Annotated in this window: 37 protein-coding genes (1 of these 37 running past the window's edge); 23 read left to right on the forward strand and 14 right to left on the reverse strand. The window is 73.6% G+C overall.

Features of this window, described 5'->3' with window-relative positions; all coding sequences use genetic code 11:
- Positions 1-204: 204 nt before the first annotated feature.
- Positions 205-402 (reverse strand): hypothetical protein, encoded by a 198-nt coding sequence (locus tag ACZ6ZN_RS18520; RefSeq protein ID WP_398107979.1) that lies wholly within the window; start codon positions 400-402, stop codon positions 205-207.
- Positions 403-922: 520 nt separating this feature from the next.
- Between ACZ6ZN_RS18520 and ACZ6ZN_RS18525 the strand changes: the two genes are divergently transcribed.
- The 16 genes from ACZ6ZN_RS18525 (at position 923) to ACZ6ZN_RS18600 (ending at position 34,299) form a co-directional block, all read left to right on the forward strand.
- Positions 923-2,227, forward strand: coding sequence for a helix-turn-helix domain-containing protein (locus tag ACZ6ZN_RS18525; protein WP_469647471.1), 1,305 nt, complete (start codon positions 923-925; stop codon positions 2,225-2,227).
- A gap of 129 nt (positions 2,228-2,356) precedes the next feature.
- Positions 2,357-8,743 carry an amino acid adenylation domain-containing protein gene (locus ACZ6ZN_RS18530; RefSeq protein ID WP_469647473.1) on the forward strand — a complete coding sequence of 2,129 codons (6,387 nt, stop codon included), beginning with the start codon at positions 2,357-2,359 and terminating at the stop codon, positions 8,741-8,743.
- An 11-nt stretch (positions 8,744-8,754) separates the two neighbouring features.
- Positions 8,755-9,543, forward strand: a complete 789-nt coding sequence (locus ACZ6ZN_RS18535) for a thioesterase II family protein (RefSeq protein ID WP_469647476.1) — start codon at positions 8,755-8,757, stop codon at positions 9,541-9,543.
- Positions 9,544-9,613: 70 nt separating this feature from the next.
- Positions 9,614-10,660, forward strand: a complete 1,047-nt coding sequence (locus tag ACZ6ZN_RS18540; RefSeq protein ID WP_469647478.1) for a TauD/TfdA family dioxygenase — start codon at positions 9,614-9,616, stop codon at positions 10,658-10,660.
- Between the two features lie 8 nt (positions 10,661-10,668).
- Positions 10,669-12,522 (forward strand): non-ribosomal peptide synthetase, encoded by a 1,854-nt coding sequence (locus ACZ6ZN_RS18545; protein WP_469647480.1) that lies wholly within the window; start codon positions 10,669-10,671, stop codon positions 12,520-12,522.
- An 11-nt stretch (positions 12,523-12,533) separates the two neighbouring features.
- A complete protein-coding gene (locus tag ACZ6ZN_RS18550) occupies positions 12,534-17,894 on the forward strand; it encodes a condensation domain-containing protein (protein ID WP_469648033.1) in 5,361 nt (1,786 codons plus the stop codon).
- Between the two features lie 270 nt (positions 17,895-18,164).
- Complete coding sequence (locus ACZ6ZN_RS18555) at positions 18,165-25,277, forward strand: amino acid adenylation domain-containing protein (protein ID WP_469647482.1); 7,113 nt, start codon at positions 18,165-18,167, stop codon at positions 25,275-25,277.
- The gene (locus ACZ6ZN_RS18560; RefSeq protein WP_398107971.1) at positions 25,274-25,480 is read left to right on the forward strand and encodes an MbtH family protein; all 207 of its coding nucleotides are present in this window, start codon (positions 25,274-25,276) and stop codon (positions 25,478-25,480) included. The genes ACZ6ZN_RS18555 and ACZ6ZN_RS18560 overlap by 4 nt, the downstream gene beginning before the upstream one ends.
- Positions 25,481-25,655: 175 nt before the next feature.
- The gene (locus ACZ6ZN_RS18565; RefSeq protein ID WP_398107970.1) at positions 25,656-26,078 is read left to right on the forward strand and encodes a cobalamin B12-binding domain-containing protein; all 423 of its coding nucleotides are present in this window, start codon (positions 25,656-25,658) and stop codon (positions 26,076-26,078) included.
- Positions 26,075-28,510, forward strand: coding sequence for an amino acid--tRNA ligase-related protein (locus tag ACZ6ZN_RS18570; RefSeq protein WP_469647484.1), 2,436 nt, complete (start codon positions 26,075-26,077; stop codon positions 28,508-28,510). Before ACZ6ZN_RS18565 ends, ACZ6ZN_RS18570 begins: the two co-directional genes overlap by 4 nt.
- Positions 28,507-29,799, forward strand: coding sequence for a glutamate synthase-related protein (locus tag ACZ6ZN_RS18575; RefSeq protein WP_469647486.1), 1,293 nt, complete (start codon positions 28,507-28,509; stop codon positions 29,797-29,799). The genes ACZ6ZN_RS18570 and ACZ6ZN_RS18575 overlap by 4 nt, the downstream gene beginning before the upstream one ends.
- A gap of 128 nt (positions 29,800-29,927) precedes the next feature.
- Entirely contained in the window at positions 29,928-30,197 is a 270-nt protein-coding gene (locus tag ACZ6ZN_RS18580) for a hypothetical protein (RefSeq protein ID WP_451877905.1), read from the forward strand.
- 41 nt (positions 30,198-30,238) lie between these two features.
- Positions 30,239-31,492 (forward strand): MFS transporter, encoded by a 1,254-nt coding sequence (locus tag ACZ6ZN_RS18585; RefSeq protein WP_469647489.1) that lies wholly within the window; start codon positions 30,239-30,241, stop codon positions 31,490-31,492.
- 9 nt (positions 31,493-31,501) lie between these two features.
- Positions 31,502-32,233, forward strand: a complete 732-nt coding sequence (locus tag ACZ6ZN_RS18590; protein WP_469647491.1) for a 4'-phosphopantetheinyl transferase family protein — start codon at positions 31,502-31,504, stop codon at positions 32,231-32,233.
- Between the two features lie 201 nt (positions 32,234-32,434).
- The gene (locus ACZ6ZN_RS18595) at positions 32,435-33,241 is read left to right on the forward strand and encodes an SCO4651 family lipoprotein (RefSeq protein ID WP_469647494.1); all 807 of its coding nucleotides are present in this window, start codon (positions 32,435-32,437) and stop codon (positions 33,239-33,241) included.
- 92 nt (positions 33,242-33,333) lie between these two features.
- Positions 33,334-34,299 carry a GNAT family N-acetyltransferase gene (locus tag ACZ6ZN_RS18600; protein ID WP_469647496.1) on the forward strand — a complete coding sequence of 322 codons (966 nt, stop codon included), beginning with the start codon at positions 33,334-33,336 and terminating at the stop codon, positions 34,297-34,299.
- A gap of 7 nt (positions 34,300-34,306) precedes the next feature.
- Here ACZ6ZN_RS18600 and ACZ6ZN_RS18605 read toward each other — a convergent pair whose 3' ends face one another.
- Together ACZ6ZN_RS18605 and ACZ6ZN_RS18610 are read right to left on the reverse strand one after the other, a co-directional pair.
- A complete protein-coding gene (locus ACZ6ZN_RS18605) occupies positions 34,307-34,969 on the reverse strand; it encodes an NUDIX domain-containing protein (protein WP_451877909.1) in 663 nt (220 codons plus the stop codon).
- Positions 34,966-35,349 (reverse strand): DUF4406 domain-containing protein, encoded by a 384-nt coding sequence (locus ACZ6ZN_RS18610; protein WP_451877910.1) that lies wholly within the window; start codon positions 35,347-35,349, stop codon positions 34,966-34,968. The genes ACZ6ZN_RS18605 and ACZ6ZN_RS18610 overlap by 4 nt, the downstream gene beginning before the upstream one ends.
- 48 nt (positions 35,350-35,397) lie before the next feature.
- On the opposite strand from ACZ6ZN_RS18610, the gene ACZ6ZN_RS18615 reads away from it, so the two are divergent.
- The gene (locus ACZ6ZN_RS18615) at positions 35,398-36,156 is read left to right on the forward strand and encodes a DeoR/GlpR family DNA-binding transcription regulator (protein ID WP_469647499.1); all 759 of its coding nucleotides are present in this window, start codon (positions 35,398-35,400) and stop codon (positions 36,154-36,156) included.
- 260 nt (positions 36,157-36,416) lie between these two features.
- Here the strand turns inward: ACZ6ZN_RS18615 and ACZ6ZN_RS18620 are convergent, their stop codons facing one another.
- Entirely contained in the window at positions 36,417-36,791 is a 375-nt protein-coding gene (locus ACZ6ZN_RS18620; protein WP_398107959.1) for a hypothetical protein, read from the reverse strand.
- A 365-nt stretch (positions 36,792-37,156) separates the two neighbouring features.
- Here ACZ6ZN_RS18620 and ACZ6ZN_RS18625 point away from each other — a divergent pair, with 365 nt between their 5' ends.
- Both ACZ6ZN_RS18625 and ACZ6ZN_RS18630 read left to right on the forward strand, forming a co-directional pair.
- Complete coding sequence (locus ACZ6ZN_RS18625; protein WP_469647502.1) at positions 37,157-40,570, forward strand: RHS repeat-associated core domain-containing protein; 3,414 nt, start codon at positions 37,157-37,159, stop codon at positions 40,568-40,570.
- Between the two features lie 314 nt (positions 40,571-40,884).
- Positions 40,885-41,298 (forward strand): SRPBCC family protein, encoded by a 414-nt coding sequence (locus tag ACZ6ZN_RS18630; RefSeq protein WP_451877913.1) that lies wholly within the window; start codon positions 40,885-40,887, stop codon positions 41,296-41,298.
- 66 nt (positions 41,299-41,364) lie between these two features.
- On the opposite strand, the gene ACZ6ZN_RS18635 is transcribed toward ACZ6ZN_RS18630, so the two are convergent.
- Together ACZ6ZN_RS18635 and ACZ6ZN_RS18640 are read right to left on the reverse strand one after the other, a co-directional pair.
- Positions 41,365-42,582 carry a PP2C family protein-serine/threonine phosphatase gene (locus tag ACZ6ZN_RS18635; RefSeq protein WP_451877914.1) on the reverse strand — a complete coding sequence of 406 codons (1,218 nt, stop codon included), beginning with the start codon at positions 42,580-42,582 and terminating at the stop codon, positions 41,365-41,367.
- Positions 42,579-44,165, reverse strand: a complete 1,587-nt coding sequence (locus ACZ6ZN_RS18640) for a sensor histidine kinase (RefSeq protein WP_469647505.1) — start codon at positions 44,163-44,165, stop codon at positions 42,579-42,581. The genes ACZ6ZN_RS18635 and ACZ6ZN_RS18640 overlap by 4 nt, the downstream gene beginning before the upstream one ends.
- Before the next feature lie 119 nt (positions 44,166-44,284).
- Between ACZ6ZN_RS18640 and ACZ6ZN_RS18645 the strand changes: the two genes are divergently transcribed.
- From ACZ6ZN_RS18645 to ACZ6ZN_RS18660, 4 genes are all read left to right on the forward strand, one after another.
- Entirely contained in the window at positions 44,285-44,653 is a 369-nt protein-coding gene (locus ACZ6ZN_RS18645; protein WP_451877916.1) for a hypothetical protein, read from the forward strand.
- Positions 44,654-44,656: 3 nt separating this feature from the next.
- A complete protein-coding gene (locus tag ACZ6ZN_RS18650; RefSeq protein ID WP_398107953.1) occupies positions 44,657-45,091 on the forward strand; it encodes a response regulator in 435 nt (144 codons plus the stop codon).
- A 92-nt stretch (positions 45,092-45,183) separates the two neighbouring features.
- Complete coding sequence (locus tag ACZ6ZN_RS18655) at positions 45,184-45,633, forward strand: ATP-binding protein (protein WP_469647509.1); 450 nt, start codon at positions 45,184-45,186, stop codon at positions 45,631-45,633.
- Positions 45,634-45,745: 112 nt separating this feature from the next.
- Complete coding sequence (locus tag ACZ6ZN_RS18660) at positions 45,746-46,060, forward strand: hypothetical protein (RefSeq protein ID WP_451877918.1); 315 nt, start codon at positions 45,746-45,748, stop codon at positions 46,058-46,060.
- An 18-nt stretch (positions 46,061-46,078) separates the two neighbouring features.
- Here ACZ6ZN_RS18660 and ACZ6ZN_RS18665 read toward each other — a convergent pair whose 3' ends face one another.
- The 8 genes from ACZ6ZN_RS18665 to ACZ6ZN_RS18700 all read right to left on the reverse strand — a co-directional run.
- The gene (locus ACZ6ZN_RS18665; RefSeq protein WP_469647512.1) at positions 46,079-48,091 is read right to left on the reverse strand and encodes a protein kinase domain-containing protein; all 2,013 of its coding nucleotides are present in this window, start codon (positions 48,089-48,091) and stop codon (positions 46,079-46,081) included.
- 22 nt (positions 48,092-48,113) lie between these two features.
- Entirely contained in the window at positions 48,114-49,691 is a 1,578-nt protein-coding gene (locus ACZ6ZN_RS18670; protein ID WP_469647513.1) for a VWA domain-containing protein, read from the reverse strand.
- 30 nt (positions 49,692-49,721) lie between these two features.
- A complete protein-coding gene (locus ACZ6ZN_RS18675) occupies positions 49,722-52,322 on the reverse strand; it encodes a hypothetical protein (RefSeq protein ID WP_469647514.1) in 2,601 nt (866 codons plus the stop codon).
- Between the two features lie 38 nt (positions 52,323-52,360).
- Positions 52,361-53,710, reverse strand: a complete 1,350-nt coding sequence (locus ACZ6ZN_RS18680) for a hypothetical protein (RefSeq protein ID WP_469647517.1) — start codon at positions 53,708-53,710, stop codon at positions 52,361-52,363.
- Between the two features lie 101 nt (positions 53,711-53,811).
- Entirely contained in the window at positions 53,812-55,539 is a 1,728-nt protein-coding gene (locus ACZ6ZN_RS18685) for a hypothetical protein (protein WP_469647519.1), read from the reverse strand.
- Positions 55,540-56,308: 769 nt separating this feature from the next.
- Positions 56,309-56,701, reverse strand: coding sequence for a VOC family protein (locus ACZ6ZN_RS18690; protein WP_398111672.1), 393 nt, complete (start codon positions 56,699-56,701; stop codon positions 56,309-56,311).
- Positions 56,698-57,006 (reverse strand): ArsR/SmtB family transcription factor, encoded by a 309-nt coding sequence (locus ACZ6ZN_RS18695; protein WP_451877924.1) that lies wholly within the window; start codon positions 57,004-57,006, stop codon positions 56,698-56,700. The genes ACZ6ZN_RS18690 and ACZ6ZN_RS18695 overlap by 4 nt, the downstream gene beginning before the upstream one ends.
- Before the next feature lie 103 nt (positions 57,007-57,109).
- A protein-coding gene (locus ACZ6ZN_RS18700) for a PP2C family protein-serine/threonine phosphatase (RefSeq protein WP_469647522.1) crosses the window boundary here: on the reverse strand, positions 57,110-57,671 show its end. The gene runs 566 nt beyond the window's last position; only the last 562 of its 1,128 coding nucleotides appear in the window; its start codon lies off the right edge, out of view — the gene reads right to left on this strand; the stop codon is at positions 57,110-57,112.

Below are 57,671 nucleotides of genomic sequence, written 5' to 3' on the forward strand. Positions count from 1 at the left end.
GTCCCTGCGGTGCCTGCGGTGCCTGCGGTGCCTGCGGTGCCTGCGGTCCCTGCGGTCCCTGCGGTCCCTGCGGTCCCTGCGGTCCCTGCGGTGCCTGCGGTGCCTGCGGTGCCTGCGGTTGCTGCGGTGGCTGTAGTGCCTGTACTGCCTGCGGGGCTGCGGTGATCAGGCGCAGCACCGGTTTCCGGGGCCGGGCCGACGCGGTCAGTCCCACGGGTTGGTGTCACCGGACGCGGTGGGCGACGGGGTGGTGGCCTGCGGCGTTGTCACGCCGGTCGTGCCGGCCGTTCCGGAGGTGGTGACGGCCGGGCCGTCGGCCTGTGCGATCTGCGCGCCGAGCAGCGTGGCTCCGGCGACGGCGACGGTGACGAGGGCGGCGCGGAGAGCAGGAGCGACAGTCATGATCGGTGTCCTTCCGGTAGGGCGTCCCCGGCTTCCCGGGGCGCTTCCTTCTTCGTGGGCACCACGCTAGGAACGACCGGAATCCCGGCACCGCCCCCGCCCTTATCGCCGCGCTATCACGCCCCGCTGTGTGGCGGGGACAGCCGGTGATAGCGGGGCGGCGGAGGGACGCCCGCCGCACGATGTCGGCGGGATAGTGCCCTGCGGACGATGGAGAACGGGAACCGGGCCGCGCCGTCCCGTCCCGTCATCGACCACCGTCCTCACCGGGAGCGTCACCATGGACACCCTCGCCACCCGCGCCGCCCGAACCGCCGGCCCCGCCGCCACCGTGCCCGCCCGCCAGGTCGGGACTTTCGGCCGGCCGCACCTCGCCTCCGTCGCCCCCTCCGCGTCCTCCGCCCTCTCCACACCCGCCGGTCCGGCCGGAGACTTCACGTTCCCCGGGGCCGCCTCCGGCCCCGCGACTGCCGCCGTCACTCCGGCTGCGCCTGCCCCGGGGACCACACCGATAGGTGCGTTGATCCGCGCGCACCGCCTGCGCATCGGGCTCACGCAGCGGGAACTCGCCGATCTGTCCACGATCAGCGTCCGGGCCATCCGGGACCTGGAGCAGGGCAAGGCGAGACGGCCCCGCTCCGGCACCGTCCAGCTGGTGGCGGACGCGCTGCGGCTCGGTCCGCGTGCCCGGGCCGCCCTGGAGGAGGCGGCCCAGCGGGGCCGGGGCATCGGTCCGGGCCCGCAGGAGCCGACGGCGCCGCCGACCGCCCCGCACGCGATGGTGGCACGCGAAGGCGAAACGCAGATACTGGCATCGGAGTTGGCGGAGTCGGGGACGGAACGGCTGGTCAACGTCGTCGGGCTGACCGGCGTCGGCAAGACCCGGCTGGCCCTGGCGGTGGCCGAACGACTGCACGGTGCGGGCCTGCCCGTGCTCTGGCACGCCTTCCCCGGCCACCGCGGCGAGTACCTGGCGCCCGGGGACACCACTCTCACCGCCACCCTCGCGGCCCTGGCGGCCGAGCTGTTCGCGCCCCACGCCCCCGGCGACGGGACGCCGGCCGTCGCCGCACTGGCCGAACTGGTCGGTGAGGCACCGGCGTTGCTCGTGCTGGACGGCGCTCCGGCCTCACCCCCCGGAGCCGACCGGCTGACCGCGCTCCTGCGCGGTTGCCCGGGGCTGCGGCTGCTCGTGACGTCCGACGCGCCGTGGGGCGTGCCCGGTGAGCGCATCTTCCTGCTGTCCCCGCTGGACGTTCCGGGCGACGGCGCCGGGGCGAGCGACTCCCCGGCCGTCCGGCTCTTCCTCGACCACGTGCGCCGGGCCCGGCCCGACCGCGCGGCCGGACCGGCGGACGTGGAACAGGCCACCGCCGTCTGCCGTCTGCTGGACGGCCATCCCGGGGCGCTCCTCGCGGCCGCGTCCTGGCTGGTGGTGTACGACCTGGCGACCCTGTGCGGCTGCCTGGCCGCGGACACCGCCGCACTGCTCGACCACCTCGACCCGACGGGCGGTGCGGGCGACTTCCGTACCCGACTCCGCGACCGTCTGGAGCGGTTGCAGGCCGGGCCCCGCGCCCTGCTGGACGCCCTGTGCACGCCGACGGCCACCGACGGCGGCGTCCCGGGCCGGGGTCATGAGCTGAGCGACCTCACCAGGCTCACCGGTCTGAGTCCCGCCGAGTGCGGCCGGTTCCTGCGCGAACTGCTGCTCAGCGGCACGGTGAGCGCGGCGTACCGGGACGGCGCCTCCCGCTTCCACGTCCTGGGCATGGTCCGCGCCGTCCTCGCACAGCCTGCCGCGGCAACTGCCGCCGCCCACTGACCTGCTCCCGTATTGCCGGGCCAACTGCCGCTCCCGGGCGCCCGCCACGGCTTGTATGGCATCCGGCCGCCACGACGGTCCGGGCAGTCACCCCTCTCCAGCAGCCCCACGACTCCGAGGAGCACCCCCATGTCCCCGACCGCGTCGGAACAGGGCACCGCGTACGGGCCCTCCACTGTGCGGCTGCCCCTGTCGGCGGCGCAGCGTGACATCTGGATGGCGCACGGGCTCGACACCTCCGGCTGCCGCTACAACATCGGGGAGTACCGCGAACTCACCGGGCCGCTCGACACCGGCCTGCTGGCCTGCTGCTGGTACCGGCTCGCCTGCGAGGCCGACGCGCTGCGCATCCGAGGCGTCGGCTCCGGCGACGATGGCACACCGTGGCAGGAGATACAGGCCAAGCCACTCGGACGCGGCCTGCGCATCGTCGACCTGAGCGACGAGGACGACCCGGTGGCGGCGGCCCGCGCCTGGATGGACGCCGAACTCGCCCGCCCCTTCGACCTGGCGCACGACTGGCTCACCCGCCACGCCCTGATCCGCGCCGGCTGCACCGACGCGGGGGAGGAGCGCTGGTTCTACTTCCACGCCTTCCACCACCTGGCCATCGACGGCATGGGCATCGCCCTGCTCGACGAGCGGCTGGTCGAGCTGTACGACCGTGCGGCCGCGGGACAACCATGGGGGGAGACACCCTTCGGCAGCCTCGAGGAACTGCTCGCCGAGGACACGGCGTACCACGCCTCCCCGGAAGCCGCCGAGGACCGGGCGCACTGGGCCGCGCAGCTGGCCGGTGTCGAGCCCGTCCCCCGGCTCGCCGAGGGCCACACCGCGACCGTACGGCCCGGAGCGCTGCCGTTCACCCGGCGCACCGTCCTCCTCGGCGCCGAGCGGTCCGACCGGCTGAAGGGGGTCGCCCGCAGCCACCGGGCGCCCTGGACGATGCTGGTCCTCGCCCTGGTCGCGGCCTACGTGCACCGGGTCGGCGGGGCCGACGCACCCGTGCTGGGGCTGCCGGTGACGAGCCGGCGCACCGAACTGGCCCGCAGCACCCCCGGCATGATGTCGAACGTCATCCCGCTGCGGGTGCCGGTACGCGCCGACGACTCGCTCACCGACCTGCTCACGACGGTCCGGGCACAGGCCCGCGAGGGCCTGAAGCACCAGCGGACCCGCTACGAGGACGTCTGCCGCGACCTGGGCCTCGGCGAAGCGGCCCGGCGGATCGCGTCCCCCCAGGTCAACATCATGGCGTTCGCGCCCGGCAAGCGCTTCTTCGGCCTGCCGACCGTCCAGCACAACCTCGGCAACGGCCCGGTGGAGGACCTGGCGGTCGGCGTGTACGACCTGGGGCCCGAACTCGGCCTGCGGATCGACTTCGACGCCTCACCCGAGGTCTGCGACATCGCGGCGGTGGCCGGACACCAGGACCGCTTCGTCAAGTTCGCGGAACGCCTCCTGGCGGAGCCCGGACTCACGCTGTCCCGGACGGAGGTCCTGGGCACCGGTGAACGGCAGAGGGTGCTGGGGGAGTGGGCCGGCCGGTCGGTGGGGTATGGCGGGGAGCCGGTGTTGACGGCCGGGTTCGAGGAGCGGGTGCGGTCGCGGCCGGATGCGGTGGCGGTCGTCTTCGGTGACGAGTGCCTTTCGTACGGGGAGTTGAACGGTCGGGCGAATCGGCTGGCCCGGCATCTGCGGGGGTTGGGGTTGGGGCGTGGTGATCTGGCGGGTGTGTTGCTGGATCGGGGTGTGGACTTCGCCGTGGCGGTGGTCGCGGTGGTGAAGGCGGGTGCGGGGTATGTGCTGCTGGATCCGGAGTTCCCGGACGAGCGGCTGCGCTGCACGGCCGAGGAAGCCGGACTGCATGTCCTGATCACCGACTCCACGCACGACGGCCGGGTGGTCGGCAGTGGCCCGCCGGTGCTGGTCGATCGAGAGCGCGAGTCGATCGCCGCGCACGGCCGGGACGATCTCGATGTGGCCCTGGCGGGTGAGGACGCGGCGTGTGTGATGTTCACGTCGGGGTCGACGGGGCGTCCGAAGGGGATCGTGTCCTCGCATCGGAATCTGGTGTCGACGGTGACGGCGCAGTCGTATGCGGTGTTCGGTGCGGGTGAGGTGTTCCTGCAGTGTTCGCCGGTGTCGTGGGACGCCTTCAGTCTGGAGTTCTGGGGTGCGTTGCTGCACGGTGGTGCGACGGTTCTGCAGCCCGGTCAGCGGCCGGAGCCGGCGCTGGTGGCGGAGTTGGCCGTCCAACGTCGGGTGACGATGCTTCAGTTGTCGTCGAGCTTGTTCAACTATCTGGTCGATGAGCATCCGGACGCGTTCGCGTCGGCGCGGATCGTGTTCACCGGGGGTGAGCCGGCCTCGCCCACGCACATCGCCCGTCTGCACCGGTCGCATCCGCGGGTGACGGTGACCAACGGCTATGGCCCGGCCGAGTCGATGGGCTTCACCACCACCCACACCGTGGAGCGTGGGTCCGACATGGGGACGAGCATCTCCATCGGCCGTCCGGTGGTCAACAAGTTCGCCTACGTGCTGGACGAGGCTCTGCGTCCTGTTCCGCCGGGTGTGACGGGGGAGTTGTATCTCGCCGGTGAGGGTGTGGCGCACGGCTATCTGGCCCAGTCCGCCGTCACCGCGGTCCGTTTCGTGCCCAACCCCTACGGTCCGGTGGGCAGTCGCTGCTACCGCACGGGTGACCGGGCCTACTGGGACGGCGAGGGGAAGCTGCACTACGCGGGTCGCAGTGACGGGCAGGTCAAGATCCGGGGTTTCCGGATCGAGCCGACCGAGATCGAGACCGTACTGACCGGCCACCCCCACATCTCTCAGGCCGTGCTCCTGGCCACCGACCACCTCACCGCCTACGTGACGGCCGCCCCGGGCGCTTCCGTCACACCCGTTGCCCTGCGCGCCTGGCTGCGCGAGCGGTTGCCCGAGCACATGGTCCCCGCCCACTTCGTCCTGCTGGAGCGGCTGCCGCTCACCCCCAACGGGAAGATCGACAAACGTGCGCTGCCACCGGTGGAAGCCCCGCTGACCTCCCACGGCCGGGCCCCCCGCACCGCACTCGAAGAGCTGGTACGCGACATGACCAGCGAGGTGCTCGGCTCGGCGGCACCGCTGCCGATCGACGACAGCTTCTTCGACCACGGCGGCCACTCCCTGCTCGCCGCCCGCCTCACCCACCGCATCGCCGCCACCTTCGGCGTGACGCTCACCCTGCGCGACGTCTTCCAGCACCCCACCCCCGCCGCTCTCGCCCGGCGGATCACGGAAGCCACCGGCCGCCCGGCGCTCCCCGCGCTCACGCCAGCGGCCGTGCGCCCCGAGCGGCTCCCACTGTCCAGCGCGCAGCAACGGCTGTGGCTGGTGGCCGGACTGAACGGACCCGACACGGCCTACAACGTGCCCCTGGCCGTCCGGTTGAGCGGAGGCGAGGTGGACGCCGCAGCCCTACGAGCGGCAGTCGGCGACCTCGTGCGGCGGCACGCGCCGCTGCGGACCCGCTTCGCGACCGCGGAGGGACAGCCGTACCAGCTCGTCACGCCGGCCGACGAAGCCGCGGACGGCGTCCACGTCCAGGTGCGTGAGGTGGCGCCGGACGAGGTCGAGGCCGAGCTGCACGCAGCGGCCGGGCACGCCTTCGACCTGGCCACCGAGCACCCGCTGCGGGTGACACTCCTGCGCGAGGGCGACGACCGGGCCACCCTGCTCCTCCTGCTGCACCACATCGCCACCGACGGCCAGTCCCTGCGCCCCCTGTTCGCCGATCTGTCCGCCGCCTACACGGCCCGGGCGGCCGGCCGCGCCCCCGACTGGGAGCCCCTGCCCCTCGACTACGCCGACTACGCGCTGTGGCAACGCACTGCCTTCGACGACGAGTTGCTGGACGAGCAACTGGCGTACTGGCGCACGGCGCTCGCCGACCTCCCCGACGAACTGCCTCTGGTGACGGACCGGCCACGGCCGGCGGTCGCCGGGCGGCGCGGCGACGCCCTCCGGGTGGACTTCGGCCGGGACCTCCACAAACGGGTCCTCGAACTGGCCCGTGCCGAGAGGTGCACCCCGTTCATGGTGCTCCAGGCCGCACTGGCCGCGACACTGACGCGGCTGGGCGCCGGAACCGACATCCCCCTCGGCTCCCCGGTCGCGGGCCGTCCCGACGAGGCGCTCACGGAACTGGTGGGCTTCTTCGTGAACACGGTGGTGCTGCGCACCGACACGTCGGGCGACCCGGAGTTCCGGGACCTGCTCGCCCGCGTGCGGACCGCCGACCTGGACGCCTTCACCCACCAGGACGCTCCGTTCGACCTCGTCCTGGAGGCGGTGAACCCGGCGCGCTCCCTGGCCCGGCACCCCCTGTTCCAGATCTGCCTGACGCTGGAGTCCGGCCCGCCCGTCCTCCCCGACCTCCCCGGGATCCAGGCCGCTCCCGCCCAGCCGCCGGCCACCGGCTCGGTCAAGTTCGACCTGGAGTTCCTGCTGACCGCCGACGACAGCACCGGCCTGTCGGGAACCGTGCTCTACAGCTCCGACCTCTACGACCGCTCGACCGTCGAACGGATGGTGGAGGCCCTGCGCCGCCTGCTGGAACACGCGGTGACCGCGCCGGGGACCCCTCTGTCCCACCTGGAGATCCTCGGCAGCGCTGAGCGCCGACGGGTGCTGGGGGAGTGGGCCGGCCGGTCGGTGGGGTATGGCGGGGAGCCGGTGCTGACGGCCCGGTTCGAGGAGCGGGTGCGGTCGCGGCCGGATGCGGTGGCGGTCGTCTTCGGTGACGAGTGCCTTTCGTACGGGGAGTTGAACGCTCGGGCGAATCGGCTGGCCCGGCATCTGCGGGGGTTGGGGTTGGGGCGTGGTGATCTGGCGGGTGTGTTGCTGGATCGGGGTGTGGACTTCGCCGTGGCGGTGGTCGCGGTGGTGAAGGCGGGTGCGGGGTATGTGCTGCTGGATCCGGAGTTCCCGGACGAGCGGTTGCGCGGCACGGCCGAGGAAGCCGGACTGCGTGTCCTGATCACCGATGCGGGCCGGCAACGCCGCGGCATCGACGGTCCGTGGCGCGAGGTACTGGTCGACGAGGAACGAGCGGTCCTCGCCGCCCACGGCGGAGAAGACCTCCAACTCACGCTGACGGGTGAGGACGCGGCGTGTGTGATGTTCACGTCGGGGTCGACGGGGCGTCCGAAGGGGATCGTGTCCTCGCACCGGAACCTGGTGTCGACGGTGACGGCGCAGTCGTATGCGGTGTTCGGTGCGGGTGAGGTGTTCCTGCAGTGTTCGCCGGTGTCGTGGGACGCCTTCAGTCTGGAGTTCTGGGGTGCGTTGCTGCACAGTGGCGCGACGGTTCTGCAGCCCGGTCAGCGGCCGGAGCCGGCGCTGGTGGCGGAGTTGGCGGTGCGGCATCGGGTGACGATGCTTCAGTTGTCGTCGAGCTTGTTCAACTATCTGGTCGACGAGCATCCGGACGCGTTCGCGTCGGCGCGGATCGTGTTCACCGGGGGTGAGCCGGCCTCGCCCACGCACATCGCCCGTCTGCACCGGTGGCATCCGTGGGTGACGGTGACCAACGGCTATGGCCCGGCCGAGTCGATGGGCTTCACCACCACCCACACGGTCGACCGCACACGCGAGTTGGGTGTGAGTGTGTCCATCGGCCGTCCGGTGTCCAACAAGTTCGCCTACGTGCTGGACGAGGCTCTGCGTCCTGTTCCGCCGGGTGTGACGGGTGAGTTGTATCTGGCGGGTGAGGGGATCGCGCACGGGTATCTGGCCCAGTCCGCCGTCACCGCGGCTCGTTTCGTGCCCAATCCCTTCGGTCCTGTGGGCAGTCGCTGCTACCGCACGGGTGACCGGGCGTACTGGGACGGCGAGGGGAAGCTGCACTACGCGGGCCGCAGTGACGGTCAGGTCAAGATCCGGGGTTTCCGGATCGAGCCGACCGAGATCGAGACCGTACTGACCGGCCACCCCCACATCTCCCAGGCCGTGCTCCTGGCCACCGACCACCTCACCGCCTACGTGGTGCCCACCACCGCCCCCGGCCCCGAGCCGCAGGAGATCCGCCGCTGGCTGCGGGAACGGCTGCCCGACCACATGGTCCCGGCGTTCGTGGTCACCCTGGACCGGCTGCCCCTCACCCCCAACGGGAAGATCGACAAACGGGCGCTGCCCGCCGTCCAGGCACCTCGGACGGCCGGGGACGGGCGGGCCCCCCGTACCCCGCTCGAGTCGACCGTGCTCGGCCTCTTCGCCGAAGTCCTGCCCGTCACCGAGGCGTTGACGATCGACGACAGCTTCTTCGACCACGGCGGCCACTCCCTGCTCGCCGCCCGCCTCACCCACCGCATCGCCACCGCCCTCGGCGTCACGCTCACCCTGCGCGACGTCTTCCAGCACCCCACCCCGGCCGCCCTGGCCGAGCACATCGAGTCCACGCCGGCGTCCGGCGCCGCTGCACCCAAGCGGGTCCGGCCCACCCTCCGCCGCCGCACCGACGACCAGTAACGGAGCCCTCCATGACCGACCACACCGCACTGACCGCCGCCCCCGACGACGTCGTCTGGGACCTGCCCGGTGACGGCCCGCAGCGCACCACGCTGCTGGTCCTGCCGCACGCCGGCGGCAACGCCCACGCCTACGCCGGCTGGCGCGAGCACCTGCCCGCCGACGTGCGGCTGCTGATCGGCCAGTACCCGGGGCGCGGTGCCCGCTACGCCGAGGACCTGCCGCGTGACATCGCCGACCTGGCCGGCCCGGTGGCCGCCTGCCTGCCCGCCGGGGCCACCGACGACCTCGTCGTGCTGGGACACAGCATGGGGTCCCTGGTCGCCTTCGAGGTGGTGCGGCTGCTCCAGACGTCCGGCCGTACGCCGCGGGCCCTGGTCGCCTCCGCGTGCCGGGCGCCGTTCCTCGCCAACCCGGCCGTCGTCCACCCCGAGCGGCTGGACGACGACCAGCTCGTGGCCGCCATCAAGGCACGCGGTGGCACCGACGACGGCATCCTCGACGACCCGGAGCTGCGGGAGATCGTCATTCCCTCCATCCGCGCCGACTTCGCCATCGACGACGTCTACCGCTGCCCCGTCGCCGAGGCCCGCGTCGAGTGCCCGGTGACGGTGATCGGCGGCGACGCCGACCCCGTCGCCCCCGCGGCCTCCCTCGGCCGCTGGGCCGAGGTCACCGGCCGGGCGTTCACCCAGCACGTCCTGCCGGGCGGGCACTTCTACTTCCAGGACCAGCTGCCGCGGTTCTTCTCCGTGCTGTCCTCCGTGGTCGGCGGCCGGATCACCGCCTCGGCCGCCTGACCGCCCGCGGCCCGCCCCTTCCCGTTTTCACCCTTCACCTTCCTTCTCCCCGACCTCCCAAGGACTCCTCATGACCATCCACGCAGACGCCCCGGCTCTTCCCGCGACGGCTCCGATCACCCCGGTCCGCGAACCCGGCAAGCCCGTCGTCGTGCACGTCCCGCCCGCCGCGAGACTCGACGAGGCGGTCGCCTGGCTGACGGCCCACCGCGAGCAGATCCAGGCCGAACTGCACCGCTCCGGCGCCGTCCTGCTGCGCGGCCTGCCCGTGCGGGACGCCGCGAGCTTCGCCGCCGCCCGTGACGCGCTGATCTCGCAGCGGGCCGGTTACAAGGAGAAGGCCACCCCGCGCACCGACTTCGGCGAGGGCGTCTTCTCCTCCACGGATCTGCCCGCCGTCCAGCCCATCCGGCTGCACAACGAGAACAGCTACACCCTCGACTTCCCCGGCGTGCTGCTGTTCGGCTGCGTCACCGCACCCGAGGAGGGCGGCGCCACCACGGTCGGCGACATGCGGGAGGCACTGCGGCTGCTCCCGCCGGACCTGGTCGCCCGGTTCGAGCGGATGGGCTGGCTGCTGGTGCGCAACTACTCGGAGCTCGCCGGGCTGCCCTGGTACAAGACCTTCGCCACCGAGGACAAGGCCGTCGCCGAGGCGTACTGCACGCAGAACACCGTCGGCTTCGAGTGGCTGGACGACGACGCGCTCGTGACCCGCCAGCGCCGCTCCGCCATCATCACCCACCCGGTGACGGGCGAGCGCAGCTGGTTCAACCACTTCGCGTTCTGGAACAGCCGCACGCTCGACCCGGACGTCCGCGAGGTGCTGGTGGAGACGTACGGCGAGGACGGCCTGCCCTTCAACACCTACCTCGGTGACGGCAGCCGCCTCACCGACGAGGAGGTCGACGCCGTCAACGCCGTCTACGACCGGGTGACGGTCCGCGAGACCTGGCAGGAGGGCGACCTCATGCTCGTGGACAACCTTCTGTGCGCCCACGGCCGGGAGGCGTTCAAGGGCGACCGCAAGATCCTCGTCGCCATGGGCGAGCCGATCGCCCTCGCCGACTGCGCCCCCACGACCGAGCCCGCCACGACCGCCTTCACCGGAGAGTGACCGCCGCCATGACCGCCGTCCTGCCCGAGCGCCCCGCCACCGCCACCGCTACCGCCACCGTCCCGGACACCGGCGGGCACACCGCCTCCTCCGTGACCGACCTGCTGGACCGTCTGGCCCAGGCGCCCGCCGACCGAACCGCCGTGGTCGCCGCCGACCGCGAGCTGACCTTCGCCGGGCTGCGCGCCGAGGCCATGCGGATCGCAGGCCGGCTCGCCGCCCGCGGCATCGGCCCGGAGAGCGTCGTCGCCCTGGCCCTGCCGCGCGGCGCCGATCTGGTGACCGCGCTGATCGGCACCCTCACCGCGGGTGCCGCGTACCTTCCGGTCGACCCCAGGCTCCCGGCCGAGCGGCGCCGCTACCTGGTGGAGGACTCCCGCGCCGACCTGGTCGTCACCGCCGACGGCACCGGCGCCCCGACCCCGGGCACCCCCCATGTCACCGTCGGTGAACTGACCGCACCGAACGGGGCCGGAGACGCGCCGTACCGCCCCGCGCCCGTCCCCGGCGACGCTCTGGCGTACGTCATCTACACCTCCGGCTCCACCGGCCGGCCCAAGGGCGTCGAGATCGGCCGCGCCGCGGCGTCCACGCTCCTGGCCGAACTGGAGTCCGAGGGCATCGCGGGCCCGGGCGCCGGCCGGGTCGGCTGGAACGCCTCACCGTCGTTCGACGCCTCGGTGCAGCAGTGGGTCCGCCTGTGCCGCGGGGACACCCTGGTGATGATCGACGACGAGACACGTGCCGACCCGGCGCTGCTGGCCCGATGCGTCGACGAGCAGGCCCTGACCGCGCTGGACATCACCCCCGCGCACGCCGAACCGCTGCTGGACCTGCTGACCGCCGACGGCGGGCCGCGCCCCCTGACCCTGCTCGTCGGCGGCGAGGCGATCAGCCCCGCCCTGTGGCGGCGGATCGGCGAGCAGACCGAGGCCGGCGTGCTGCGCGCGGTCAACCTGTACGGTCCGACCGAATGCACCGTGGACGCGACGGCGGGCTGGATCGACGGTGCCGACGCGCCGCACATCGGCACGGTGCTGCCGGGCCTGCGCGGACGGGTGCTGGACGATGCCCTGCGCCCGGTCCCGCCCGGCGGCCGCGGCGAGCTGTACCTGGCGGGCCCGCGCGTGGGCCGGGGCTACCGGCACCGCCCGGCCCTGACGGCCGAGCGCTACGTCGCCGACCCGGACGGTTCCGGATCCCGCATGTACCGCACGGGCGATCTCGTACGGCTGCTGCCCGACGGCCGGCTGGCCTGCCTCGGGCGGGCCGACGGGCAGGTCAAGCTGCGCGGCCACCGCATCGAACTGCCGGAGATCGAGGCGGCCCTGGCCGCCCACGCCCAGGTCGCCGAGGCCGTGGTCGTCCTGCGCGACGACGTCAACGGCGCCCCCGGCCTCGTGGCCTACCACCGGCCGCACGACCCGGCGGCCGGTCCCGCGGACACCACGGTGCTGCGCGCCCACCTGACGGCGACATTGCCCGCGTACATGGTCCCGGCGGCATTCGTGGCCGTGGAGCGCTTCCCGACCACCACCCAGGGCAAGCTGGACCGGTCCGTGCTGCCCGCCCCCGCCGCGCAGAAGGCCCCGGCCGACGCGTCCGGGCCCGCTCTGTCGCGCTCCCAGGCGCTGATCGCCGGGGTCTGGTCCACCGTGCTCGGCGCCCCCCGCATCGGACCGGACGACAACTTCTTCAAGCTGGGCGGACACTCCCTGCTCGCGATCAAGCTGGTCTCGCGGGTCCGGGCCGAACTCGGCGTCGCCCTGCCCGTGAAGGCCGTCTACGCCAACCCCCGGCTGCGCGACCTCGCCGCCCACATCGACACGCTCGTCGCCGCCGCGCCGGGCCAGGACGCGTAAGGACCATGACCGTGATCCCGCTGTCGTTCGCCCAGCGCCGGCTGTGGTTCCTGGGCCGCCTGCACGGGCCCTCCGCGGCCTACAACGCACCCGTCGTGCTCCACCTGGACGGTGTGCCGGACCCCGAGGCCCTGCGGGCCGCCCTGGCCGACGTCGTGGAGCGGCACGAGGTGCTGCGGACGGTCCTGGCGGCCGGCCCCGACGGCGAGCCGTACCAGCAGGTGCGGCCGGCCTCCGCCGTGGAAGCCCTGGCCGTCGAGGACTGCGCACCCGGCGAACGCGACGCGGCCGTGGCCGCGTTCGTCCGGCAGCCGATCGACATCACCGCCCGGCCACCGCTGCTCGCCCGGCTGTTCCGGACCGGTGACGGGACCACGGACGCCCGCCCGTCCACGGACACCTCCAGCGCCACGGACACCCCCAGAGCCACGGGCACCTCCGTGCTCGTGCTGCTCCTCCACCACGTCGCCACCGACGGTTGGTCCGTACGGCCCCTGCTGCGCGACCTGGCGGCGGCCTACGCCGCCCGGAGCGGGGGCCGGACGCCGGACTGGCAGCCGCTGCCCGTCCAGTACCGGGACTACACGCTGTGGCAGCACGAGCTGCTGGGCGACCCGGCCGACCCGGGCAGCCTGGCCGCCGAGCAACTGGCGTACTGGCGTGCCGCGTTGGACGGAGCGCCGGCCGTGCTCGACCTGCCCGCCGACCGGCCCCGCCCGGTCGAGCCGTCCGGCCGCGGGGCCACCGTCAGCGGCCGGCTGGACGCGGCCGCCCACGGCGGACTGCTGGCCCTGGCCCGTGGCCGGCGCGCGACCCTGACGATGGTGGCCCGGGCCGCTCTGGCGGCGACGCTGGCGGCGGCCGGGGCCGGCGACGACGTCGTCATCGGGACGCCCGTCGCGGGCCGCCCGGAGGAGGACCTCCACGAGCTCGTCGGCTTCTTCGTCAACTCCCTCGCCCTGCGCACCGATCTGTCGGGCGACCCCACCGTGTCCGAGCTCGTCGACCGGGTCCGCGACACCGACCTGGCCGCCTACGAGCACCAGGACCTGCCCTTCGACGTGCTCGTGGAGCACCTGGCCCCGGAACGGGCCCTCGGCCACCACCCGTTCTTCCAGGTGATGCTGACCGTGGCCGCCGACGGCACCGGACCGGGCCCGGTCCCGCTCGCCGGCGGGCTCACCGGACGCACCGCCGACACCGGTCTGGACGCGGCCAAGTTCGACCTGACCTGGTACTGCGCGGAGCGCCACACCGAGGACGGCCGCCCGGACGGCGTCGACGTGGCCCTGACCTACGCCGAGGACCTGTTCGACGCGGACACCGCCCGGCTGCTGCTCGACGCCTACCTGACGGCCCTGGCCGCCTGCGCCGCCGACCCGCTGCGGCCCATCGCCGAGCTCCGGCTGCTCGGCGCCGGGGAACACCAGCAGCTCCGGCGCCGACCGGCCCGCACCGGGCACACCGCGGGTACCGAGTCCGCTCCCGCCGCCGTACGGGCCGACGTCCTCACCCCGCGCGAGGAGATCCTCTGCGGCCTGTTCGCCGAGGTGCTCGGCCGGGAGACGGTCGCCGCGGACGCCAACTTCTTCCGCAACGGCGGCCACTCGCTGCTCGCGGGCAAGCTGGTCAACCGCGTCCGCGGGGCGCTCGGCACCGAGGTGGGCATCCGCGACCTCTTCCTCGCCCCGACCCCGGCCGCACTGCACCGGCGGCTGGCGGAAGCCGCCCGGACCACCCACGCCGGCGACCGGCCGGAGCTGACCGCCGTACCCGCCGGGGAACGGCCCGCCCGGCTGCCGCTGTCGGCCGCACAGCGCGCCCTGTGGCTGCTCGGCCGTATCGAGGGTGCCTCCGCCGCCTACAACGCGCCGCTGGTGCTGCGCCTCGACGGGGTGCCCGACCGGCGGGCGCTCGCCGCCGCGCTGGCCGACGTGCGCGCCCGGCACGAGGTGTTGCGCACCGTGTACGGATCCGAGGACGGCGAGCCCCACCAGCGCGTGGTGCCCGCCGACCGGATCCCGGACGCGGTGCAGTGGGAGGAGTGCCCGCCCGGCGAACTGGACGACCGGGTGGCCGCGTTCGGCCGTTCCGTCCTGGACCTGGCGACCGAAGGGCCCCTGCGGGCGCGGGTGTTCCTGCCCGGCGACGGCACCTCCGTCCTCGTGCTGCTCGTGCATCACATCGCGACCGACGGCTGGTCCCTGGCCCCGCTCACCCGCGACCTGGGCGAGGCCTACGCGGCTCGCCTCGCGGGCCGCGCACCGCTCTGGCGGGCCCTGCCCGTGCAGTACGCCGACTTCGCCCTGTGGCAGCGCGACCTGCTGGCCGGACCGGCCCGCAAGCGGCTGCTGGCCTTCTGGGAGCAGGCCCTGGCCGGCCTGCCGGCGCGCGCGGACCTGCCGTACGACCGCCCGCGGCCCGTCGAGCCGTCGGGACGCGGAGCGGCCGTGACCGCGGTCCTGGACGCGGACGCGCACCGGGCCCTCACCGCACTCGCGCGGGAGCACCGGGCCAGCCTCTTCATGGTGGTCAGGGCCGCTCTGGCGGCCACCCTGCACGCCGTCGGCGCGGGCACGGACCTGGCGGTGGGGACCCCGGTGGCCGGCCGCTCCCACCAGGACCTGCACGACCTGGTCGGCTGCTTCGTCAACTCCCTCGTCCTGCGCGCCGACCTGTCGGGGGACCCCACCACCGCCGATCTGGTAGACCGGGTCCGCGACGCCGACCTGGCCGCCTTCGACCACCAGGACCTGCCCTTCGACCTGCTTGTGGAGCAACTCGCCGAGCCGGGACGGGCGCTGGGGGAGCACCCCTTCTTCCAGGTGATGCTCACCGTGCAGGAGACCGCCGCCGAACGGGCCGGACTCGGCGCGCTCACCGCCACCGCCACGAGCACCGACCTGGGCGCCGCCAAGTTCGACCTGTCGTTCCACTGCGCCGTGCGCCGCACGGCGGACGGCGGCCCCGCCGGTGTGGACCTCCACCTCGGATACGCGTCGGACCTGTTCGAGGCGGACACCGCCCGGCTGCTGCTGGACGTGTTCACCCGCTCGCTGCGGGCCGTCGCCACCGACGCCACCGTGCGGCTGTCGGAACTCGGGCTGGTGACGGCCGAGGAGGACCGGGCGCTGACCGCCCGGCGCGAACGGCTCGCGGCGGCCATCGTGCGACGGCCCGCCGAGGACGCCGGCGCAGCAGCCCCGCACGCCCCGCGCGTCGAGATCCTCGCCGGGCTCTTCGCCACCGCACTGGGACGTGACACGTTCGCCGCCGACGCCAACTTCTTCAAGTCCGGCGGGCATTCGCTGCTGGCCAGCAAGCTGGTCAACCGCGTCCGGCGGGTGCTCGGCGTCGACCTGGGCATCCGCGACCTGTTCCTCGCGCCGACCCCGCTCGCCCTGCACCGGCGGCTGGCGGAGACAGGAGCGGACCGGGCGGCCTCCCGGCCCGGGCCCGTGGCCCTCCCCGCCGACCGGCGCCCCGCGCGGCTGCCGCTGTCGTACGCCCAGCGCCGGCTGTGGTTCGTCGACCAGATGGAAGGACCCTCGGCCACCTACAACATCGCCCTGGTACGGCGGCTGGAACGGCCGCTGGACCCGATGGCGCTGGCCGACGCGCTCGCGGACGTCGCCGAACGGCACGAGGTGCTGCGCACCGTCTACGGCAGCGAGGGCGGCGAGCCCTACCAGCAGGTGCTGGACGGGGCCCGCCCGCACCTCGAGCTGGCCCGGCCCGCCGATCTGAGCGCGGCCGTCGACGCCGCCGCCGCGCACGTCTTCGACCTGGCGCGGGACATCCCCCTGCGGGCGTGGCTGCTCCATCCGCAGGGCGACGGCCCGCAGACCCTCGTCCTGCTGCTGCACCACATCGCCGCCGACGGCTGGTCCACCGGCCCGCTGCTGGCGGACCTGGCGGCCGCGTACGAGGCGCGGGCGGGCGGACGGGCGCCGGACCGGCCCGCGCTGCCGCTGCAGTACGCCGACTACACCCTGTGGCAGCGACGACTGCTCGGGGACGGCGGCGCCGACCGCGAACTGCGCTTCTGGCAGGACACGCTGGCGGATCTGCCGCCGCTGACCGACCTGCCGACGGACCGGCCCCGGCCGGCCCTGCCGTCCGGACGCGGCGCGCTGACCGCCTTCACCGTGCCCGCCGCCACGCACCGGGCCCTGGTGCGGACCGCGCGGGCCCGGGGAGCCACCCTGTTCATGGCGGTGCAGGCGGCGCTGGCGGCCTGCCTGACCCGCCTGGGCGCGGGCACCGACCTGGCGGTGGGCACGAGCGTGGCGGGACGCGGCGACGAGGCGCTGTCCGGCCTGGTCGGCTTCTTCGTCAACACGCTCGTGCTGCGCACCGACACCTCCGGCGACCCCGCCTTCACCACTCTGCTGGAACGGGTGCGCGACGCGGACCTGGCGGCCTACGACCACCAGGACCTCCCCTTCGACCGGCTGGTGGAGCACCTCAACCCGCACCGCTCCACCGCCCACCACCCCCTGGTGCAGGTGATGCTCCAGGTGAATGCCGGGCCCGGGCAGGACGCCGCGCCGTCCGGCCCGCTGGCCGGCACCGAACTGCCCCACACCTCGGGGACCGCCAAGTCCGACCTCACCTTCGCGCTGACGGAGCAGCCGGACGGTTCCCTGGCGGGCGTGCTGGAGTACGCCACGGACCTGTACGGGCGGCCCGGCGCCACCCGGCTCACCGATCTGCTGACGAGGGCACTGGAGCTGTACGCGGCCGACCCGGACGCGCGCGTCGGAGACCTCACCGCTCCGGCCGACCGGCGCGGCGAGAGGAGGCCCGTGGTGAACGGCTACCGGATCGACGTGGAGCATGTGGCGGCCGTCCTGGCCGCGCACCCGGCGGTGCGCGAGGCCCGGGCGCAGGTGGCCGGCCGGCGGGTCACGGCCCGGGTGACGGGGGCGGGCCTCGTCGAGGGCGACGTGCAGGCCTGGGCGGCCGAGCGGCTGCCGGAGTACAGCGTGCCGGCCGTGATCACCGTCGCACACGGCGACGCCGCGGATCCGCAGGACGCCGGCCGGAACGGCCCCGACGACGCGGGCGGGCCCGGGGACACCCTGCTGACCGGTCTGCTGCGGCTGTTCGCGGAGGTGCTCGACGGGCGGGAGGTCGGCCCGGCGGACAACTTCTTCAAGGCGGGCGGTCACTCCCTGCTCGCGGTCCGCCTGGTCAACCGCGTCCGCACCGAACTGGGCCGCGAACTCACCCTGCGCGAAGTGTTCCGCCACCCCACGCCGACGAAGCTCGCCGCGTACCTGGCGGCGGCCGCCGCCACGCCCGGCCCCGCCCAGCCCCCGCCGCTGCGCCGCCGCACGCACACCGGCAGCCGGGTCAGCCGGCCGTAGCGCACGCCGGCCGAGAGGGCCTTGCGGCTACCGCCCCACCGCCCGGAGCACCCGACCGCCGTCGAGTGCTCCGGGCTTCGCCGTGCCCGGCGCCGGCGGGATGCGGGCGGCGGCAGTCGCGGCGGCAGTTCGCGCGGGCAGCGGCAGGAAACGGGCGACGAGCCGCCGGGCAGCTGCCCCGCCGACTGCCCGCCGCGGGTGCCCGCGCTGCCTAGCGTGGGAGCACGTCAGCCGGCGGCACACCCCGAACCCTCGCCTGGAGGCCCCGCGATGCCCTCGACCGTCCCCACCGCCTCCGCCGTCCTGGACGGCGGCCCGGCGCCCCGCACGGCGCCTCGCGTCCTGGACCGGATCGCCGGTCAGGACGCCGAGCGGATCGCCCTCGTGCACGGCGAACATCGCATGACCTACGGGCAGTTGGCTCTCGCCGTGGCCTTCCGCGCCGACGAGCTGGCCGACCGCGGGGCGGGGCCGGGCCGGCTGGTCGCCGTGCACCGGCCGCGCGGTGTCGACGCCATCGTGGGCCTCCTCGCCGCCCTGCGCACCGGCGCGGCCTACCTGCCGCTGGACCCCGCGGCCCCCGCCGCCCGCACCGCCGCCGTCCTCGCCGACTGCACGGGCACGGCCCTGACCTCCGTCGACGGGGAACACGTCCTGCCGGGACCCGGCGTGGACACCGACGCCGCGTACGTCATCTACACCTCGGGCTCCACCGGCACCCCGAACGGCGTGGTCGTCGGGCAGGACGCGCTCGCCGCCTTCACGGCCGCGGCCACCGGCGTCTACCGCATCACCGCGGACGACGTCGTCCTCCAGTTCGCCCCGCTGCACTTCGACGCCAGTGTCGAGGAGGTCTTCCTCACCCTGGGCGCGGGCGCCACCCTCGTCCTGCGCGACGAGGACATGCTGGACGTCCCCGGACTGCTCGCCGGTTGCGCCGCGCACGGCGTCACCGTGCTGGACCTGCCCACCGCCTACTGGCACGAGCTGGCGCACACCCTGGCCGCCGGGCTCGCCGCACTGCCGTCCACGCTGCGCACCGTGATCATCGGCGGTGAGGCGGCGCTGCCGGAGCGGGTGGCTCAGTGGTGCGCGTCCGTGGACCCCGAGCGGGTCCGGCTGCTGAACACCTACGGCCCCACCGAGACGACCGTCGTCGCCACCGTCGCCGACCTGTCCCGGTACACCGGCGGGCCGGTGCCGATCGGGACGCCGCTGCCCGGGATGCGGGCCGCGGTGGTCGACGGCGAACTGTGGCTGCTGGGCGCGCAGTTGGCCCTGGGCTACCTGGGCCGGCCCGAGCTGACGGAACGCCGCTTCGCCCGGCTCGGCACGGAACGCGCCTACCGCACCGGCGATCTGGTGCGCGTCCGCGACGACGGCCGGCTCGGATTCGACGGCCGCGCCGACGACGAGGTGAAGATCAACGGCCACCGGGTGGACCCCGCCTCCGCCGAGTCGGTGCTCTCCGGCCACACAGGGGTGCGCGAGGCCGCCGTGGTCGCCACCGAAGCCCCCGGCGGCGGCAAGCGCCTCACCGCCTTCGTGGTCACGGAGGACGGTGTGAGCCCGTCCGCGCTGCGCGAGCACACCCGCCAGGCGCTGCCCCCGGCCGCCGTGCCCACGACGTTCACCCCGGTCCGGTCACTGCCCCGCACCTCCTCCGGGAAGATCGACCGCAGGGAACTGCGCGCCCGCGCCGCCCGCACCACCGCCCCGGCCCCGGTCACGGCACCGGACCCGGCGTTCGACGTGTTCGCCGGGGAACCGCTGCCGGCCGAGGACCGGGTGCCGCTGTCGTACGCCCAGCGCCGGCTGTGGTTCCTCGCCGGGCTGGAGGGCCCGTCCACCACCTACCACCTCCCGGTCGTGCTGCGGCTCGACGAGGATCCCGACCCCGCCGCCCTGACCGCCGCCCTCGGCGACCTGGTGGCACGCCACGAGGTGCTGCGGACGGTGTACCCGGCCGTCGACGGCGAGCCCTACCAGCACGTCCTCGACGCGCCGCCGGTCCCGCTCCACGAACGCACCTGCGCGGCCGAGGACGTGGCCGCGGAGGTGACCCGCTTCACCTCGGCGACCTTCGATCTGGCAGCACAACTGCCGTTGCGCGCCGCGCTGTTGCGCACCGAGGCCACGGGGGACGGCGAGCCGGAGGCGACGCTCGTCCTGCTCACCCACCACATCGCCACCGACGGCTGGTCCGTGGGCCCCCTGCTGCACGACCTCGGCACCGCCTACGCGGCCCGCCGCGCCGGTACGGCGCCCGGCTGGGAACCGCTGCCGGTGCAGTACGCCGACTACACGCTGTGGCAGCGGGACCTGCTGGCGGACCCGGCACCGCTGCTCGCCCACTGGCGTGCCGCGCTGGACGGCATGCCGACCGTGCTCGACCTGCCCGCGGACCGCCCTCGCCCCGCCGAGCCCACCGGCGCCGGCGCCACCCTCACCGCCCGCCTCGGCGCGGACGCACTGCGGCGTCTCACCGCGCTCGGCGACGAGCACGGGGCCAGCCTGCTGATGGTGCTGCAACCCGCGCTCGCCCTGGCCCTGGCGGCCGCGGGCGCGGGGGAGGACATCGCCGTCGGCACCCCCGTCGCCGGCCGCGGCGACGAGGCCCTGGACGACCTGGTGGGCTTCTTCGTCAACACCCTGGTCCTGCGCACCGACGTGTCCGGCCCCGCCTCGTACGCCGACCTGGTGCAACGCGCCAGGGACACGGACCTCACCGCCTACGCACACCAGGACCTCCCCTTCGACCTGCTGGTGGAACACCTGGCGCCGGAGCGGTCCCTCGCGGTGAACCCGTTCTTCCAGGTGATGCTCACCGCCGAGACCGACGACGGCTCCGGCACCGGCACGCGCGGCCCGCTCGCCGGGCGCTTCACCGAACCCGGCCTGGAAGCGGCCAAGTTCGACCTCAGCGCCTCCTGCGTCGCCCGGCCCGCCGACGGCTCCCTCACCGTCTGGTGGCAGTACGCGGCCGACCTGTTCGAACCGGACACCGCCCGCCTGCTGCTGGACCTCTTCGTGCGCGCCCTGGAACGGGCCGCCGCCGATCCGCACGCCCCCGTCACCGCGCGGGAGTTGCTCACCCCCGAGGAGGCGGCCCGCGTCACCGGCCTGCGGGACCGGCTCCGGCAGACCCGGCGGGAACAGCAGGAGGCCGCACGCGCCGGCGCCGGCACCGGGCAGCCGCACGTGGAGAAGGTGCTGCGCACCCTGTTCGCCGAGGTGATCGGCCGCCCGGAGCTCGACCCGGACGACAACTTCTTCTCGGTGGGCGGGCACTCGATGTTCGGGGTGCGCCTGGTCAACCGCATCCGCGCCACCCTGGGGCTGGAGGCCCGGATCAGGGACCTCTTCCTCGCCCCCACGCCCCGCGAACTCGCGGCCCGTCTCGCCGGGCAGGCCACCGCGTCCGGCAGACCCGGACCGGCGCCCGTCCCCGCCCGGCTGCGGCCCGAGCGGGTGCCACTGTCGTACGCGCAGCGCAGGCTGTGGTTCGTGGACCAGCTGGAGGGACCGAGCCGCTCCTACACCATCCCCTTCGCGCTGCGGCTGGACCGGCCGCTCGACCCGGACGTCCTGGCCGACGCACTGGCCGACGTGGCCGGACGGCACGAGGTGCTGCGCACCGTCTACCCCGCGGTGGACGGGGAGCCGTACCAGCGGGTGCTGACGGGCGCCGCGGCCCGCCCCGTGCTCGACGTGGTGGACTGCCCCGCCGGGGCCCGGGCCGCGGCCGTCGACGAGGCGGCCGGCCACGTCTTCGACCTGGCCGCCGACCTGCCCCTGCGCGCCACGCTGCTCACCGAGGAGGGCGCCGGGCAGATCCTGGTGCTGCTCGTGCACCACATCGCCGCCGACGGCTGGTCCACCGGTCCGCTGCTGACCGACCTGGCCGCCGCCTACGCGGCGCGCAGCGCGGGTTCCGCCCCCGGCTGGGAGCCGCTGCCGGTGCAGTACACGGACTACACGCTGTGGCAACGCGACGCCCTCCGGGACGAGGCGGCCGAGGAGCACGTCGCCTTCTGGCGCGAGACCCTCGCGGGCGCCCCCGAGGTGCTCGAACCCACCCCGGCCAGGACCCGCCCGGCCGAGGCGTCCAAGCGGGGCGCGGCGGTCCCGGTCGTCCTGGACGCGGACGTGCACGCACGCCTGGAGCGGCTCGCCCTGGACCACGGGGCCACCCTGTTCATGGTCGTGCAGGCGGCGCTCGCCGCGCTGCTGACCCGGCACGGCGCCGGCACCGACCTGCCGCTGGGCACGGTGGTCGCCGGGCGCGACGACGAGACACTCGACGACCTGGTGGGGTTCTTCGTCAACACCCTCGTGCTGCGCTGCGACACCTCCGGCGACCCGCGGTTCGAGGAGCTGCTGGACCGGGTGCGCGCCACCGACCTGGCGGCCTTCGCCCACCAGGAGCTGCCCTTCGACCTGGTGGTGGAGCGGCTCAACCCGCCCCGGTCGGCCGGCCGGCACCCGCTGGTGCAGACGATCGTGCAGGTGGAACCCGCCGAAGCGGGCCCGGGGGAGGGCGGCGTGCTGGCCGGCACCCCGCTGGCCACCGAGTCGGGCTTCACCAAGTTCGACCTGACGCTGTCCCTGCGGGAGTCCCGCACGGCCGACGGCCGGGCCGCCGGTCTGGGCGGAGTCCTGGAGTACGCCACGGACCTCTACGACGCGGCGACGGCCGCCGTGCTGGCCGCCCACCTGGAGCGCATCCTGCGGTCCGTGGCGCACGACCCGGCGCAGCGGGTCACCGACCTCGTCCTGCTGTCGGCCGAGGAGGAGTTCCGGCTGCTGACGTCGTACAACGACACGGCCGCCCCGGCCGCCGGATGCGGGCTGGTGCACGAGCGGTTCGCCGCCCAGGCCCGGCGCACCCCCGACCGGATCGCCCTCTCCCACGGCGAGGAGCGGGTCACCTACGCCGAACTGGACGCCCGCGCCACCGCGCTGGCGCACACCCTGCTCGCCGCCGGGGTGCGGCGCGACGCGGCCGTCGCCGTGCTCATGGACCGGACGCCCCTGCTGCCGGTGGCGCTGCTGGCGATCCTCAAGTGCGGTGCCGCCTACGTGCCGATGGACCCCCGGCTGCCCGAGGCCCGGGTGCGCACGATGACGCAGGACACCGGCGCGAGGGTGCTCCTCACCCAGCGGGCCCACCTGGACTCGCCTGCCGTGGCGGCCGAGGCGGCGGCCGGGCTGCGGGTGCTGGCGGTGGACGGGCCCGGCGCCTTCGACCCGTCCGCTGCCGGGGACCCGGGTGTGGCGGTCGGCGAGGACGCCCTGATGTACGTGATGTTCACCTCCGGCTCCACCGGCCGGCCCAAGGGCGTCGGGGTGACCCACCGCAACGTGGTGGAGCTGGCCACCGACCGCTGCTGGAACCGCCACCACCACCGGCGCATGCTGGTGCACTCGGCCATCGGCTTCGACGCCTCCACCTACGAGCTGTGGGTACCGCTGCTGAGCGGCGGGGAGCTGGTGTTCTGCCCGGGCGACGGCACGGACCTCGCCGAGATCGACCACACCGTGCGCACCCACCGCGTCACCGCGGCCTACTTCACCATGGGCCTGTTCCACATCATGGCCGACGAGGGCCTGGACACCCTCAAGCTGCTCGATGAGGTGTGGACCGGCGGCGACGTCGCCTCCCCCCAGGCGCTCCAACGGGTCCTGACCCACTGCCCGGACACCGTCCTGGTGCACAGCTACGGACCCACCGAGACCACCTTCGCCTCCCACCACCAGCACTTCCCCGTCACCGAACGCGTCCTGCGCGGCGTGTACCTGGGCGCGGCGCTCGACAACACCCGCGTCTACGTCCTGGACGAGCGGCTGCGCCCGGTGCCCACGGGGGTGGCGGGGGAGATGTACCTCGCCGGCACCCAGGTGGCGCGCGGCTACGTCGGCCGCCCGGCACTGACCGCCGAGCGTTTCGTCGCCGACCCGTTCGGCGCGGACGGCGGCCGGATGTACCGCACCGGAGACCTGGTGTGCTGGACCGCCGACGGCGAACTGCGCTTCCTCGGCCGGGCCGACGGCCAGATCAAGCTCCGCGGCTTCCGCATCGAACCCGGCGAGATCGAGGCCACCCTGGCCCACCACCCCGGCGTCGGGCAGGCCGCGGTGGTGGTCCTCGACGACGGCCCCGGAGGCAAGCGCCTGGTCGCCTACGCCGTGCCGCGCACCGGGTACGAGCTCACCGGCCCGGACCTGCTGCGCTGGGCGGCGGACCAGCTCCCCGAGCACATGGTGCCCTCGGCGGCGGTGCTGCTCGACGCGATCCCGCTGACGGTCAACGGCAAGCCCGACCGCACGGCGCTGCCGGCCCCCGCCCCGGCGGTCCGGACCACCGGCCGGGCGCCGCGCACCCCGCGCGAGGAACTGCTGTGCGGCCTGTTCGCCGAGGTGCTCGGCGCCGAGACCGTCGGCATCGACGACAACTTCTTCACCCTGGGCGGCCACTCCCTGCTCGGCGTGCGCCTCGTCAGCCGGATGCGGGCGGTCCTCGGCCTCGAACTGGGCGTGCGGGACCTGTTCCGCACCCCGACCGTGGCAGGACTGCTGGCCGACGAACCGAACGGCTTCGACCCGATGGGCGTCCTGCTGCCGCTGCAGACCAAGGGCAGCAGACCCCCGCTGTTCTGCCTCCACCCGGGCACCGGCGTCGGCTGGACCTATGCCGGACTCACCCGCCACCTGGGCCCCGACCAGCCGCTGTACGCGGTGCAGGCGCGCGCCCTGGCCGAGCTCGGGCACGCGCCCGAGTCGGTGGAGGAGATGGTCGACGACTACCTGCCGCTGATCCGCGAGGTCCAGCCGCACGGCCCCTACCGCTTCCTCGGCTGGTCCTTCGGCGGCACCGTCGCCCACGCACTGGCGGTGCGGCTCACCGAGTTGGGGGAGCGGTGCGACCTGCTCGCGATGATGGACGTGCACCTGCTGCCCACCGAGCCGCGGCGCCGCCGCATGACGCCGGCGCAGAAGCGCGACATGCTCGTCGGCGACGCCTCGCACGAGCCCGAGGACGCCCCCTTCGACGTCGAGGCGCTCATCGGCCTGGTCCGGCTGAAGGACCCGGTGCTCGGCGCCTTCTCCGACGACGAGATCCGCTCCGTGATCGGCGCCTCCATCAACCACGCCGAAATCATGAACCTGTATGCCCCGCGCCCGGTGAAAACCGACCTGGTGTTCCTCGGCGCACTCGAAGAAGGAGAAACGGAGAACACTCTCGCGCAGCACTGGATCCCCTATATCGACGGCACCGTGGAAAACCACTTGATCGGGGTTCCCCACACCAGAATGGGAGAACCCGAACCGCTCGCCCTGATCGGCCGCATCCTTTCCGAGAAACTGAGGAGCCTGTCATGACCAACCCCTTCGACGACCCCGAGGGCACCTTCCACGTCGTGGTCAACGCCGAGGGACAGCACGCGCTGTGGCCCGTCTTCGCGGACGTTCCCGCAGGCTGGGACGGGGTGTGGGGCCCCGGCCCGCGGGCCGCCGCCCTCGAGTACGTGGAGCGGAACTGGACCGACATCCGCCCGCTGAGCCTGGTCGCGCAGTATTCCTGACATCCGCGCCCCTGATCGACCACCGGCCGCGCCCCGTGCATGCACGGGGCGCGGCCCTTTTCGCCCCCGCGCCGCCGGCGGTCTTTTCCCGCGGCTGACGGAAAAGCCGTTCTTCCCGTGATCCTGCCGCCGCAACTGCCTCTCCGGAAAGCCTTGTTCTCCTATATTTCTGAGCATGCGACGACGGAATGTGAACACCCTGCTGACCGGCACGGCCTCGGATTCCCACACCTGGAACCTCGTCTATCTCCAGCTGCTCCTGGAGGAGTGCGGGCACCGGGTGCGCAACCTCGGCCCGTGCGTCGGCGGCGAACTGCTGGCCGGGGCCTGCGCGGCCGAGCGGCCCGACCTGGTGGTCATCAGCAGCGTGAACGGCCACGGGTACCGCGACGGGCTGAACGCCCTGCGGGCCCTGCGCGCCGCCGGGCCGCACCCGCCCGTCGTCCTCGGCGGCAAGCTCGGCGTCGCCGGCCGCGCCGACCCCGAGCAGCGCGCCAGGCTGCTGCGGGCCGGCTGCGCGGCCGTCTTCGACGACGGCGACACCGCCGCCCTGCGCACCTGGCTGGACGAGACCTTCGCCGGGCGGGCCGCCGCGTGAACACCATCGCGACGCTCCCCGCCCCGCACCCGGCCCGCACCGCGGGCGCGGCCGGCCGGGATGCCGAGGCCCACACCGGCGGGCTGCTCGACGCGGCACAGGAGCGCACCGCGTCCTTCGGGGAGTACGTCGCCGCCGCGGCCGCCGCCGGCCGTCTCGTCGTCCAGCCGCGCATGGGCTTCAGCGACCCGCGACGGATGCGCGAGGGCCTGCGGCGCACCCGCTCCGCCGTCGCCACCACCGTCGGCACCCTCACCATCGACAGCTACACACGCACCGGCGACCTCGCCGCCGCCCGGGCCGCGCTCGCCGAGGGCACCCCGCTCAACGGCTACCCCATCGCCACCCACCCCCCGGCCCTCACCCGCGACCTGCTGGACTCCCTCCGCGCCCCCGGCTTCCCGGTCCAGGTCCGGCACGGCTCCTCCCGGCCCGAACCCATCATCCGCGCGCTCACCGCGGCCGGCCTGGACGCCACCGAGGGCGGCCCCGTCTCCTACTGCCTGCCCTACGGCCGCACCCCGCTCGCCGAGTCCGTGGACAACTGGGCCCGCTCCTGCGAACTGCTGGCCACCCTGGTCCCCGACCGCCGCACCGCCCACGTGGAGAGCTTCGGCGGCTGCATGCTCGGACAGCTGTGCCCGCCCGGACTGCTCGTCGCGCTCAGCCTCCTGGAAGGACTCTTCTTCGTCCGCCACGGCATCCGCAGCATCTCCCTGAGCTACGCGCAACAGACCGACCAGGCGCAGGACGTGGAGGCGGTCCGCGCGCTGCGCCGCCTCGCCGAGGAGTTCCTGCCCGCCGACGTGGACCGGCACGTCGTCCTCTACGCCTACATGGGCGTCTTCCCCCGCACCGAGCGCGGGGCGACCCGGCTCCTGGAGGACGCCGCCCACCTCGCCGTCCGGTCCGGTGCCGCGCGCCTCATCGTCAAGACGGCCGCCGAGGCGCACCGCATCCCGACCGTCGGGGAGAACGTACGGGCACTGGAGACCGCGGCGGCCGCGGCCGCCCTGGCCGAACGGGACGGCACCGGCGCCCCGGCGGACGGGGCCGTCTACCGGGAGGCGCGCAGCTTCGTGGAGGCCGTCCTGGAGCTCTCCGACGACCCGGGACGCGCGCTGCGCACCGCGTTCGCACGCGGGGTGCTCGACGTCCCCTACTGCCTGCACCCGGACAACGCGGGCCGCAGCCGCAGCTTCCTCGCCCCCGACGGGACGCTCCGCTGGTCCGCCGTGGGGCGGATGCCCGCCGTGCCCTACGCCGCGCCCGGCGCGAGCGGCCCCATGACCTCCACCGGCCTGCTGCGAGCCCTGCACACCCTGGCCGACCGCTACGACCGCCCCGGCCCGCCGGCGGCAGGCGCGACGCCCCGACCCCCCGCCCCGCCGGCCCGCCCCGCCACGCCCGCACCCCGAACCCCACCCCCGTCACGACCTGGAGACGACATGGACGCCACCACCCCGCCCGCGCTGGGCGAGCACCTGGCCTCGCCGCGACTGCGCTCGGCGATGCTCGTCCAGCAGGAAGCCCTGTACGCCGCCCGCGCGTTCCTGCGCGGCGAGGGCTTCGTCGAGCTGCTGCCGCCGCTGGTGGGACCGGTCACCGACCCCGGCGGCCGGGGCGCCAAGGCACTCGACGTCGACTACTACGGACAGCCCTACAAGCTGATGACCAGCGCCATCCTCTACAAGCAGGCCTCCCTGAAGGGCTTCCCGCGCCTGTTCTACGTCGCACCCAACGTGCGCGTGGAACCCCCGGAGACCGCCGGCACCGGCCGTCACCTCGTCGAGTTCCACCAGATCGACGTCGAACTCGCCGACGGCACCCGCAAGGACGCCCAGGACATCGCCGCCGGACTGCTCACCCACGTCGTCGACCACGTGTGGACGGCCGTCCCCGACGTGCTGCGCGAACTGGGCCGCGACGAACTCGACTTCGCGGAACTGCGGTCGGGCAAGTTCGACACCCGCACCCACGACGAGGCCGTCGCCCGGCTCGTGGCCGCCGGCCATCCGCAGAGCCCCGACGCCGAGATCGACTGGACCGGCGAGCGGTTGCTGTCCCTGGAGGCCGACCGCCCGTTCTTCGTCGACGACTACCCGAAGGGCTCACGCGGCTTCTACGACCGCGAGGACCCCGAACGCCCCGGCGTGCTGCGCAACTTCGACCTGCTCGCCCACGGCGGCTACGGGGAACTGGCCAGCGGCAGCGAACGCGAGTCCGACTACGCGACGATCGTGACGCGGATGCGCGAGAGCGGCGAGAACCCCGCCAAGTACGCCTGGTACCTCCAGCTGGCCCGCGAGGGCATCCGCCCCAGCGCCGGCTTCGGCATGGGACTGCAGCGACTGGTCCGCTTCCTGACCGGGCTCGACTCCCTGTGGCAGGTCAGCGCCTACCCGAAGCTGCCGGGGGTGATCGCGCCGTGAACGGCCTGCACGCGACCGGGTTCCCGGAGGGCCGCGTACGCGCGAGGGCCCGGACCGGCACCGCCGACGTCTTCCCCGCGGCCGAGGAGTACGGCGGCGCCCTCTTCGGGGCCACGGCCGCCGAGCCTCCCGACGACCTCGACCGACTGCGCGTCGCCCCACCGGTGTTCATGCCCCGGCGGCTGGAGAAGCTGATCGACCTCGGCCGGGAACCCTCCCACGAGGACGTCGACCTGTCCGGCCGCACCGGCGGGTTCGCCACCCGGCTGCCGCTGTACCTCTCCGCGTTCGGCTCCACCCGGGCCGGCAGCGGCGACCTCGCCCTGGCCGCGACCCGGCAGGCCGCACGCCTCGGCATCCCCCTGGTGATCGGCGAGAACATGGTGCCGGTGCACGGCTACCGGCGCGGCGGCGACGCCGGGCGGGTGCGTTCGGCCCTGCTGGAGCGCATCGCCGTCTACGCGGAGACCGCGGCCGACGGCGTCGGCGGGGTGGTGGTGCAGCAGTCCACCGAGGACGCCGACTCGGAGGTGTGGAACCTCCTCTACAGCGACCCCGGCACCCGGGCCCTGCGCGACTCCGGCCGGCTCGGCTTCGAACTGAAGGCAGGCCAGGGCGCCAAGCCGGGCCTCGGCGGCATGACCGTGGTCGACGCCGCCGAAGGGGAGCGGCTGGCCGGGCAGTTCACGGTCCAGGACGTGCTGGGCGATCCCGCCCGGCGGCTGCGCTGCGCCACCCCCGGCACCTTCACCGAGGAGATCGTCCGCCAGCAACTGCGGTTCATGCGGAACAACTTCCCCCTCGCCCGCACCTGGGTGAAGTTCCACCCCGGCCGTGACGTGGCCCGGGCCGCCGCCACCGCCTGGGCGGCCGGTGCCGACGCCGTCACCGTGGACGGTGCGGAGGGCGGTACCGGCTGGGCGCCCCGGGTCTTCCTCGACGCGGTCGGCCTGCCGCTCGGCGAGTGCCTGCGGCGCATCGGCACGCCCGCCGGGGACCTGCTGGCCACCGGCAGGATCTGGGAGGGCGGCCGGGCCGTGCGGGCCCTCGCGCTGGGCGCCCGTGCGGTCGGCCTCGGCCGGGCGGCACTGCTCGCCGTGGACGAGGATCCGGACGAGGGCCTGGTCCGCCTCGTCGACGCCCTGGCACTGGAACTGCGCCTGCTGGTCAGCGCGCTGGGCAAGTACCGGGTCGGCGACCTGGCGCCGGAGGACCTGTGGGACCCGGCCGCGGGTCCGGTCCCGGCCCCGGACCGGGTGCCTGCCGTGACGGCCGGGGACCAGCCGTGAGCCGGTCCGCCCGCGGGGCGTCGGCGGAACCGCCTGGGGTGCGGCGGCGACCCGGCGAACGTCCCGCCTCGGGCCCGGGACCGGCACGACCCCGCACGGATCCGGCCCGCGGCCGGCCCGGCCCGGCCGTGGCGGACCGTCCCCGCTCCGCTCGCGGGCTGGTCCGGGCCCGGTTCCGGCTCACCGGCACCGACGGGACGCCCGGCGTCAGCGTCCGGCCCGGCCCCGGCGCCGGGACCGCCGGCACGGCCGCCACCCGTGCCCTGCGCGAAGCCGGGCTCGCCCACCTCGGAGGGCACCTGGAACTGCGCACGTACGGCCGCGCACCCCGGGACACCGAAGCGGCCCACGCCGCCCACCGGGCCGTGCGCCACGCCCTGGCCGCCCGCCGGCCCTGACCCCGGCCCACCCCTCTCCCTCGCACAGAACAGGTACCTCCATGGACACCACCGCACAGCACCCGGTCCCCTGGGGCCGGGTCGGCTCCCTCGTCGGCGGTCAAGCCGCCGTCCAGCTCGGCAGTTTCGCCCTGCTCATCGCCATGAACTGGACGGCCGTCCAGCTCGGGGGCACCGGTGCCGTCACCCTGCTGATGCTCGCCGCGACCGTGCCGCGCGCCCTCATGCTCATCTTCGGCGGGGCCGTCGCCGACACCCTCGGCCCGCGCTTCGTGCTGCTGCGCACCACCACGGCCCGCGTGGCGCTGCTGGCGGCCGGCGCCGTGATCACCGCGACCACCGAGTCCCTCTGGCCGCTGGTGGTGATCGCCCTGATCGAGGGCGTCCTGCTGGGCCTGGCCGGACCCGCCTCCGGCGTCCTGCTGCCCATGCTGGCGCGCGGCGACCAGCTGGCCCGCGCCAACTCCCTGTACGCCATGGTGCTGCGGGTGGCCCCCATCCTCGGCGCCCCCACCGGCGCGTTCCTCATCTCGGTGGGGGAACTGTGGCTGGCGCTGGCCGCCGGTGCGGTCACGGGCGCGATCTGGCTGGCCTGCCTGCTGCACGTCACCCACGGCTTCCGCCGGCCCGAGCCGGAACCCGGCGCCTCACTGATCAAGCGCTCCGGTGACGGCTTCCGGCTGCTGGCCGGCCACCCCCGCCTGCGCTGGATGTTCCTCGCCTCCCTGTCCCTGGACATGGCCTTCAGCTGGCCCGCGGAGGTCGCCCTGCCGCTGCTGGTGTCCCAGCGGGGCTGGGGCGTCAGTGCCGTCGGCGTGGTGCTCGCCGCGTTCAGCGTCGGCGCCCTCGGGTCCAGCGCACTGGGCGCCGTGCTGGCCCACCGCATCCCGATGTACGTCCGCCTGGTCGTCACCGGCGCGGGTCTGGCCGCGGGCATCCTGGTCATGGCGCTGATGCCGTCGGTGGTGTCGCTCACGGCCGTCGCCGCCGCCGTCGGCCTGCTGTCCGGCCTCAACGGCCCCGCCATCGTGACGCTCTACCAGGAGGCGGCTCCCGAGGAGCGGATGGGCGCGGCGATGTCCACGCTCGCGCTCGCCGGCATCGGCACCGCCCCCATCTCCATCGCCGTCTTCAGCAGCCTGTCGCTCGTGCTGGGCGTGCAGGCCACCTGGCTGCTGTGCGGCACGATCGCCTTCGTCTCCCCGCTGGCCGCCGTCCTCGCCCTGCGCCACCCGGCCCAGCCCCGGGAAGCCGCGCAGAAGCCCGCCGAGACGCCCGTCCCGGCCGCCGCCTGAAGGAGGGCCATGACCGTCCTGACCGTTCCCCGTCTGCTGCTGCCCCGGCGGCTGACCGGCTCCGCCCCCGACCCCGGCGGTGGACCGGACGGCACACCCCACCCGTCCCCGGGCCCGGAGGTGTGGCTGGTGGACACCAGCGAGTACCGCACCCACGCCGAGCGCCGGGCACCGACCGTCCTCGACGACCAGGAACTCGCGCGAGCCGCCGAGTTCGTCCGGACCGCCGACCGCGACTCCTACGTCTGCGCACACGTGGCGCTGCGCCGTCTCCTCGGCCTCTACCTCGACATCGCGCCGGGTGAGGTCGTCATCGAGCGGGCGCCGTGCCGGCACTGCGACGAACCCCACGGCAGACCCGTCCTGCCCGGCGACACCCTGCACTTCTCGCTCTCGCACTGCACCGGCCTGAGCCTCCTGGCGTTCGCCACCGCCCCGGTCGGGGTGGACGTGGAGGAACTGGTGGCGCCGGCGACGATCCTGGAGACCGCCGACGTGCTGCATCCACGGGAGGCGGCGGAACTCTCCCGCCTCCCCGCCACCGAGCGGCCGGCGGCCTTCACCCGGGTGTGGACCCGCAAGGAGGCCTACCTGAAAGGGCTGGGCGTGGGCCTGTCCGCCGACCCCTCGGCCGACTACGTCGGCTCGGGCCCCCGGCCGGCCTCCGTGCCCGGCTGGTCCCTGGCGGACGTCGCGGTGCCGGTGGGCCACTGCGCGGCGGTGGCCCTGCGCACACCCTGACCCTCGCGCACAGCCGCACCTCGGTGCCGGGTCACCGCGACCCGGCACCGCCGTCCCGTCGTTCCGCCTGCTCCCCGCCCCTGCTCAGTGCCCTGAGGGCGGCACCGTTCCCGATGCGCACTGCTGTGCGCGACATCCGTATGATCGCGGCGCGAGACGGTGCCACCGGGGCCGCGTGCTCGCCCGGACCTCGGAGACCCCATGCGCCGCCCTATCCTGCTCGTCGCCGCTGCCGTGCTGCTGTGCGCCGGATGTGCGACGGCCGATGCCGAGGACCGCGAGGCACCGGCGTCGACACCGGCCTCCCGCGCCGCGTCGGACCCCCGCTCCGCCGTACGGGAGGCCGTCGCGCGTCTCCGCGGGACCAGCGCCGCGGTCCGCCAGGAGGTCAGGCTGGAGGGCGAGGGCAAGATGTACGACCTCACCGTCACGGGCGGCTTCGACTTCGCGGCCGGCAAGGGCCAGTTGGCGGTCGACCTCCCCGGCGGCGCCATCGACCACAGCGACCAGGTCTTCGCCGACGGGCAGATCTACGTCAGCGGCGCCGCGGGCATGGAGAAGGGCACCTGGGGAGTCCTGCCCCGCGACAAGGCGGAGGCCCACTACCTGCTGCGCGCCCCGCTCAACGACCCGGAGCACGTCCTGCGGCAGATCGCCGCCCTGCGCGACATCTCCCGCGAGGGCGAGGAGAAGGTCCGGGGCGTGCCCACCGTGCACTACCGCGGGATCCTCGACCACCGGACCGTCACCCTGCGCATGGCCCCCGAGGTGCGCACGAAGATCAACCAGGTGCGGGACGCCCTGGGCAGTGACATCCCCGTCTTCGCCGACGTGTGGGTCGACGGCCGCGGACGGCCGGCGAGGACCCGGATGAGCGTGAACCTGTCCGGCGCACAGGTCCAGCACACCATGACCCTGTCGGACATCGGTGAGCCGATCCGCGTGAAGGTCCCGCCGGCCGCGGACACGGTCCCGGTCTCCGAGGCCGGCGGCGTCCTGAACGGCTGAACCGGCAGGCCCTCCCCCCGTCCCGCGGGGCCGCGATCCGGCTCGCGGAAAAGCCGTTGCACCCCTGACCACCGCCGCACACACTGACCGTCATGCCACAGCGCTCCGCCACCTCGCGCGTCACCGTACGGCCGGCCACGGTCGAGGACGCCGCCGGGATATGCGAACTGATCAACACGATCGACGTCATCGAGACCGGCGAACCGGGGACCGAAGTGGCCGAGGTCGTCCGCGACATGACGCTGTCGGGCACCCGGCCCGAGACGGACACCTGGCTCGCCTTCGACGAGGACGGGGCGTTGGCCGGCTACGCGCTGGTCTGCGACAGCCACGGGACCGGGCACATCGACGCCGATCACTACTCGCTGCCCGGGCACCACGAGGCGGGGGCCGCCCTGCTCGACCTGATGGCCGCCCGCGCTGCGGCCATCGCCCGCGCCAACGGCCGGCCCGAAGCGGTGTGCCACCTCTACCTCAGGGACCCCTCGACGCTCGACGCCACCTTGTTGCGGGACCGGGGCTGGGAGCCGGTGCGCCGGTACCACGTGCTCACCAAGCCCGTCGCCGCGGACACCGACACCCCGCCGACCCCGCCGCCGGGGGTGTCCGTACGCCCCTGCGCGTCCGAAGCGGACCTGCGGCTCGCTCACGACCTCGTCGAGAAGGCCTTCGTCGACCACTTCAGCCATCACCCCGTGGGTTTCGAGCAGTGGCGCGAAGGACTGGCCACGCCGACCACCGAGGCCGATCCGTCGCTGGTGTGGCTCGCGGACGTGGCGGGAAGCGGCACGGTGGGCGCCCTCGCCGCCCACGACAACCGCCTGACGATGGGGTGGGTCCGGCACCTCGGAGTCCTCCAGGACGCGCGCGGCCGCGGCGTCGGTGCGCACCTCCTGCGCACCGCGTTCGCCGCGTTCGCCGTACGCGGCAGGGACACCGTGGGCCTCGGGGTGGACACCGAGAACGCGACCGGCGCCCTCGCGCTCTACGAGCACCTGGGCATGGAGCCCGACCAGGCCATCGACACGTGGCAACTGCGCACGAGCACCGCGCCGTGACTGCCGCTCACCCCGCGAAAGGTCCGCTCAGCGCCGCCCAGTGCAGGATGAGGATGGTCTTGCCGTCGACGATGCGTCCGTCCCGGGTCATGGCGAGGGCCTCGGCGAACGGGAGCTCCAGCACCTCGATGTCCTCGCCGTCCTCCTCCAGCCCGCCGCCGCTCCCGGTCCGGTCCGCGGGCCGGTACGGAGCGGTGAAGAAGTGCAGGCGTTCGGTGACGGAGCCCGGGCTCATGTAGGCGTCGAGGACGTGGGTGACGGGGCCGAGGGTGACGCCGAGTTCCTCGGCGCTCTCGCGTCGGATGGCCGTGCGCGGGTCGTCCCCGTCGAGCAGGCCCGCCGCGGCCTCGACGAGCATGCCGTCGGGGTGGTCGTTCACATAGGCCGGGTACCGGAACTGCCGGGTGAGCAGTACGCATCCGCGGTCCGGGTCGTAGGGCAGGACGACGGCGCCGTTGCCCCGGTCGTAGGTCTCGCGCTGCTGCGTCTCCCACCGTCCGTCGCGCCGGCGGTAGTCGAAGGTGGTGCGGCGCAGCACGTGCCAGCCCTGGGACGTGAGCTCGACGTCGCGGACCACGACGCCGGGGTTGCGGTCGAGACCGCGTCCGGCCCGGTCGAGGTGGGTGCGTCCGCGGTGGTCGGGTGTGTCGATGCCCGGGCGGCTCGTCACGCGGCCTCCTGCGGGGTGCGGCGGGGTATCTCGGCCACGTCGTGGTAGACGGGCAGGCCGCGCCGCCGGGCCGTGGCGACGTCCTGGTCGGCACCGGTGGACGCGCCGGGCAGGCGCAGCACCGCGTCGCAGTGGGCCAGGAGGCGGTCGGCGGTCGGGTAGAGCACCTGGTCGGCGAGGGGGTCGGTGGGACCGGCGCCGGCGGACCGGAGGACGGGCAGGGCGATCCATTCGCCGATCACCGGCAGGTGGCCGGCCGCGAAGACGGGCCAGGCCGCGTCTTCGAGGCGCGCCAGGTTGGCGGCCATGGCCTGCGGGTCGCCGTCGGTGCCGGAGCGGTAGGGGCCTGCGATCAGGATGAGCATCGGCTTGTCGGTCATGGCCGGTAGACTACACGCAGAAACAGGCAACATCAGGAAGGAACGTGCATGCTGGCCGCTGAACGACGCGAGCACCTCCTCGGTCTCCTCGCCCGCACCGGGAAGATCGTCGCCAAGGACGTCGCCGCCGAGCTGGGGATCTCCGAGGACAGCGTGCGGCGCGACCTGAGGGAACTCGCAGCCGAGGGGCTGTGCCAGCGGGTGTACGGGGGCGCCCTGCCCGCGTCCCCGGCGGTGGTGGACTACGACGCGCGGCAGACGGTGGCGCCGGAGGGCAAGCGAAAGGTCGCCGCGGTGGCCGCCGGCCTGGTGCGGCCGCACGGCTCGCTGATCCTCGACGGAGGCACCACGGCCCTCGCGGTCGCCGAAGCGCTGCCGAAGGACCTCGTCTGCACCGTGATCACGCACAGTCCGACGATCGCCGCGGCCCTCCTCGACCACCCCGGTGCGGAGCTCTTCCTGCTGGGCGGGCGCGTCTTCAAGCATTCGGCGGTCACCTGCGGTGCCGCCGCGGTCGAGGCCGCGCAGAACGTCTCCGCCGACCTCTGCCTGCTCGGTGTCACGGGCGTACACCCCGAGGCGGGCCTGACCACCGGGGACGCCGAGGAAGCGGCGATGAAACGCGCCCTGTCCGCCCGGGCCGCCGACACCTACATCCTGGCGTCCTCCGAGAAGATCGGCACAGCCTCGCAGTACCGCGTCCTGCCTTGGGAGAAGGTCACCGGTCTGATCACCGACACGGCCCCCGGGGACACGGTCGTCGAGCAACTGACGGCACTCGGGGTGCGGATCCTGACGGCGGGCTGACATGCGGAAGGACCAGGATGGCCGGCAACCGTCGAAGCCGGTCCTGACATGTGTCAGGACCGGCGCGACCGGCCACCCGTCTAACCTTGCGGTGGCGTCGCGAAATTTCAGCGGCCGGGGCGGCGGGCGTCCCGGGCTCCCGCCCTGCCATGAATGCTCGGGCAGCGAATCCGCCGCGCCTCCGGCAATCCCGCGCAGCCGTCCCGCGCTCTCCTGCGGGAGACGAAATGCGGGAACCGCCGGAGGCGCGCGGATTCACGTCAGCATTCGCCCCGCCACACGGCCTTGGTGAACACCACACCGGCCGTGAAGTTCCATTTGTAGTCGCCGGGCCCGGGGTTGTAATGCAGGCAATCCTCGTACGTCCCGCCGTTGTACGTCCAGGTGAGCTGGATGTGGTCCTCGCCCGGGTACTCGACGCCGTTGTTGAACACTGAGCGGCCGCTCACACTGCCCGTCCAGTCACCCTCGGTCTTCACCAGGAGCTGACCGGTCTGCCCCTCACCTGCGTAGATGCAGAAGAAGCCCTTGCCGCAGCCCGAGGGATCGGGCTCCGCGGACGCGGTGGGTGACACGGCGAGCACGCCGGAGAACGCGGCGGAAACCACCAGGGCCGTGAATAAGCGCTTGCGCACGATACGCCTCCTCTTTCGGTGTCGATGCCGCATCACCGTAGCAACGGCAAGCGGAGGAGGGAGACATTCCGCTGGATTTCCGGAGTCGATCCGACAAGGCCCCTGCAAAGGACGTGCCGCCCGGAACTCGGCCGTCCGCCAACGGTTTCCGGCCTTTCCGAATCCGGTGGTCCAGGTATTTTCCGCTCGATTCATCGCCGCGGTCCTGCAGTGCGACACGGATAACCGTCCGGAGATTGACTCGTTATCGGCCCAACCGAATGCGGTGGGTATTGCCCCTGGTGCGGATGCGGCCAGGGTGGTGTCCCTCGGCCCCGTTCGGCGGTCCACAGGCCGCCGAACTCGTCTGCACAAGGGGGAGAACCATGCACAACGAGTCGTCCCGGGCGTTACCCGACGCCCCCGCACCACGGCGTGGACGGGTCCGCGCCCGGCACACCTTGTCCCTGACCACCCTGACCTCCCTGGCCGTCGCCCTCGCCCTGACGGCCGGCGCCCCGCCCGCCCTCGCGGCTCCGCACGAGGGACCCACGGCCACCACGGAGTCCCACTGGGGCAGATCGACGCCCGCGAAGACGCCGCCCGTCCGCGTCGGCGTCACCGAACCCCCGCGCTCCGTGGCGTCGGCCGCTCCGGACGCGGGCGAACGGGCCTGGCAGCAGCGCGAGGAGAGACGACTGCGCGGACAGGAGCCCGCGCCCTCGCGCTCGGGCGCCGCCGCACCGGAGCGCTATGTGCCCGAAGGCCAGGGGGCCGTTCCCTGGCATCGGATCAGCGACTTCCGCATCACCGACGCCCTGGTCGGCCGGATCGACTACTCGACCGGCAACCTGATGCTGGCGGCCACCGACTTCGACGTCGCGGGCGTCGGCCAGAGCCTCCGGCTCACCCGCACCTACAACTCCCTGGACGCCCCCTACGGCGAGGTGGGCGCGCAGTGGTGGCTCGGGTACGAACGGCGGCTGGACCTGTCGTTCAGCGACCAGGTGTTCCACTACGACGACACCGGAGCCACCGTCGAGTACCGCAGGAACGCCGACGGGACCTTCACCACTCCGGCCGGGTACTCCAAGGACCTGCGCAAGAACGCGGACGGCACCTACACCCTGACCGACCGCTCCTCCGGTCTGGCGGACACCTACGACACCGCCGGGCAGCTCACCAAGGTGAGCGACCGCAACAACGGCTCCGTCACCGTCACGGGCCACGAGAACTCCTCCGGCGCTCCCGCCGGCTTCAAGCTGACCGAGACGCGCTCCGGCCGGTGGATCGACCTGACCCGCACCGGCGAGCGCACCTGGCAGGCGAAGGACAGCAGCGGCCGCTCGGCCTCCTATGAACTGGACACCTCGGGCCGCCTGACCCGGACCGTCGACACCGCCGGCAAGGCGACGGCGTTCGCCTACGACGGCGACGGCCGACTGGTGAAGCTGACCACCTCGGAGTCCCGGTCCTCCGTGTTCACCTACGACTCCCAGGACCGGGTCACCTCACTGCGCCGCTACTCCGAGAAGGGCGGCGGCCCCGGCCCCACGTACACGTACTCCTACACGGGCGCCGGTCACCGCGACGCCGGCGTCACCACCGTGACCGATCCGCTGGGGCACACCAGCGAGTACCACCACAACGCCGACGGCGAGGTCACCAAGACCGTCGACGGGCTGAAGCACGAACGGTCGAAGACCTACAAGGACCACCTGGTGCAGACGGCCACCGACGCGATGGGCACCGGCAACGGCGGCCCCGGCGGCAACGTCACCACCTACGGCTGGGACACCCGCAACAACCCCACCTCGGCCAAGCTGCCCACCGGCGCCACCGCGACCGGCAGTTGGCAGACGATCGCCGGCGCCGACGTCCCCTCCAGCGTCAACGGCCCCGACGGCGAGAAGACCGAGTTCACCTACGACACGGCCGGCAACACGAAAACCATCGCGACCACCGGCACCGGCGGGGGCACCCGCACGTTCACCCACAACGAGGCCACGCCCACGTGCGGTGGCTTCCAGGGGCAGACCTGCTCGGCCACGGACGGCAACAACAAGAAGACGTCCTTCCGCTACGACGGCAAGGGCGACCTCGTCTCGGCGACACCGCCCGCCCCGCAGAACCCGGCGGTGTTCACCTACGACGCGCTCGGGCGCACCGCGACCGCCACCGACGGGCGGGGCGTGAAGAGCACCTACACCTACGACGACCGCGATCGCGTCACCAAGGTCACCACCGGGCAGTCCACGGTGAGCTACACCTATGACGACGACGGCAACCTGACCTCCCGGACCGACGGAACCGGCATCCAGACCTACCGTTTCGACGCGCTCGGCCGGGAGACCGTCCGCACGCTCCAGGACGGATCGCAGACGGTGCTGGCCTACACCGCCGACGGCAACGTCGACACCTACACCGACCCCGGCGGCGTCACCGACTACGCCTGGGACGCCGCCAACCGGCTCACGTCGCTCACCGGGCCCACGGACAAGAAGACGACCTACGAGTACGACAACAACGACGCCCGCACGAGGACGACCTACCCGGGCGGCACCGTCCAGGCCGTGGAACTGGACACCTCCGGCCGCCCGAAGAACATCAAGCACATCGCGCCGTCCGGCCGTATCACCGGCGACCTGACGTACACCTACTCCTACACCGCCGGCAGCGACAGCCTGGACGGCGTCAAGATACGCTCCCGCACGGACAACCTCTCCGGGACCAGAACGAGTTACGGGTACGACTCGGTGGGGCGCGCCACCCTCGCCGAGGAGGTCGAGGCGTCGGGCCGCAAGAACTCCTGGCAGTACTGCCACGACCCGGCCGGCAACCTCCTCTCCCAGGGCACCGTCCCGGGCTGCCCCGGCACCACGGCCTACACCTACGACGACGCCTCCCAGCTCATCGCCCGCAACGGCATCACCACCAACTGGTCCTACGACAAGGCGGGCAACGAGACCGCGGCCGCCCCGACCACCGAGACCACCCGCACCGCCGAGCAGTACACGGACTTCGGCCAGCTGAAGTCCCTCACCGTGCGCGACACCACCTACGGCGCCCAGTACGCGAGCACCGACAGCAGTGAGCGCGTCCGCCTCGGCACGACCGTCTTCCACAACGGGCCCCTCGGGCTGTCCGGGCAGACCACCGCGGGCAAGGACACCGAGTTCATCCGGGAACCCGGCGGAACCCTCAACTCCCTCACCACCGGCGGGAAGAACTACTACTACCTCACCGACGCCCTCGGCTCCGTCACCGCCCTCGTGGACGAGAGCGGCAAGCAGGTGAACACCTACCGCTACACCCCGACCGGGATCGGCCGGGCGGGCACCACGGAGACCGTCCCCCAGCCCTACCGGTTCACGGGCGGCTACCAGGACCCCACGGGCCTCTACCACTTCGGGGCCCGCTACTACGACCCGCAGATCGGCCGCTTCACCCAGCCCGACCCCTCGGGGCAGGAGAAGAACCCCTACCTCTACGCCGAGGGCGACCCGCTCAACCGCATCGACCCGAGCGGCACGTACTGGGTCGTCGACACCGTCGGCAAGCTCCTCGACGTCAAGTCGGCCGCCGAGGCGGGCATGGCCTTCCAGGAGGGCAACGGCAGGAAGCTGTGGGGCATCGCGGCCGGTGCCGCGGTCGGCGCGGCGGCCGAGGCGTCGTGCACCGCGCTCGCCGGGGCGGCGGGTCTGGCGACCGCCGGGTTCGGAGGATTCCTGGTCGCGGCAGGATGCCTCGCACTCGGCGAGAAACTGGGCAACCACGCGGAGGACAGCATCTCAGGCTGACGGACACCACGCGGACCGAACCCGAGGAGGACTCGATGACGACAGCCGAGACTTCAGGACGCTATGACCACCTGCCGGCGACGGGCTGGGTCATCGCCTTCGTGGTCGTCTGCTTCGTCCTGGCGTTCATCGTGAAGAAGCGGGGACGCAAGTAGAGCGAAGCCGTGCGTCGTGCCGGTGGTGCGCCTCATGCACCACCGGCACCGGTGCGCGCCGGCACCGGCGACGCGGGGGATGCGCCCGTTCGCCGCATCCGACGGGCGACCGGCCGCCGGAATCGTTTCACGGCGCACCCGCCGAGGAACCCCGCATGCATGGGTGACTACAACGACACGATCACGGTCACGGTCGCACCGGACCGGCTCTTCGCCTACCTGGCCGACGTCGAGAACCTGCCCGCGTACCTGCCGCGCCTGACCTCCGCGCGGCCGCACGGCGGCGACCAGGTCACCGTCACGGCCCACATCGACCCGCCGGACGCCCCCGAGCAGGACGTCACCAGCGAGGCGTGGATCCACGTCATCGAGGACGGGAAGACGCTCGAGTGGGGCGCCCCCGGCGAGCACGACTACCACGGCCGGCTTCAGATCGACCCGGGTGACGACGCCGCGACGTCGCGCCTGACCGTCCGGCTGCACACGGACAGCACCGAGGGCGCCCAGGTGGACCACGGCCTCGAGGAGGCCCTGCGCGGCATCAAGAACGCCGCCGAGGCCGCCGACCGCTGATCCGACGCCCCCCGGCCGGCACGGCACACCAAGAGCCACGACACAGCCACGACACCCTTCAGCGCGTCAGGTGGAGGGTGTCGTGCGCCACTCGTCGGCCGTGTGCCGGACGCTGCCGGCGTTCCAGTCCAGGCGCAGAATGGCGAGGTCGTCGGTGTGCCGGTCGGCGTTGAGCGTGCGCGTCCTGCCGATGAGCTGGTCGAGGTGGCTGCCCGGATCCGACGTGCGCAGCTCGTCCATGATGCGCAGCAGCCCGTCGACCCCGAGACGGGCCCCGGCGACGTCGGAGAAGCCCTCGATGAGCCCGTCGGTGTAGGCGATGAGGGCGCCCTGCGCGGGCAGGGTCAGCGTCGTGGCGGGCCATTTGCCCAGGCCGGGGGCGATGCCGAGGGCCATCCCGTGGGCGGCCTCGATCTCCGTCGTACCGTCGGGCGTGATCAGCAGGGGCGCGTGGTGACCGGCCAGGTGCAGGGTGAGCCGGGCCGCGTCGGCGTCCAGGGTGATCAGGGTGCACGTGGTGAACAGGTTGGTGTTGGCGCGTTCGGCGATGTGTATCTGCTCCAGCAGGTGGAGCAGCCCTTGGTCCCGGTGGCCGCCGAGGGTCAGTGAGCGCCAGGCGATGCGCAGGCAGACCCCGAGGGCCGCCGCATCGGGGCCGTGGCCGCTGACGTCACCGATGACGGCGTGCACCTGTCCGTCGTCGGTCTGGACGACGTCCAGGAAGTCACCGCCCAGCAGCGCTTGGGCCCGGCCGGGGTAGTAGCGGCTCGCGGCGGTGACGGCGGTCGACGTCAGGAGGGGTTCGGGCAGCAGGCCGCGCTCCAGTCGCGCGTTCTCCTCCGCCCTGAGCCGGCCGATCTGGAGGGCCGCGTTGGCGCGTTCCGCCTGCTTTCGCTGGACGGCGTAGCGGACGGCACGCTGCATCAGATCGGGCTCGACCTTGCCCTTGACCAGGTAGTCCTGCGCGCCCGCGGCCAGGGCGTCGACTCCGGCGCGCGGTTCGTCCAGGCCGGTCAGGACGATGATGGCGGCCTCGGCCTCCTCCTGGATCGCCTGGACCGTCTGCACCCCGGAGGCGTCCGGGAGGTGGAGGTCGAGCAGCACGCAGTCCACGGGGCGGGTAGCGAGCGCTGCACGCGCCTCGGCGGCGGTGCGGCAGCGGGCGAGGGAGTGCGGCAGGTCGGTGTCGTGGAGGAGTTCCTCCACGAGGAGGGCGTCGCCGTCGTCGTCCTCGACCAGGAGGATGCGGAACGGTACGGCATGCCGTGCCGAGGGGGTGTTCACGGCTGCGCCTCTCTCTCCCGATCGGTGTCGGGCCCGGTGCCGGCCTCGCTCACGGGGAGGGTGAAGACCACGCGGGTGCCGGAGGTGTACTCCGGGTCGATGGTGATGGTGCCCCCGTGGAACTCCACGACCTTCTTGCACATCGCCAGGCCGATGCCCGTGCCCGGGTAGGCGTCCTTGGTGTGCAGGCGCTGGAACAGGACGAAGACCTTCTCCCGGAACTCCGGGGCGATGCCGATGCCGTTGTCGCTGACGGCGAACCGCCAGTCGGCACCGTCCTTCGTGGCGGCGACGTGGATCCGCGGCGGCTGTCCCGGGCTGCGGAACTTGATCGCGTTGGAGAGCAGGTTCTGCCAGAGCATGCCCATCTGGCTCGCGTCGCCGACGACGGTGGGCAGGGGGTCGTGCGTGATCTCGGCATCGGTCTCCTCGATGGACACACCGAGGTCGTTCAGGGTCCCGTCCAGCACCGCCTCGAGGTCGACCTTCTGGTGGTCGTTGAGGATCCGGCCCACCCGGGAGAAGGCCAGGAGGTCGTTGATGAGGCTCTGCATACGGTTGGCGCCGTCGACGGCGAAGGCGATGTACTGATCGGCCTTCGCGTCCAGCTGGCCGCCGTAGCGCCGCTGCAGCAGCTGGGTGAAGCTGGACACCTTGCGCAGGGGCTCCTGCAGGTCGTGGGAGGCGACGTAGGCGAACTGCTCCAGTTCCGTGTTGGACCGCTTCAGGTCCTCGGCCTGTTCGTCGAGCAGGCGGCGGGAGTCCTCACTGAACTGCAGTTCCTCCACCAGGCGCCGCCGCATCGACTCCACGTCCGAGGCGAGCTGACGCAGGTCGGAGGGGCCGGTCACGCTCAGGGTGCGGTCGAAGCGGCCGCGGGCGACGTCGCGGGCCGAGGCGCTGAGCACGGCGAGCGGGCCGGTGACGCCCCGGCGCAGGCCCTCGAAGATGAGTGCCGCCACCAGCAGGATCACCAGGGCGATGACCGCGAACATCCAGTTCCGCAAGGTCTCCGCCTGCCGCAACTGCCGGTTCGTCGCGGTCCTCTCGCCCTGGAGGCGGGCCTGCTGGCCGTTCATCGTCCGGCGCAGCGAGTCGAACGTGGTCCGCCCCTCCTCGGCCCGCGACGTGGCGAGCCGTACCGCGTTCTCGGGGGACGCCGACGAGACGGGACGGGCTATGCGCTCCTGCCAGCGGCGGGCCAGCTTTTCGACCTCGGCCAGGTCCGCGCGGGCGCCCTCGTCGTCCGCGACCAGCGGCCGCAGCCGGCGCAGGGCCGCGTCCTGGTCGGCCTCGCCCTGCTGGTAGGGCGACAGGAAGTCCGAGCGGCCGGACAGGCCGTATCCCCGGATACCGGTCTCCTGGTTCACCAGGGCCGCCTCCAGCCGCATCGCCTCGATGAGGGCGGGGGAGCGCCGGTCGACGAGCTCGTCGGTCAGCTGTGAGGTGCGCCACATCGCCCAGCCGCCCAGCGACCCGAGCACGGCCAGCACGACCAGCGTCGAGGCGACCCCCGCACGCAGCCATCGCCGAGTGGTCCAGCCCGAAAACACTGTGTCGGTCACGGACTGTTCGCTGTTCATGGCGGTTTGTTGCTCCCCCTCGGCGGGCCGGGATCACGGCCTGGGACACGGCACGCCCACTGTACCGGCCCCGACAACACACGTTGTCTCGGGAGAGATCAACGCCTTAAGGTGGCCCCATGCCTGCTCCACCACCCTTGCCCGATCCGCCCGGCGGTGAGACGGCTGCGCTGGTGAGCGCGGTGGTGGAGGACATCACCCGGCGCCTCGCCCAGTACGGCCTCCACCCACCGGCGGACTCCGGCGAGGATGCCGACGACGCCCGGCGACGTGCGCTCGTGCGTCTGAGGGTGATCAGCGGCGTCAAGGACGCCGTGCGCCTGCTCGAGGACCAAGCGGCCCGGGCCGCCGCCGCGAGCGGAGCCGGCTATCCGGAGATCGGCCAGGCCGTGAGCATGAGCCGCCAGGGAGCCCGGCGACGCTGGCCCGGGCTCATCACCGGCACCACCCACCTTTCCACCACCCCTCCCACTTCTCGGAGCCTGTGACCCATGGCCGCTGCCGCCGCTACCCGCCCCCACGACGTGCTGCTGGTCGAGGACGACGTCGCCGACGCGATGCTCATCCAGGACGCCCTGTCCGAGCGCGGCACCCGCAACATCACCCAGGTCTCCGACGGCATCGCGGCCCTGGACTACCTGCGCGACCCCGGCAACGAGCGCCCCGACCTCATCGTGCTCGACCTCAACATGCCGCGCATGAACGGCCGCGAGTTCCTCGCCGTGGTCAAGGAGGACGCCGAACTGCGCACCATCCCGGTGGTCGTGCTCACCACCTCGGCCGCTCCCGACGACGTCACCGGCGCGTACCACCAGCACGCCAACGCCTACGTGACCAAGCCGGTCAACCTCGAGGAGTTCGAGGCGGCGGTCCGCAGCATCGACGCCTTCTACCTCGACATCGCCGTGAAGCCGCCGAAGCAGTGAGGACGACCGGACTGCGCCGGCAGCGGTCGCTGTCGCCGGCAGGGTGCGCGCGGGGCGCGAGGGGGGAGCACGAGGCAACGTAATGGGTCCAGATGTTGGGTGACGGCATAGCTGCGCGCATCGGCGAGCAGCACCCTCAGATCTCGGTCGATCTCGACGGTGACGGCACGTGCATCGCGCACGCGCGTCACCGCGCCGTCGACTTCCTCCTCCAGGCCAGGACGGTCCACGGCGTGCCCGTCTCGCAGCGCGCGACGGACGTGACGCAACTGGTGGTCAGCGAACTGGTCACCAACGCCGGGAAGTACGCACCGGGTCCGGCGCGGCTGGACCTGCGGATCCACGGCGGCGTGATCGAGGTGTCGGTGTGGGACTCCGACCCGGTGCTCCCGGTGGCGAGGGCGGCGGACGCGGGCCGGATCGGCCAGCACGGCCTGGAGATCGTCATGGCCGTCTCGCAGGGCTTCGAAGCGGAGCGCGTGGAGTCGGGCAAACGCATCACCGCCCGCATCGCACTCGCCGACGACGCGGGCGGCCCCTGACGGCGTACCGAGGATCCGCCCGTCCTGGGCGGACCGCGCGGGCATGAACCGCGCCGCGCGGGACACCCCATAGGCAAGTGCTGTGCCTGGTCCGGGGAATCGGGGGAGTGTCATGCAGGCCGTACCGCCTCGCGAGGTCATGATCATCACTGCCGCGGCGGCCGCCGGGGCCGCGCTCGGCGCACGCTGGTGGAGCTCCCGCGCACGCCGGCCGTACGCCGACCCGGACGTGCCGGCCCCGGAACGCGTCGAGGAACTGCACCGGATCTTCCGCGACGACGCGTCGACGCCCCCGGCCGACTCCCCGGCACAGACGCTGCACCGGTACTGGAACCGCCTGCTTCCCCTGCAGTTCGCGGCTCCCCCCGAGCCCACGGCACCACACCCCGTGCCGTCCGGGCGTTCGACCGGGACGGCCGGGCCGTGACCGGGGTGTGAGCCGCCGTCACGCGCCACCGGCCGTTCCTCGGGCTCCCGCGACCACCGCGGGATCGCGCGCCGTGCCGGCGACCGCCGGTCCGGCCGCCGCCGGGGCACACGGCAACGCGTGCAGGGCACCCGTCGACGAGACGGCGTACACGGCCCGGCTTCCCGGCCCGCACACCGCTGCCACGATCTGGCCTCCCAGAGCGACGCTCTGCAACGAGGTGCCGTCCGCCGCGTCCAGTACGTGCAGCCGGCCGCTCCAGCCGCCCGCGTAGACCGCCGCACCGTCGGTGCACAGAGTGAAGAACTCCTCTCGCCGGCCGTGGTGCGCCGTCCACAGCACCGCTCCGCCGGCCGCGTCGTGACAGTGCACGGTTCCCGCTGTGTCCGCGGTCACGAGGGAGCCGCCGACCCGGACCGGTGAGGCGACCACGGGTGCGCCCAGGTGCGCCTCCCAGACAGGGGAGCCGTCGGCGGCCGCCAGGCACCTCAGGGTGCCCCTGCCGTCGGCGACCACCACGTGCTCGTCGAGGGGCAACGGAGGCGCGAGCACCGGTGCCGTGAGCCGAGCGGGCGCCTTCCAGGCCGGCGTGCCGTCCTCGTCGTCCACGGCGAGCAGGTCGAGTCCGCGGGCGGCCGACAGGTACACCTGATGCGTACCGGCGGCCACCGGCACCACCGGGGCGTCCCCCAGGGGTCTGCTGCGCCACCACATCCGGCAGGTGACCGCGTCGAAGTGACGCAGCAGGCCGTCCGCGTCACCGAGGAACACGCTCTGCCCGCGCAGCAGCAGCCGGGCGCGGCTGAGGGCGCCGGGGGGAGCCGCCCAGCACCTGGTGTGTTCGCGGGTGCTCCATGCCTCCAGCCGGTCGGCGGAGTCGCACACCATCAGCACCTCCCCGTCGGCGCACAGATGCACCGGCGCGGTGAAGCCGGTGTGACGGGCCCTTTCCTCTCCGGTGCTCCCGTCCAGCCAGCGCACGGTGCCGCCGCGATCGGCCGTGACCACCGTGCCGTCCTCGGTCGCCGCGACGCTGTGGGGCCAGTCGCCGGCCTCGGTGCTCCAGCTGCGCCGCCCGGGACGGAACGGAACGGTCAGGTCGGCGGTGTCACCGGCCGTCGCCAGGACGTCCCGCAACTGTGTGCGGTAGGCGGCCAGGGCACGGGTGACGTCGGAGGGCAGCCGCAGTGCGCCGGGCTGGCCGAAGCCGGCCGCGACCTCGTCGAGCCGGGGCCGGTCGGAGGGCTCCTCCGCCAGGCAGGCGCGCACGAGCCGGCCGACGGCGTCGTCCGGCAGGCCGGACAGGTCGGGAGCCGCGCCGCTGATCCGGCGCGTGAGCATGGCCCGGGCGTCGTTCGCCGCGGTGTACGGGGGGTGACCGGTGAGGGCGTACAGGACGGTGCCGCCGATGCCGAAGACGTCGGTGGCCTGTCCGGTCGAGGCCAGTCCCCGGACCTGTTCCGGTGCGCAGAAGTGCGGGTGGCCGATGATCATGTCCAGGGTGAGGGTGACCCGCTGGCCGCGGATGCGGGTCAGTCCGAAGTCGATGATCCACGGCCCGTCCTGCGTGAGCAGGATGTTGCCCGGGTGGAGATCCCGGTGCAGAAGTCCCTTGGTGTGGGCGGCACTCAGGGTGTCGGCGAGTTCGGCGGCCACGGCATGGACGGCGTCCGGGGGCAGGGGGCCGCCGTGCGTCTCCACGATGCGGTACAGCGACAGGCCCGGGATGAACCGGGTGGCCAGAGTCGGCCGCCGGCCCGTCGTGAAGTCGAAGGCCAGCAGCTCGGGGATGCGCGCACCGCGGCAACGCTCCAGGGCCTTGCTCTCCTGGTGGAAGCGCTGCATGTGCTGCGCGTCGTCGGTGAATTCGCTCTTGAGCACCTTCACGGCCGCCAGCGTGGCCGGGCCGTGCCCCTCCTCCCGGCGCCGGCCGAGGTAGACCGTGCCGAAGCCGCCGGTCCCCAGGCGGCCCACCAGGCGGAAGCCCGCGGCCTCGGACGGGTCGCCGGCCGGATCCAGTGGCATCACCATGTTGCGTCCCTTCTCGTGGGCGTCACCGCAGGACGGATGCCTCGGTCGTCGTCTCGTGCGAGAGGCCGATGCCGCACAGCACCGTCGACTTGCCCAGTTCGCAGGTTCCGGTGTCCCGCAGGGGTGCCCCGCCGGGACGCGACGCCTCACGCTCGCAGTCCAGCAGGAGGACCGGACGGCCGCCGTCCTGCCGGCCACGGACGGTGACGCGGGCGCGCACCTGCCCGGCGTCCGTGTCCTGGACGACTTCCCGGCCGCGCAGCGGGATGGTCTGACGGTCACCGGTGCGCAGATCGGTGACGACGAGGAAGCCGGAGAGCTCCGGGTGGAGCTGCTTGTGGCGGCGCCACCAGGCCGCGCTCCCGAGCAGCAGCACGAGCAGGACCAGAGGGTAGAGCCAGCCGGGCGTCCGGCCGGGCACGGTGCCCCGCACGTCGAGTTCGGTGACGACGGGCCTGCCCGTGGCGAAGCTGCCCTCCGCCAGGGAGCCACGGATCGTGGACGTCCAGGGGGAGGAGACCCGGGTGTGCAGGAAGGCGTGCGTGGTGAAGTCGCGCGAGACGGGCACCAGGCTGAACCGGGGTTCCTGACGCCACGACAGGGTCACCCGCACCGTCTTCCTGGCACCCGGCTGGAGGGTGACGGGACCGCCGGGCGTGGTCACCTCGGCGTCCCCGGAGCCCGTCAGCCGTACCTCCAGCGGTACGTGCCGGGCCTTGGAGCGGAGGGTGACCGTGAGCGTCCTGGTGCGTTCCCCGGTGGTGTCGCCGGCCCCCACGGTGATCGCGCCGGCCCGGCCGCGGCGTACGTCCTCTCCGGCGACGGCGACGGTGACCGTGCCGCCCCGGTCGGCCCGCAGCAGACTCACCGCCTTCTGCGCGCGTACCTGGTCCTTGGCAGTGCTGAGCTGCGTGCCGAGGGCGGCCGGGTCGGCCGGCAGGATGCGCGGGGTGCCGAAGGCGCTCCCCAGGACCTCGGAGACGCCGGTGCCGTCGGTGAGGGGCAGGCCGTACCCCATGATCCTGCGATCCGTGCCCAGCGCGTCGAAGCGGTCCCGCACCTTGTCCCATGCGGGGCTGCCCAGCCGGGAGTAGGGGCTGCCGGGCGCCTGGACGGCCCCGTCGGTCAGCATCAGCACCGCGCCCACCGGCGCCTCGCTGCGGTCGAGTTGGTCGGCGGCGGCCTCCAGCGCGGCCCCGTGGTCGCTCGCGGACTCCTCCGCGCTCCGGGGCAGTTCCCGGTCGATCAGGTCGTCGGTGCGGTCGGCCGGGGACATGGGGTGGACGACGCTGGTGGCCCGGCCGAAGGTGACGACGGCCACCTGGTCGGCGGGGGTGAGGCTGTCGAGGAAGTCCGCGAGGCGGCGCTTGACCGTGGTGTAGAGGGGCGTGCCGTCGGGCCCCTTGTCCTGCATGGAGCTGGAGACGTCCACCAGGACGACGTAGGCCGCGGGCACGTCGTCGACCTTGAGCGAGCGGTAGATGTCGTCGCGGGGGACGGGAGCGGGCGCGGCCGTTCCGGGGGGAGCGCCGGCCAGGGCCAGCAGGGTCGTGAGGACGAGCAGCAGAGCGGCACGGGCCGTCGGCCGGGTGGTCGCCATGGCAGGGGTCTCCCTTGGTGGGTGGGTCCGTCAGCCGCGGATGCGGCCGGCGGATCTGTCGAGCGCGTGGAGCCGGCTGATCTCCTCGTCGTAGCGCCGTTGCTCCTCCTGGAGGCGCTGGATCTCCCGGAGTGCTTCGGCCTTGCTGGTGGTCAGTTCGCGGATGGCGTGGTCGCAGTAGTGCCGCAGGACCGGGCTGTTGCGTCCGTTGAGGGCGAGGGCGCGCTCCAGGTCCTCGCACTCCTCCAGGGCGCGGCCGTCACCGGCGTACCGCGCCCACTGCCGGCGGTACGCCTCGAGGAAGGACCGGACCCGTTCGCCGGGCCGGCCGCGCAGGGCCCAGGCCTCCAGGGCGGCGCGGATCCCCTCGTTCGCGGCGCCGGTGCGGCGGGCCGAGCACGCGTGGGCGGCGAACGTCTCGCAGTCCTGCGGTGTGCCGGACAGGTGCAGGGCGACCCGGTGCACCTCGCGCAGGGCGAGGGCCGAACGCAGCCGTGGCAGTCGCTCCGCGATCCGCTCGAGCCAGGCCCGGTCGGCTTCCGTCTCCTTCCAGTACGGCACTTCGGTGGCCAGGCGCTCCACCGTGTCGGCCACGAGGTCCGCGTAGGAGCCGGGACCGTCGAGGATGCGCATGCTCAGGTGACGGGCGGCCGGCCCCGGTCCCCGGCCGGTGTCCGGGTCGACGTCGAACACCCCGGTCAGCAGGTGCTGGACGACCATGGCGGCGTACGGGCGGACGGAGCGCGGATCCAGTTCCGCCTGGAAGGCGGACAGATAGGTGTCGACCCTGCCCACCGGGTCGTGCGAGCCCGGCACGGACGCCGGGGCGACCGCGCCGGTGAAGCCGGCGGGTGGCAGCCCGATCAGCCCGCACAGCACGTCCCAGCGGGCCGCGGTCTCCGGTCGCAGTGCGGCCGGAGACCGCGCGAGCGCCCGGGTGAGCAGCGCGTGTGGCGTCCCGTCCACCGCGGTCGGCCGTTTGCGCAGAACGGAGTCGACGAGGCCGTGGAAGAAGTCGGGCCGCAGCAGGTGGTCGGTGTGCCCGCAGACGACTGCCGCCTCCAGCAGACGCGCGGCGGCGTCCGGTTGGCTCGCGGCCCACTTGCGCGCAGGCCCGGCCGAAGCGGCTCCCGACCGCAACAGGTCGATGAGGTGGGGGAGCTCGGGATGGCCCGGGATCGACGCGTCCGGCCCTTCGCACAGCCACGCGAGCCAGGCGCGGAGTCTGCCGGCGGGGTCCGCCGTCTCGTACTGGGCGCGGACCAGCCGCCCGGCGAGGCCGGGGACGCTGCGCAGGAGGGACTGGGTGAGGGTCATGGTGCCCGGCGTGAACGGGGCCACGACGGCCAGCAGTTGCTCCGCCACCGGGTCGGGAGTGTCCTCCGGCAGGTCCTGCCGTACCTCTTCGATGACGTAGGCCAGCGCACCGTCGAGCGGGTGCAGCCCTTCCCGGCTGCCGGGCAGCGCGGCGCGCATGCTCTCGAAGTTGCAGCGGGCGATGTCGGTGCGGTGGCCGAGCAGATCGTCGATCAGCTTGTTGCGGTACTTGTCGGCGGTCTCCGCGTCGGCCATGTGGGCGGCGAGGACCGACAGGTCGGGGGAGGGGTCCGCCAGTTTGCGGGTGGCCAGCACGTCGAGCGAGTCGGGGTCGATCCGCGGCCTGCTCAGTGCCAGGTCGATCCGCTCCCCGGCGACCTCCCGGCCCTCGCGGATCTCCTGGGCGACGGCGAGTGTGGGGTTGAGCGCGGCCAGCACCTCCCGGGCGCGGGCGTGCGCGGACTCGGCGGCGATGTCCAACGGCGCCCGCGCGTCGGCCAGATGCCCCAGCACGCGTTCGCCGCCGTGCTCGCTCCAGCTGCGGATGAGCAGGTCGTGGTACGAGCGTGCCCCGGCGGACAGCGCGTCGAGGTTCGGCTCCTTCCGGCCCCAGGCCAGGCTCGCCCGGCCGGGATCCGCGGCGTTCCCCCAGTAAAGGCGCATCGGCACGTCCGAGCCGAAACTGGTGCAGGTGGCGGCGGACAGGGTGGCCCGCATGCCGAACGGCAGCAGGGCGGCCACGGCGTCGAGCACGAGCAGCAGGTCCAGGGGCGGCCAGCCGCCGGCGCCGGTGACGACGAGGGTGCCGTCCAGCAGATGGGCCGCCGCCGCGGCCAGCCACAGCGGACCGTCGGACATACGAGGGGTGACCAAGGGGGCGATCCGGGTGAGCAGTTGGTCCCCGGGCGAGAACGGCAGGGCGGCCGGGCCCGCGGCCGGCAGCGCCAGCCGTGGCGCGATGTCGAGAGCGGCCCCGGCGAGGGCGCACCAGCCCAGTCCGGCGGCGTGGACGTCGTCACGGGGGACGGCGAGGTGGGTGATGCGGTAGATGGGGCGGTTCGCGTGGTCGAGGGCGTCCGTGCTGTCCAGGAGGAAGACCCCGACCGTCGGGGTCCCGTCCGGCTGGGCGGTGGGCCCGATGGTGATCCACGGCAACTGCTCCCCGTGGGTCGGTGTCCCGGGTGACCAGCGGTGGATGGCGCTGTTGAAGTCGGCGCTGCGGTCGGGTGGGTGGGCGGCGAGGACCTGGTAGCCGCCGTTGGTACGGGGCTCCTTGCCCCACACGGCCCAGTCGGCGATCAGCCCCGGTTCCATGGTGTCTCCTCTCGTTCGAGCGGGTGGCGGGAGCCGGATCAGGACTGCGCGGGGCCGTAGCCCCGGAGGAACAGGAAGGGCTCGAGGATGTTGATGGGCTGCGGGGAGGCGATGAAGCGGATGCTGTCCTCCACCTGGTTGACCAGGTAGGGGTTCTCGAAGTCGAAGCCGCGCTCGGGATCCACCCAGAAGCCGATGGCGGAGCACACGAAGTAGCCGACGTTCTCGGGGGCGAAGAACGACTCGATCTGCTGCTGGATCTCCCGCAGACTGCCGTGCGGGAAGGTCTCGCACAGGCCGTCGAAGAGACGCTTGGCGTCCACGACCTCGGGCTGGCCGGTACGCGGATTGAGACGGACGTTGCCCTGGGCGCAGGCGAAGCGGAAGACGCGGTCGTCGTCGAACTTGGCCAGGCACACCGCGATGCGGTGCGGCAGCAGGTTGCCCTGCCGGATGCCCCGGATGTTGGTCTCGGTGAGGACTCCGGCCAGGACCTCGGTGAAGAAGTCCGCGTTCTGGCGGGCGTCGGCCTTCGCCGCCCGGTCGTCACTGTTGACCTGCCACTCGCGCACCGGGTCGACGACGTAGACCATGGCCCGCGAGTCGGCCAAGTCCGTGATGAGTCTGGCCTCGTGCTGGGCGCCGGTCTGCGAGTGCGGGTCGAACGCTTCGCCGGGCATGTCGCGGACGGTGACCTTGAACTCGGTGCGCCGGGGTTCGGCAGGGGCGCTGCGCCGCCACCATCTGCGCCCGCTCCCGGAGAGCGAGGCGTCGCGGAGGTCCCCGGCCAGGGTGAAACGGACCGGGCGCTGCTCGGTCAGGGTGGAGGGGGGAAACCGGCGTTCGCGGTAGAGGATGTGGCCGAGTTCGCCGAGGAACTTGCGCGAGACATGGTCCTCGGGCCAAATGTTCCACTTGCCGTACACCGGGTCCTGGCGGGCCCGCGACAACGCCGCCAGCAACGTGGACTTGCCGCTCTCCATGCCGCCCCAGAGCGTGACGGTCGACTCGGGCGCGGACGCGGCCTCCGGCGACTGGGCGTCCGCCACCGGGAGTTGCTGTGGTGCCACGGCCTTCCGGCCCTTCTTCGCCGGCCGGGTCGCCGGTGCCGGCGGGGCCTCGTCGTCGACCTTCTCCAGGAAGACCCGGGGGAGGTCGCTCGTGTCCGGCGCGGACCGCGGGGGAGGGGGGACGGGGGGTGCGGAGCCGTCGGCTACGGAGTCGGTCGGCGGGAGCGGCGTCGGCGGGAGGGCGACGCGGCCGCCGACATGGGTGGAGCGGTCCCAGACGGCGAACGGCCCCTGCAACTCGCCGTCTTCCTTCTTCTCCTCCTTGCCGCCGTTGCCGCCGTTGCTGCCGGGCTGGGGTCGGTTGTCGTCGTCGACCATGCTGGTGCTCCCAAGGGGCCGGGGCAGCGGACGTCGTCTGCCGCGCGAGGGATGGAGCGGTCCGCGCCGGGCGCGCGTACCGGGTGCCGGGGGGCGGTCGTTCAGCCCGCCGGGGCGTGTCGCCAGTCGCCGGCCGGGCCGTCGGCGACGACCAGCCGGATCGGTGCGCCGCCCTCGGGCGGGCACAGGGCCGGTGCGACGACGGCGGAGGCGATGCGTTCGGGGGCGTGGCCCGCGGGGTAGCGCCCTTCGGCGCCGAAGGCGTGCCAGGCGTGGTCGGCCCAGCGCGCCAGGTGCGGTTCGCCGTGCAGGTCGTCCATCCAGGCCGGTTCGTCCACGACGGCCAGGCAGGCGATGTCCTCGCCGTGGCGGATCGCCTGAAGGTCCGTCCGCCAGTCCAGCCGGTCGGGGCAGATGCGCACCGGCGCACCGCGCTGCACGACGCGGGGCGGCCGGACGTGCGGGTACGGCGGGCGGGAGCCGACGGTCAGCAGTACCCGGTGGCTGCCGGCTCTCCACAGATGGCGCCAGGCGTACACCTCCCCGGGCAGGTGTTCCAGGCCGGTGGCGAAGTCGTGGCGCAGCGGATACGGGCGCCAGGAGGTCAGCACCCGTGCCGCGTCCGCGGCCGTGCACATGCCGATGCGGTGCACGACGGGGTCCTGGTGGCCGGGCCGGTGCAGGGGGTCGTGGTCGCGGTAGCCGATCAGCCCCACACGGAGGGCGGCTTCGTCGCCGATCGCGTCCTGGACGGCCGTGACGACGCTGGCGGCTTCCTGCAGGCGCTCCGCCACCACCGTGCCGCCGTCGGCCTGCGGCCCGGCTATCTCCACGGCGATCAGCAGATCGACCGGGCAGGGCCGGGGAAGCTGCCGGGCCGTGCTGCCGGCCAGGACGGCCCAGGCGGTGGTCTCCGGGGTGTGGTCGGTCTCGCCGAGCAGACCGACGCGGTGGCCGGCGTGCAGCGAGTAGCGCAGCGTGGTGCGGGAGCCGGGCGGCAGGGTCAGCCGGTCCATGCGCAACGGGCGCCACGCCGCCGCCGGTTCGTCGATCCCGGCGCGGACGACGGCGGCGACGCTCTCGCCCACGCCGGCGCCGGGCGCGGGAGCGCTCACCGGGACCTGCACGACCTGACCGGCCGCGGTGCCATCGCCGGCGCGGCTGCCGGCCGGGAACAGGGTGCGGCGCACCAGACCCACCGTCCCCGAAGCACCGTCCACGTGGGCGGCGGCCAGCCACACCGGCACCGGCAGCGGCAGCTCGGCCGCCAGGTCCTCCGGCCCCGTCGGCCAGTGCGCGGGCAGCCGCAGACACAGCAGCGCGCCGAGCCGGCCATGCACGTCCTCGGCCACCCGCTGCAACGGTGGCCAGCCGGTGGCCCGTAGAGCCAGGACGAGCGGCGCGGCCTCGTCGCGGTACGCGTCCGGGAGAACGTCGTCCACGGCGGTGCACAGGGCCTCGTGCAGCGCGGTGTGGACCGTGCTCCCGCGCTCCGGGGCTGTGTCGTGACCGGCTCCCGCCAGCAGCAGCAGCCGTTCGGCCCGCCGGCCGGGCAACAACGCGGCCGCGGCAGGGAGTTCGCTCCACGGTCGCTCGGCCAGGCGCACGCTCCGCGGGCCGCTGCCCGTCGGCGGGCACGTCAGCCGGGTCAGACGCAGCCACTCGCACCCGATCTCCAGGAGGTCGAGGGCCGGCAAGGCGCCGGAGGCGAGCCCGGTGAGTGCCCAGCCGAGGCCCGCCCTGCTCTGTGCCGTGCGTTCCTCGGTCAGGGTGTGCGCCCAGGCGGCACGCCACGGCCCGGGGGAGGGCGCCGGTCGTGCCGGGCACACCAGCCGAGCCGCTTCGTGCCGGTCCGGTGGCACCGGCGTGCTGCTGCTTGAGCCGCTTGAGCCGTTGTCGCGTGCGCCGTGTGCCACTGCGCCGCGTGCGATCGGCCCGTCCGCGAGCAGGTCTGCGACGCGGAGCATGGCATGCAGATCGGCCGTCCGAGGACCGGTCTCATGGTTCGACTGCACTGTTCCCCACCCCCGATACGGTCACCCGCCCGCTGTGTGAAGTGGGCGGGCGACCGCTGTTGCATGTGCATCAGGCATGGAATATCCCGTGTGCGCGGGGCCATGGCTGATCGCAAAGGCGGACTCCCCAGTCCGTTTGCGGGGTTCATATTATCGCTCGCTGACCGGGTGTCACCGTTATTCGCGCGCTTCTTGCTTTTGATATTCCAGTCAACGACGAATGACAATTAGGGAGCCGAACAAGGCCGATTCCAGGCCCTCCGGGGTGCCTTTTCGATCAGTGCTGTCCCGGTTTGATCGGCCGTCGCCTGGGGTTTTCGGCTGTGGGGTCGAAGGAGGGGCGCCTGTTCGGCTCGCCGTACGCGGACGCCTTTGTGTCGAAAGATTGGCGAGTCCACATCAATCTCGCATGGAACTCGCCCGAAAAGCGTGCGGTGGCATTCCGTCATGCGGCGAGACGAAAAGGGGATCGGGTCTATGGTCCGGCACGGGCGCCGCCGGTGTTCCGGGCGCGCGGCGCGGCCGCTGACGGGCCGGCTCCGGCGTGGTGGTCGCCGCAGCCGGCCGCGCGGATCGGCTGCGCCTACTGCGGCTGGGTGGCGATCTGGATCAGGTTCCCGCAGGTGTCCTCGAAGACGGCGGTCGTCACCGGACCCATCTCCACCGGCTCCTGGGTGAAGCGGACGCCGTGGCCGCGCAGGCGCTCGTACTCCGCCCTGACGTCCTCGACGGCGAACTGGGCCAGCGGGATGCCGTCCTCCACGAGGGCGTCGCGGTAGGTCCGGGCGGCCGGGTGGCCCATGGGCTCCAGGAGGAGTTCGGGGCCGTCGGGGTTCTCCGGGGAGACGACGGTCAGCCACCGGTCCTTCTCCCCGACCGGAACGTCGTGCTTCTTCACGAAGCCGAGGACCTCGGTGTAGAAGCGCAGGGCCGCCGCCTGGTCGTCGACGAACACGCTGGTCAGGTGGATCTTCATGAAGTGCTCTCTTCCGGTTCGGTTCCGTCGGGGTCGGCCGTGAGCCACCGCTCGGCTATCTGCCGGAGCGGAGCGGTACGCAGGTCGTGGAACTTGTAGCGCCCCTCCCGCCTGGTCTGGACGAGCCCGGCGCCCTCCAGTACGGCGAGGTGCTGGGAGACCGCCTGACGGGACATGCCGAGGTGGTGCTTCATGCTCAGCCGCGAGCAGATCTCGAACAGGGTCTGTCCGGACTTCTCCGTGAGCTCGTCGAGGATGATGCGACGCGTGGGGTCGGCCAGCGCTTTGAACAGGTCATCGGCCACGACGGCAGCATAGGCAAGTACACACTTGCCTATCAAGCGCCCACGTGCCGGTCAAGCGCCTACCTGATCTGTCGAGCGCCGGCAGGGGTCGCGGGCCGCGGGCTCATCCCCCGGTGCCGAGGGCCCTGCCTTCCCCCGCCGTGGTGGGTCGCAGCGCAAGGGCCGCGATGTCGTCGTCGAGCCGTCCGCCGCTGTGCCGGAGCAGATCCAGGTGCAGTTGATCCAGCAGCCCCCGAGGGTGTTGCGGGCTCTGTCGCCGCATCCATTCCGGCAGCGGGAAGAAGCGGCCCGCGTCGTCCCGGGTCTCCGACACGCCGTCCGTGTAGAGCAGCAACTGCTCGCCCGGTGTGAAGGCGACGGTGTCGACCCGGTAGCACGCACCGACGAGCGCCGCGAGGTTGAGTGGCGGCGCCGGGATGGTCGGTTCGACGACCCGGATGCCGCCCGCGTGGGCGATCAGTGGCGGGGGATGCCCGCAGTTGAGGAGCCGCAGCCGGCCGCCGCCGGGCGGGATCTCGGCGAGGATCGCGGTGGCGAAGTGCTCGGGCTGGTCGTGGACGGGGAATGCCGCGCTATGGCGCGTCACGGTCGTCTCCAGGCGGCGGACGACGCCCGTCAGGTCCGGCTCGTCGTAGGCGGCCTCCCGGAAGCAGCCGATCACCGCC

The organism is Streptomyces sp. NPDC053665 (genome assembly GCF_055585285.1).

Coding starts and splice junctions, on each gene's coding strand:
- ACZ6ZN_RS18520 (WP_398107979.1), bottom strand. CDS start 402: ATGACTGTCGCTCCTGCTCTCCGCGCCGCCCTCGTCACCGTCGCCGTC.
- ACZ6ZN_RS18530 (WP_469647473.1), top strand. CDS start 2,357: ATGTCCCCGACCGCGTCGGAACAGGGCACCGCGTACGGGCCCTCCACT.
- ACZ6ZN_RS18535 (WP_469647476.1), top strand. CDS start 8,755: ATGACCGACCACACCGCACTGACCGCCGCCCCCGACGACGTCGTCTGG.
- ACZ6ZN_RS18540 (WP_469647478.1), top strand. CDS start 9,614: ATGACCATCCACGCAGACGCCCCGGCTCTTCCCGCGACGGCTCCGATC.
- ACZ6ZN_RS18545 (WP_469647480.1), top strand. CDS start 10,669: ATGACCGCCGTCCTGCCCGAGCGCCCCGCCACCGCCACCGCTACCGCC.
- ACZ6ZN_RS18555 (WP_469647482.1), top strand. CDS start 18,165: ATGCCCTCGACCGTCCCCACCGCCTCCGCCGTCCTGGACGGCGGCCCG.
- ACZ6ZN_RS18560 (WP_398107971.1), top strand. CDS start 25,274: ATGACCAACCCCTTCGACGACCCCGAGGGCACCTTCCACGTCGTGGTC.
- ACZ6ZN_RS18565 (WP_398107970.1), top strand. CDS start 25,656: ATGCGACGACGGAATGTGAACACCCTGCTGACCGGCACGGCCTCGGAT.
- ACZ6ZN_RS18585 (WP_469647489.1), top strand. CDS start 30,239: ATGGACACCACCGCACAGCACCCGGTCCCCTGGGGCCGGGTCGGCTCC.
- ACZ6ZN_RS18590 (WP_469647491.1), top strand. CDS start 31,502: ATGACCGTCCTGACCGTTCCCCGTCTGCTGCTGCCCCGGCGGCTGACC.
- ACZ6ZN_RS18595 (WP_469647494.1), top strand. CDS start 32,435: ATGCGCCGCCCTATCCTGCTCGTCGCCGCTGCCGTGCTGCTGTGCGCC.
- ACZ6ZN_RS18600 (WP_469647496.1), top strand. CDS start 33,334: ATGCCACAGCGCTCCGCCACCTCGCGCGTCACCGTACGGCCGGCCACG.
- ACZ6ZN_RS18610 (WP_451877910.1), bottom strand. CDS start 35,349: ATGACCGACAAGCCGATGCTCATCCTGATCGCAGGCCCCTACCGCTCC.
- ACZ6ZN_RS18615 (WP_469647499.1), top strand. CDS start 35,398: ATGCTGGCCGCTGAACGACGCGAGCACCTCCTCGGTCTCCTCGCCCGC.
- ACZ6ZN_RS18625 (WP_469647502.1), top strand. CDS start 37,157: ATGCACAACGAGTCGTCCCGGGCGTTACCCGACGCCCCCGCACCACGG.
- ACZ6ZN_RS18630 (WP_451877913.1), top strand. CDS start 40,885: ATGGGTGACTACAACGACACGATCACGGTCACGGTCGCACCGGACCGG.
- ACZ6ZN_RS18640 (WP_469647505.1), bottom strand. CDS start 44,165: ATGAACAGCGAACAGTCCGTGACCGACACAGTGTTTTCGGGCTGGACC.
- ACZ6ZN_RS18645 (WP_451877916.1), top strand. CDS start 44,285: ATGCCTGCTCCACCACCCTTGCCCGATCCGCCCGGCGGTGAGACGGCT.
- ACZ6ZN_RS18650 (WP_398107953.1), top strand. CDS start 44,657: ATGGCCGCTGCCGCCGCTACCCGCCCCCACGACGTGCTGCTGGTCGAG.
- ACZ6ZN_RS18655 (WP_469647509.1), top strand. CDS start 45,184: ATGTTGGGTGACGGCATAGCTGCGCGCATCGGCGAGCAGCACCCTCAG.
- ACZ6ZN_RS18660 (WP_451877918.1), top strand. CDS start 45,746: ATGCAGGCCGTACCGCCTCGCGAGGTCATGATCATCACTGCCGCGGCG.
- ACZ6ZN_RS18665 (WP_469647512.1), bottom strand. CDS start 48,091: ATGGTGATGCCACTGGATCCGGCCGGCGACCCGTCCGAGGCCGCGGGC.
- ACZ6ZN_RS18670 (WP_469647513.1), bottom strand. CDS start 49,691: ATGGCGACCACCCGGCCGACGGCCCGTGCCGCTCTGCTGCTCGTCCTC.
- ACZ6ZN_RS18675 (WP_469647514.1), bottom strand. CDS start 52,322: ATGGAACCGGGGCTGATCGCCGACTGGGCCGTGTGGGGCAAGGAGCCC.
- ACZ6ZN_RS18680 (WP_469647517.1), bottom strand. CDS start 53,710: ATGGTCGACGACGACAACCGACCCCAGCCCGGCAGCAACGGCGGCAAC.
- ACZ6ZN_RS18690 (WP_398111672.1), bottom strand. CDS start 56,701: ATGAAGATCCACCTGACCAGCGTGTTCGTCGACGACCAGGCGGCGGCC.